46 protein-coding genes and 9 pseudogenes (2 of these 55 cut by a window edge) are annotated in these 55,912 nt (G+C 70.3%); 23 read left to right on the forward strand and 32 right to left on the reverse strand.

Annotated elements, in window-relative coordinates:
- The 7 genes from OHA19_RS43355 to OHA19_RS43385 form a co-directional block, all read right to left on the reverse strand.
- A protein-coding gene (locus OHA19_RS43355; protein WP_331754589.1) for an anthranilate synthase component I family protein crosses the window boundary here: on the reverse strand, positions 1-1,219 show its 5' portion. The gene continues 317 nt to the left of window position 1, outside the view; 1,219 of the gene's 1,536 nt are visible here — the first part of the coding sequence; its start codon is at positions 1,217-1,219; its stop codon lies beyond the left edge, outside the window.
- A 12-nt stretch (positions 1,220-1,231) separates the two neighbouring features.
- A complete protein-coding gene (sbnB, locus tag OHA19_RS43360) occupies positions 1,232-2,266 on the reverse strand; it encodes a 2,3-diaminopropionate biosynthesis protein SbnB (protein ID WP_331749181.1) in 1,035 nt (344 codons plus the stop codon).
- Positions 2,267-2,407: 141 nt separating this feature from the next.
- Positions 2,408-5,431 carry a BTAD domain-containing putative transcriptional regulator gene (locus OHA19_RS43365; protein ID WP_405753506.1) on the reverse strand — a complete coding sequence of 1,008 codons (3,024 nt, stop codon included), beginning with the start codon at positions 5,429-5,431 and terminating at the stop codon, positions 2,408-2,410.
- A gap of 292 nt (positions 5,432-5,723) precedes the next feature.
- Positions 5,724-7,328, reverse strand: a complete 1,605-nt coding sequence (locus tag OHA19_RS43370; RefSeq protein ID WP_331749176.1) for an acyl-CoA carboxylase subunit beta — start codon at positions 7,326-7,328, stop codon at positions 5,724-5,726.
- A 10-nt stretch (positions 7,329-7,338) separates the two neighbouring features.
- Complete coding sequence (locus tag OHA19_RS43375; protein WP_331749173.1) at positions 7,339-7,536, reverse strand: acyl-CoA carboxylase subunit epsilon; 198 nt, start codon at positions 7,534-7,536, stop codon at positions 7,339-7,341.
- A 356-nt stretch (positions 7,537-7,892) separates the two neighbouring features.
- The gene (locus tag OHA19_RS43380; protein WP_331749170.1) at positions 7,893-8,735 is read right to left on the reverse strand and encodes a MerR family transcriptional regulator; all 843 of its coding nucleotides are present in this window, start codon (positions 8,733-8,735) and stop codon (positions 7,893-7,895) included.
- A 28-nt stretch (positions 8,736-8,763) separates the two neighbouring features.
- Positions 8,764-9,660: an alpha/beta fold hydrolase gene (locus OHA19_RS43385; RefSeq protein WP_405722404.1), complete on the reverse strand. Its 897-nt coding sequence runs from the start codon at positions 9,658-9,660 to the stop codon at positions 8,764-8,766.
- 222 nt (positions 9,661-9,882) lie between these two features.
- Between OHA19_RS43385 and OHA19_RS43390 the strand changes: the two genes are divergently transcribed.
- Positions 9,883-10,104 carry a hypothetical protein gene (locus OHA19_RS43390; RefSeq protein WP_331749167.1) on the forward strand — a complete coding sequence of 74 codons (222 nt, stop codon included), beginning with the start codon at positions 9,883-9,885 and terminating at the stop codon, positions 10,102-10,104.
- Positions 10,105-10,196: 92 nt separating this feature from the next.
- On the forward strand, positions 10,197-10,643 hold the full coding sequence (locus OHA19_RS43395; RefSeq protein ID WP_331749164.1) for a hypothetical protein: 447 nt from the start codon (positions 10,197-10,199) through the stop codon (positions 10,641-10,643).
- A 48-nt stretch (positions 10,644-10,691) separates the two neighbouring features.
- Here the strand turns inward: OHA19_RS43395 and OHA19_RS43400 are convergent, their stop codons facing one another.
- Entirely contained in the window at positions 10,692-11,585 is an 894-nt protein-coding gene (locus tag OHA19_RS43400) for an alpha/beta hydrolase (RefSeq protein WP_331749161.1), read from the reverse strand.
- Between the two features lie 59 nt (positions 11,586-11,644).
- Positions 11,645-12,100 carry a nuclear transport factor 2 family protein gene (locus OHA19_RS43405; RefSeq protein ID WP_331754594.1) on the reverse strand — a complete coding sequence of 152 codons (456 nt, stop codon included), beginning with the start codon at positions 12,098-12,100 and terminating at the stop codon, positions 11,645-11,647.
- Between the two features lie 86 nt (positions 12,101-12,186).
- Here OHA19_RS43405 and OHA19_RS43410 point away from each other — a divergent pair, with 86 nt between their 5' ends.
- Positions 12,187-12,756 (forward strand): PadR family transcriptional regulator, encoded by a 570-nt coding sequence (locus OHA19_RS43410; protein ID WP_331749154.1) that lies wholly within the window; start codon positions 12,187-12,189, stop codon positions 12,754-12,756.
- Entirely contained in the window at positions 12,743-13,558 is an 816-nt protein-coding gene (locus tag OHA19_RS43415) for an SGNH/GDSL hydrolase family protein (RefSeq protein ID WP_331749152.1), read from the forward strand. Before OHA19_RS43410 ends, OHA19_RS43415 begins: the two co-directional genes overlap by 14 nt.
- 8 nt (positions 13,559-13,566) lie before the next feature.
- Here the strand turns inward: OHA19_RS43415 and OHA19_RS43420 are convergent, their stop codons facing one another.
- From OHA19_RS43420 to OHA19_RS43430, 3 genes are all read right to left on the reverse strand, one after another.
- Positions 13,567-14,517, reverse strand: a complete 951-nt coding sequence (locus OHA19_RS43420; protein ID WP_331749148.1) for a peptidoglycan recognition family protein — start codon at positions 14,515-14,517, stop codon at positions 13,567-13,569.
- Between the two features lie 327 nt (positions 14,518-14,844).
- Entirely contained in the window at positions 14,845-15,063 is a 219-nt protein-coding gene (locus OHA19_RS43425; protein ID WP_331750672.1) for a DUF4287 domain-containing protein, read from the reverse strand.
- A 102-nt stretch (positions 15,064-15,165) separates the two neighbouring features.
- A complete protein-coding gene (locus OHA19_RS43430; protein WP_331750670.1) occupies positions 15,166-15,957 on the reverse strand; it encodes an alpha/beta hydrolase in 792 nt (263 codons plus the stop codon).
- A gap of 147 nt (positions 15,958-16,104) precedes the next feature.
- Here OHA19_RS43430 and OHA19_RS43435 point away from each other — a divergent pair, with 147 nt between their 5' ends.
- A complete protein-coding gene (locus tag OHA19_RS43435) occupies positions 16,105-16,713 on the forward strand; it encodes a TetR/AcrR family transcriptional regulator (RefSeq protein WP_331749145.1) in 609 nt (202 codons plus the stop codon).
- Positions 16,714-17,155: 442 nt separating this feature from the next.
- On the opposite strand, the gene OHA19_RS43440 is transcribed toward OHA19_RS43435, so the two are convergent.
- Both OHA19_RS43440 and OHA19_RS43445 read right to left on the reverse strand, forming a co-directional pair.
- Complete coding sequence (locus OHA19_RS43440) at positions 17,156-17,842, reverse strand: hypothetical protein (RefSeq protein ID WP_331749142.1); 687 nt, start codon at positions 17,840-17,842, stop codon at positions 17,156-17,158.
- 266 nt (positions 17,843-18,108) lie between these two features.
- Positions 18,109-18,394: pseudogene (locus OHA19_RS43445) on the reverse strand (recombinase family protein); the annotation flags it as partial.
- Between OHA19_RS43445 and OHA19_RS43450 the strand changes: the two are divergent.
- Both OHA19_RS43450 and OHA19_RS43455 read left to right on the forward strand, forming a co-directional pair.
- Positions 18,386-18,556: pseudogene (locus tag OHA19_RS43450) on the forward strand (transcriptional regulator); the annotation flags it as partial. The pseudogenes OHA19_RS43445 and OHA19_RS43450 sit on opposite strands and share 9 nt — an antisense overlap.
- Positions 18,553-18,693: pseudogene (locus OHA19_RS43455) on the forward strand (MFS transporter); the annotation flags it as partial. The pseudogenes OHA19_RS43450 and OHA19_RS43455, both read left to right, overlap by 4 nt.
- On the opposite strand, the pseudogene OHA19_RS43460 reads toward OHA19_RS43455, so the two are convergent.
- Positions 18,676-18,863: pseudogene (locus tag OHA19_RS43460) on the reverse strand (Tn3 family transposase); the annotation flags it as partial. The pseudogenes OHA19_RS43455 and OHA19_RS43460 overlap by 18 nt on opposite strands.
- 34 nt (positions 18,864-18,897) lie before the next feature.
- Here OHA19_RS43460 and OHA19_RS43465 point away from each other — a divergent pair.
- A pseudogene (locus OHA19_RS43465) lies at positions 18,898-19,241 on the forward strand (epoxide hydrolase); the annotation flags it as partial.
- 106 nt (positions 19,242-19,347) lie between these two features.
- Here OHA19_RS43465 and OHA19_RS43470 read toward each other — a convergent pair.
- Positions 19,348-19,784: pseudogene (locus OHA19_RS43470) on the reverse strand (EamA family transporter); the annotation flags it as partial.
- 243 nt (positions 19,785-20,027) lie between these two features.
- Between OHA19_RS43470 and OHA19_RS43475 the strand changes: the two are divergent.
- From OHA19_RS43475 to OHA19_RS43505, 7 genes and pseudogenes are all read left to right on the forward strand, one after another.
- Complete coding sequence (locus tag OHA19_RS43475; RefSeq protein ID WP_331749139.1) at positions 20,028-20,417, forward strand: metalloregulator ArsR/SmtB family transcription factor; 390 nt, start codon at positions 20,028-20,030, stop codon at positions 20,415-20,417.
- Entirely contained in the window at positions 20,414-21,400 is a 987-nt protein-coding gene (gene arsB / locus OHA19_RS43480; protein ID WP_331749136.1) for an ACR3 family arsenite efflux transporter, read from the forward strand. The genes OHA19_RS43475 and arsB overlap by 4 nt, the downstream gene beginning before the upstream one ends.
- A pseudogene (locus OHA19_RS43485) lies at positions 21,393-21,545 on the forward strand (phosphotyrosine protein phosphatase); the annotation flags it as partial. The gene arsB and the pseudogene OHA19_RS43485, both read left to right, overlap by 8 nt.
- A 128-nt stretch (positions 21,546-21,673) precedes the next feature.
- Complete coding sequence (locus OHA19_RS43490; RefSeq protein ID WP_405722396.1) at positions 21,674-22,147, forward strand: hypothetical protein; 474 nt, start codon at positions 21,674-21,676, stop codon at positions 22,145-22,147.
- A gap of 222 nt (positions 22,148-22,369) precedes the next feature.
- A complete protein-coding gene (locus OHA19_RS43495) occupies positions 22,370-25,285 on the forward strand; it encodes a BTAD domain-containing putative transcriptional regulator (RefSeq protein WP_331749130.1) in 2,916 nt (971 codons plus the stop codon).
- Positions 25,286-25,481: 196 nt separating this feature from the next.
- Positions 25,482-26,579 (forward strand): HesA/MoeB/ThiF family protein, encoded by a 1,098-nt coding sequence (locus OHA19_RS43500; protein WP_405753508.1) that lies wholly within the window; start codon positions 25,482-25,484, stop codon positions 26,577-26,579.
- A complete protein-coding gene (locus OHA19_RS43505) occupies positions 26,576-27,823 on the forward strand; it encodes a hypothetical protein (RefSeq protein ID WP_331754601.1) in 1,248 nt (415 codons plus the stop codon). The genes OHA19_RS43500 and OHA19_RS43505 overlap by 4 nt, the downstream gene beginning before the upstream one ends.
- Before the next feature lie 393 nt (positions 27,824-28,216).
- Here OHA19_RS43505 and OHA19_RS43510 read toward each other — a convergent pair whose 3' ends face one another.
- The 5 genes and pseudogenes from OHA19_RS43510 to OHA19_RS43530 all read right to left on the reverse strand — a co-directional run bounded on the left by OHA19_RS43510 (position 28,217) and on the right by OHA19_RS43530 (position 32,093).
- Positions 28,217-28,870: a hypothetical protein gene (locus OHA19_RS43510; RefSeq protein WP_331754602.1), complete on the reverse strand. Its 654-nt coding sequence runs from the start codon at positions 28,868-28,870 to the stop codon at positions 28,217-28,219.
- Positions 28,871-28,966: 96 nt separating this feature from the next.
- A pseudogene (locus OHA19_RS43515) lies at positions 28,967-29,994 on the reverse strand (aminoglycoside phosphotransferase family protein).
- A gap of 56 nt (positions 29,995-30,050) precedes the next feature.
- Positions 30,051-30,692: a glyoxalase gene (locus tag OHA19_RS43520; protein WP_331754604.1), complete on the reverse strand. Its 642-nt coding sequence runs from the start codon at positions 30,690-30,692 to the stop codon at positions 30,051-30,053.
- Positions 30,693-30,771: 79 nt separating this feature from the next.
- Complete coding sequence (locus OHA19_RS43525) at positions 30,772-31,182, reverse strand: VOC family protein (RefSeq protein WP_331750668.1); 411 nt, start codon at positions 31,180-31,182, stop codon at positions 30,772-30,774.
- Between the two features lie 161 nt (positions 31,183-31,343).
- A complete protein-coding gene (locus tag OHA19_RS43530; RefSeq protein ID WP_331750665.1) occupies positions 31,344-32,093 on the reverse strand; it encodes a dienelactone hydrolase family protein in 750 nt (249 codons plus the stop codon).
- Positions 32,094-32,453: 360 nt separating this feature from the next.
- On the opposite strand from OHA19_RS43530, the gene OHA19_RS43535 reads away from it, so the two are divergent.
- Both OHA19_RS43535 and OHA19_RS43540 read left to right on the forward strand, forming a co-directional pair.
- Positions 32,454-33,059, forward strand: a complete 606-nt coding sequence (locus OHA19_RS43535) for a L,D-transpeptidase (RefSeq protein ID WP_331749111.1) — start codon at positions 32,454-32,456, stop codon at positions 33,057-33,059.
- 258 nt (positions 33,060-33,317) lie between these two features.
- On the forward strand, positions 33,318-34,295 hold the full coding sequence (locus OHA19_RS43540) for a CorA family divalent cation transporter (protein ID WP_405753510.1): 978 nt from the start codon (positions 33,318-33,320) through the stop codon (positions 34,293-34,295).
- Between the two features lie 34 nt (positions 34,296-34,329).
- Here OHA19_RS43540 and OHA19_RS43545 read toward each other — a convergent pair whose 3' ends face one another.
- On the reverse strand, positions 34,330-34,938 hold the full coding sequence (locus tag OHA19_RS43545) for a TetR/AcrR family transcriptional regulator (RefSeq protein ID WP_331749105.1): 609 nt from the start codon (positions 34,936-34,938) through the stop codon (positions 34,330-34,332).
- Between the two features lie 52 nt (positions 34,939-34,990).
- Here OHA19_RS43545 and OHA19_RS43550 point away from each other — a divergent pair, with 52 nt between their 5' ends.
- Both OHA19_RS43550 and OHA19_RS43555 read left to right on the forward strand, forming a co-directional pair.
- Complete coding sequence (locus OHA19_RS43550; RefSeq protein ID WP_331754607.1) at positions 34,991-36,076, forward strand: GNAT family protein; 1,086 nt, start codon at positions 34,991-34,993, stop codon at positions 36,074-36,076.
- Positions 36,077-36,401: 325 nt separating this feature from the next.
- Positions 36,402-37,160, forward strand: a complete 759-nt coding sequence (locus tag OHA19_RS43555; protein ID WP_331749100.1) for an alpha/beta fold hydrolase — start codon at positions 36,402-36,404, stop codon at positions 37,158-37,160.
- Positions 37,161-37,469: 309 nt separating this feature from the next.
- Here the strand turns inward: OHA19_RS43555 and OHA19_RS43560 are convergent, their stop codons facing one another.
- Positions 37,470-37,688, reverse strand: coding sequence for a DUF5988 family protein (locus tag OHA19_RS43560; RefSeq protein WP_331749097.1), 219 nt, complete (start codon positions 37,686-37,688; stop codon positions 37,470-37,472).
- Positions 37,689-37,702: 14 nt separating this feature from the next.
- On the reverse strand, positions 37,703-38,389 hold the full coding sequence (locus OHA19_RS43565) for a 4'-phosphopantetheinyl transferase superfamily protein (RefSeq protein ID WP_331749095.1): 687 nt from the start codon (positions 38,387-38,389) through the stop codon (positions 37,703-37,705).
- A 171-nt stretch (positions 38,390-38,560) separates the two neighbouring features.
- Here OHA19_RS43565 and OHA19_RS43570 point away from each other — a divergent pair, with 171 nt between their 5' ends.
- Positions 38,561-39,574: a 3-dehydroquinate synthase family protein gene (locus OHA19_RS43570; protein ID WP_331750663.1), complete on the forward strand. Its 1,014-nt coding sequence runs from the start codon at positions 38,561-38,563 to the stop codon at positions 39,572-39,574.
- Between the two features lie 127 nt (positions 39,575-39,701).
- Complete coding sequence (locus OHA19_RS43575) at positions 39,702-40,136, forward strand: type II 3-dehydroquinate dehydratase (RefSeq protein ID WP_331749092.1); 435 nt, start codon at positions 39,702-39,704, stop codon at positions 40,134-40,136.
- A gap of 98 nt (positions 40,137-40,234) precedes the next feature.
- Here OHA19_RS43575 and OHA19_RS43580 read toward each other — a convergent pair whose 3' ends face one another.
- Complete coding sequence (locus OHA19_RS43580) at positions 40,235-40,957, reverse strand: VC0807 family protein (protein WP_331749089.1); 723 nt, start codon at positions 40,955-40,957, stop codon at positions 40,235-40,237.
- 177 nt (positions 40,958-41,134) lie between these two features.
- On the opposite strand from OHA19_RS43580, the gene OHA19_RS43585 reads away from it, so the two are divergent.
- Both OHA19_RS43585 and OHA19_RS43590 read left to right on the forward strand, forming a co-directional pair.
- Positions 41,135-43,024 carry a histidine kinase gene (locus OHA19_RS43585; RefSeq protein ID WP_331749085.1) on the forward strand — a complete coding sequence of 630 codons (1,890 nt, stop codon included), beginning with the start codon at positions 41,135-41,137 and terminating at the stop codon, positions 43,022-43,024.
- A complete protein-coding gene (locus OHA19_RS43590) occupies positions 42,976-43,638 on the forward strand; it encodes a response regulator transcription factor (RefSeq protein WP_331749082.1) in 663 nt (220 codons plus the stop codon). The genes OHA19_RS43585 and OHA19_RS43590 overlap by 49 nt, the downstream gene beginning before the upstream one ends.
- A gap of 52 nt (positions 43,639-43,690) precedes the next feature.
- Here OHA19_RS43590 and OHA19_RS43595 read toward each other — a convergent pair whose 3' ends face one another.
- The 7 genes and pseudogenes from OHA19_RS43595 to OHA19_RS43625 all read right to left on the reverse strand — a co-directional run.
- Positions 43,691-46,438: an AAA family ATPase gene (locus OHA19_RS43595; protein ID WP_331749079.1), complete on the reverse strand. Its 2,748-nt coding sequence runs from the start codon at positions 46,436-46,438 to the stop codon at positions 43,691-43,693.
- 545 nt (positions 46,439-46,983) lie between these two features.
- Positions 46,984-48,009: a 3-deoxy-7-phosphoheptulonate synthase gene (locus OHA19_RS43600; RefSeq protein WP_331749076.1), complete on the reverse strand. Its 1,026-nt coding sequence runs from the start codon at positions 48,007-48,009 to the stop codon at positions 46,984-46,986.
- On the reverse strand, positions 48,009-49,595 hold the full coding sequence (locus OHA19_RS43605; RefSeq protein WP_331754610.1) for an acyl-CoA carboxylase subunit beta: 1,587 nt from the start codon (positions 49,593-49,595) through the stop codon (positions 48,009-48,011). Before OHA19_RS43605 ends, OHA19_RS43600 begins: the two co-directional genes overlap by 1 nt.
- A gap of 57 nt (positions 49,596-49,652) precedes the next feature.
- Positions 49,653-50,504 carry a metallophosphoesterase gene (locus OHA19_RS43610; RefSeq protein WP_331749070.1) on the reverse strand — a complete coding sequence of 284 codons (852 nt, stop codon included), beginning with the start codon at positions 50,502-50,504 and terminating at the stop codon, positions 49,653-49,655.
- Positions 50,497-53,523, reverse strand: coding sequence for an amino acid adenylation domain-containing protein (locus OHA19_RS43615; RefSeq protein WP_331749068.1), 3,027 nt, complete (start codon positions 53,521-53,523; stop codon positions 50,497-50,499). Before OHA19_RS43615 ends, OHA19_RS43610 begins: the two co-directional genes overlap by 8 nt.
- A 61-nt stretch (positions 53,524-53,584) precedes the next feature.
- Positions 53,585-54,577, reverse strand: coding sequence for a TauD/TfdA family dioxygenase (locus OHA19_RS43620; RefSeq protein ID WP_331749065.1), 993 nt, complete (start codon positions 54,575-54,577; stop codon positions 53,585-53,587).
- 142 nt (positions 54,578-54,719) lie between these two features.
- Positions 54,720-55,912 (reverse strand): annotated as a pseudogene (locus OHA19_RS43625) (type I polyketide synthase); its annotated part runs 4,435 nt beyond the window's last position; the annotation flags it as partial.

The raw sequence follows: 55,912 nt of genomic DNA on the forward strand, positions 1-55,912 counted from the left end.
ACCAGGTGTCGTCCTCGGGAGCGAGGGTGCCCTCGACGGTGGAGACGAGATGGAAGACGTGCGAGTACGTCTCGACCGTCATCAGCCCGCGCGCCTCCAGCGTGCCGGGCAGACAGACCCGGCCGATGTCGTTGCGGCACAGGTCGACGAGCATGACGTGCTCGGCCCGTTCCTTCTCGTCGGCGACGAGCCGGACGACCCGGGCCTCGTCGGCATCGGGGTCGCCGCTGCGCGGCGCGGTCCCGGCGATGGGCCGCATGACGACCTTGCCGCCCTCGGTGCGGAAGAGCACTTCGGGGCTGGCGCCGATGACGGTACGCCCGTCGCGCGGGACGAGGTACATGTACGGGGACGGGTTGCGGCCGCGCAGCCGCCGGTAGACCTCGAAGGGTTCGAGGTCGGATTCGACGTCGATGCGGTGGCCGATCTGGATCTGGTAGATGTCGCCGACGCCGATGTGTTCCAGGCAGCGCCGGGCCCGCGCGAGGAAGGTCTGCTCGTCGCAGGTGTCCCGTACGGCGTGCGGCCGGGGCGCCTCGGGCAGGACCTCGGGGATCGGGCCGACGGCGGCGACCGCCGCGACGGTCGCCTCGGTCAGGTCGAGGGGTTCCGGGTCGGGGAAGGCGTCGCTGTGCGCGGTGAGTCTTCGCACGGTGCCGGGTTCCGGGCCGTACCAGACGGTCTCGCGGAACAGGCCGAGCACGATGTCGGGCTCGTCGTGGTCCCGGTCGCCCCGGTCGGGCAGGGTCTCCATGTGCCAGGCGGAGCCGTAGCCGAAGGTGGCGAGGAAACCGAAGGCGTAGCTGTCGTGGGGCCGGCCGGTCTCCACGGCGAACAGATCCTGGACGGTGCGCAGCAGTTGCCAGAGCTGGTCGCCGTGGAGGAGGCCGCGTTCGTTGCCGGGCCGGGGGGCGAGGCCGAGTCCGTCGGCGGCCGCGAGGGCCGCGGCGACGACGGCTTCGGCGCCGTCGACGGAGATCCGGTCGGCGTGCACCCGGATCTCGGCGAGGAGTCCGTGGCCCACGACGGTGGCTCCGGGAGACTGTCCGGGGCCTTCGCGGCTCTCCAGCAGGAAGACGTCGTGCGCCGACTGCTCGCGCAGCGCGGCGTACAGGTCGAGTGGTTCGTGCGGAGCGAGAGCGGTCTCCTCCACACGTACGGTGATGGATCCCGGGCCGGGCCCTGCGGGCCGGGGCGGGCTGTCGAGCAGAGTGGTCACTGTCGTCTCATCTCAGCCGTATCGGCGCATCTCGTGGAAGAAGTCGTCCACGACGGCGAGCCGGCCGTCGGCGCGCAGGGTGTCGTAGATGTGTCTGCCGACCGCGAGGTCCAGTACGCCGAGCCCGAAGGGCGAGAAGACGACGGGCCGGTCGCCGGGGATCTTCAGGTCGCCGGTGAGTACGTCGTACAGGGTGCCGTCGATGAACTCCCGGTTCCCGCTGAGCTGTTCGGCGAGGTGCGGGGAGGTATCGGCCTTCAGGCAGTGTTCGATGTCGTCGACGACGTTGGTGGCCGCGAGGATCACCTCGGGCGACAGGTCGCGCAGCGACACGTGCAGGACCAGCGGGTTGTGGGTGAACCACGCCGGGTCGGTGACGTGCGGGGCTCCGGCGACGGTCGCGAAGACGACGATGTCGCTGGAGCGGATCAGCTGTTCCGGGCCGGTGTGCAGGGTGACCTTGCCGTTGTCGCCCTCGCGCTCCAGGTGTTCGGCGAAGCCCCGGGCGTGCTCGTCCGACAGGTCGTACACCCCGGTCTCCTCGAAGCTCCAGCCGGTGCCCACGAGGTACTGGTGAATGAACCGGGCGATCAGGCCGGTGCCGAAGAAGCCGATACGGCGCGGCCGGTCACGCCCCTCGGTGAGCCTGTCCGCGGCGAGCGCCGCGGAGGCGGCGGTGCGGGCCGCGCTGATGATGGAGCTCTCCAGGCAGGCCAGCGGGTAGCCGGTGGCCGGATCGTTGAGGATGAGCACGGCGGAGGCCCGGGGGATCCCGGCCGCCACGTTCTCGGGGAAGCTGGAGATCCATTTGATGCCGTCGACGGGCGCGCCGCCCCCGAGGGACGCGGGCAGGGCGATGATGCGTGAGGTGGGACGGTCGGGGAAGCGCAGGAAATAGGAAGGCGGGTTGACCGTGTCACCACCGCCGTGCACGCGGTAGGCCGACTCGATCAGCCGGACCACTTCCTCGTGCCGGCCGTCGAGGACTCGGTGCACCTGCGCGCCGGGAATCACGGCGAACGAGGGCACCCCGGGGGTAGGCGGCATCACTGACTCCACAGCTCTCGGGAAATCGAATTTCTGTGATGACGCTAGGCATCCGCCTTATCGGCGTGATATCACCGGATTAAGCGGACCCCGTCCCGCCGCCCGTGGCCGAACCCTGAAGAATGGCCGGTCCCTTCCTTCCTATTCGACGATTCCCACCTCCGGAGAGACCTCCGGAGAGACCTCCGGAGAGACCTCTGGAGAGACCTCCGGGGAGACGTCCGGCGACACCTCCGGGGATCCGCTGAGTTCCCGGGCGACCTCCTCCTGCCAGTGCGTGGCCCCTCTGCGGGTGAACAGCTCCTTGGCGCCCAGGAGTTCGGTGCGGGCCTCCTCCTCCCGGCCCAGCTCCCGCAGGAGTACGCCGAGTTTCAGCCGGATCGATCCCTCGACCACGGGGCTGCCGAGCCCGCGGGCGACCTTGCGGCCCTGGACGTACGCGGTCTCGGCCGATTCGAGCGCGCCGAGCGCCACCCGGGCCTGGCCGAGTCCGTACAGGGCGTGCGCGAGGCCGTGGGTGTCTGCCTTCGCCCGGGACAGCTCCTCCACCCGCAGGTACGACTCTTCGGCCTCCTCCGCCCGCCCGGACAGGAGCTGCGCGCTGCCCAGCCGGTACAGGCACTGGGCGAGGCTGCGCGAGGCGCCGGGCTCCATGGACTCCGCGACCCGTACCGCGTCCCGGGCGTGGCCGAGGCTGGCCTCGTAGTTGCCCCGGTCCAGCTCCAGCTGGGCCATGTTCTGGAGGACGGACGACTCCGACGACAGATCGCCGGCCTCGCGGAAGATGGGCAGGGCCCCGCGCAGCCGGTCCGCCGCCGCGTCGGGGTCGCCCTGGAGGCGGTGGACGACCGCGAGGTTGCGCAGGACCAGGGCCCGGCCCAGCCGTTCGTCCAGGTCCCCGTACAGCGCCAGCGCCTCCTCCGAGCGCGCCTTCGCCTCGTCCATGCTCTGCCGCATCAGCGCGGCGGCCCCGGTGTGGTGCAGCATGACCGCCTGGCCCAGACGGTCGTCGGCGGCCCGCGCCGCGTCCAGGGCGTGCACGGCGCAGCTCTGCCAGTTCTCCACGTAGCTGCGCGTCTCGAAGAGCACGGACGCGGACCCCGTGAGGTCCCAGGCGAGATCGGCCATGCCCATCCGGGCCGCCTGCTCGACCATGCCGACCAGACAGAGCCGCTCCGCCTCGAACCAGGCCAGCGGGTCCGCGAGCAGTTCCTCCAGCAGGTCCGTGTCGATGGTGGCCGGCTCGGTGCCGCTGTGCACGATGCTGAACTCCCCACCATTCTCCCGGCGGTGGGCCTCGCGGGCAATGGTCAGGGCGGTATGGAAGACCCGGCGGCAGGCGTCCCGCCAGGCCTCGTCCGACTCCTCGTCCCGGGCGCGCTCCCCCGCGTACAGACGCAGCAGGTTCTGGAAGCGGTAGCGCAGCCGGCCGGTCGCGTCGACGCCCACGACCTCCAGGAACTGGGTGTCCACCAGGTCCTCGAGAAGCAGCTCCGCGTCGATCACATCGACGTCGAGCAGCGCGGCGGCCACCCAGGAGGTGAAGTCCGGTACGTCGGCGAGGCCGAGGCGGCGGTAGAGGCGGGCCGCGTCGGGGGACAGATAGCGGTAGCTGAGCTCGAACCCGGCCCGTACCCGGGACTCCCCCTGGCTCAGCTCGTCGAGCCTGCGCCGCTCGTCGCTGAGCCTGGTCACCAGGTGCCGTACGGACCAGTGCGGCTTGGACGCGAGGCGCGCGGCGGCGATGCGCAGGGCGAGCGGCAGCCGGTCGCAGAGCTCGACCAGTCGGTTCGCGTCCGTGCGGGCGGTGGCGATCCGCTCCTCGCCGACGATCTTGGCGACGAGCACGACGGCCGCGTCGGGCGGCAGTACGCCCAGGTGGACGCGGGCCTCCTGCGGCCAGGTCACCAGCTGCTCCAGCTGGTCGCGGCTGGTGACGACCACACAGCTGGCGCCGCTGCCCGGCAGCAGCGGGGCGACCTGGGCGTGGGTGCGCACATTGTCCAGGACGATCAGTGCGCGGCGTTCGGTGAGCAGGCTGCGGTAGAGCGCGATCCGCTCCTCCAACGCCTCCGGGATCTGCTGCCCCGGCACACCGAGCGAGCGCAGGAAGCGGCCGAGGACGTCGCCGACGGATGCGGGCTCGTGCTGTTCGTCGTAGCCGCGCAGGTCGGCGAAGAGCCGCCCGTCGGGGAAGTCGTCGGCGACCCGGTGCGCCCAGCGCAGGGCGAGGCCGGACTTACCCACCCCGGCGACACCGGTGATCAGGCCGACGGTGGGGGTCTGGAGCGCGGTCCCGGATTCGATCATCAGCGCGTCCAGGGCCGCGAGTTCGGCCTCGCGACCGGTGAACCCCGGTACGTCCGGCGGCAGTTCGGAGGGGACCACGACGACCTCTGGCACCGCTGTCTCGGCCACGACGGAGACCGGTCCGTCGGCCGGGGACAGCGAGGGGTCGTCGCGCAGGATCAGGTCGTGCAGTTCCTGGAGGTCAGGGCCCGGTTCGAGCCCTAGCTCCTCGATGAACTGCTCGCGCGCCTCCCGGTACGACTCCATGGCCTCGGCACGCCGGCCCGCCCGGTACTGGGCGAGCATCTGGTGGTACCGGGTCCGTTCGCGCAGCGGGTTCTCCTGCACGACCCCGCCGAGCTCGGGCAACAGCTCGTAGTGGCGCCCCAGCGCCAGCTGGACGGCGGTGGCGTCGTCGTAGGCGTTGAGCCGGTGCTCACCGAGACGGCTGGCCTCCTCCTCGACGAGCAGCCCGGACACCCCGGCGAGCGCGGGCCCGCGCCACAGGTCGAGGGCGCGCCGGTACCGGCTCGCCGCGTCCTCCAGGCGCTGCTCCCGCACGTCGGCCTCCGCCTGGGCGACGAGGCCGGTGAACTCCACCGAGTCGATGTAGTGGCTCTCGGCATCGAGGAGGTATCCCGGATGCGCGGTCACGATGGTGTCGTCAGCCGCGCCCTGCGCCTTGAACGTCTTGCGGAGCGCGGCGATGACGATGGCGATCTGGGTACGGGCGGTGGCGGGCGGGTTCCCGTTCCATACCTCGTGCACCAGAGTGTCCACCGGCACGGTTCGGCCGGGATTGAGCAACAGCAGTGCGAGCGTGGTGCGTTGACGCGCCCCGCCGATGACCACCTTTCGCTCGCCCGACGTCACCATGAGTGGGCCAAGGATTTTGAACAAGAACCGTTCCCCCACCGGGCCTCCCGTTTCCCCCACCCCGAGGAATTCCGGGATCAGATTACCCGTCCAGGAGTTCGAAACGGGTGATCGGCGGCGAACTCCCCGTGGCCGGTTTCCGGTGCCGGGCGCGGACATACCGTCCGGGACCGGTTACCTGTCATATGCGGTCACATCCGTACGGGTCCGATCGGCTGCGATCGGCTCCGCCACGGGCGGTACCACGGCCGCCGGTGCACGGAGGAATCCCCCCGTACTCCGGCGCCTCCGTCTACTGCGGGGGGTTTCCGTGTTTGCGGGAGGGCAGGTCGGCATGCTTGTTCCGGAGCATCGCCAGGGATTTCACGAGCACCTCCCGGGTTTCGGCCGGGTCGATGACGTTGTCCACGAGCCCGCGCTCGGCGGCGTAGTACGGGTGCATGAGTTCGGCCTTGTACTCCTCGACCATGCGGGCGCGCATCGCCTCCGGGTCCTCGGCGGCGGCGATCTGCCGACGGAAGATGACATTGGCGGCGCCCTCGGCGCCCATCACCGCGATCTCGTTGGTCGGCCAGGCATACGTCAGATCCGCGCCGATGGACTGGCTGTCCATCACGATGTACGCACCGCCGTACGCCTTGCGCAGGATGAGGGAGATCCGGGGCACGGTCGCGTTGCAGTACGCGTACAGCAGCTTGGCGCCGTGCCGGATGATCCCGCCGTGCTCCTGGTCGACGCCGGGCAGAAAGCCGGGTACGTCCAGGAGCGTGATCATGGGGATGTTGAAGGCGTCGCACATCTGCACGAAGCGAGCGGCCTTCTCGGACGCCCCGATGTCCAGCACCCCGGCCAGCGACTGCGGCTGGTTGGCGACGATGCCGACGACCTGGCCGTCGAGCCGTGCCATCGCGCAGATGATGTTGCGGGCCCAGCGCTCGTGGACCTCCAGATAGTCGCCGTCGTCGACGAGCTCCTCGATGACCCGGCGCATGTCGTACGGCCGGTTGCCGTCGAGGGGCACGAGGTCGAGAAGCCCGTCGTTGCGCCGGTCGGCGGGGTCACGGGTGGGCTGGACGGGCGGGTCCTGCCGGTTGTTGGAGGGCAGCATCCCGATGAGGTAGCGGACCTCGGCGATACAGGTCTCCTCGTCGTCGTACGCGAAGTGCGCGACACCCGAGGTCTCGGCGTGCACGTCCGCGCCGCCGAGACCGTTCTGGGTGATCTCCTCGCCGGTGACCGCCTTCACGACGTCCGGTCCGGTGATGAACATCTGCGAGGTCTCACGGACCATGAACACGAAGTCGGTCAACGCCGGGCTGTACGCCGCGCCGCCCGCACACGGACCGAGCATCACACTGATCTGCGGAATCGCGCCCGAGGCCCGGGTGTTGCGCTGGAAGATCCCGCCGTAACCCGCGAGCGCGCTGACACCCTCCTGGATACGCGCGCCCGCGCCGTCGTTCAGCGACACCAGCGGAGCACCCGCCGAGATGGCCATGTCCATGATCTTGTGGATCTTCGTGGCATGGGCCTCGCCCAGCGCACCGCCGAAGATCCGGAAGTCGTGCGCGAAGGCGAAGACGGTCCGCCCGTCCACGAGCCCCCAGCCGGTGATGACACCGTCGGTGTACGGCCTCTTGCCCTCCAGCCCGAAGCCGGTGGCACGGTGCCGCCGCAACTGCTCGACCTCGCAGAAGGTGCCCTCGTCGAAGAGGAGCGCCAGCCGCTCGTGCGCGGTCAGCTTGCCCTTGGCGTGCTGGGCCTCGGTCGCCTTCTCACTCGGCCCGCTGCGGGCCAGTTCACGCAGGGCGTGCAGCTCCACGACACGCCCCCGGACATCGGCCGGGGCAGCCCTCTTCGCGGAAGCGGAAGCGGAGGGATCAACAGTCGTCGTCATGGCGGCCCCCTCACTGCCAGCTGAGCGGGGCGTTGTACCGGTCCGTGTGCCGCCACCACCGCGATCCGGCGGCGGCCCGGCTCTCCGGCGGTTGTGCCCGTTCGGCCTGCAACGCGAGCAACACCACGGTGATCGCGGCCAGTTCCTCGTCGGTGGCCTGCCCCCGCTCGACGCTCAGCGCGATCCCGGAGCTGTCCGGACTGCCCATCTCACCCTCCTTCGCCTCCGGGGAATTCACTGCGGAGAACCCCACGGCCCCTCATGGGACGACGGATTCCTTGCGAGGGACTACGCGGCTCCTATGCCGGGGGATCGGTGTCGGGGGATCGGTGCCGGGGTGCCGGTCGCGCCGCAGGTCGCCGGGGTCCGGTCGGGACGGCCCCGTGGGTCCGTGGCCGGCTCACGGGGCCGTTCCGGCATGACCGGCGAACCGATGACCGAGGCCGACGTCACCGCCCTGGCCGACATGGTCCTGCCGCACTTCACCGACGGCCCCGGGGCTGCTTAGCGGTCGGCTTCGGAAGTCCTTCGGGGGTGATCAAGCCGCCGGCGCGACGGAAGGTTCTACCGACCGCACCGTTCACGCCGGGAACGCCGCACCGCGGTGTCGTCCTGCCGTTGTCCGGCCGCACCCCGCGTTGGGTCCATGCGCTCGACCTTGGTCCAGCCGGTCCAGCCTCGCTTCTTCAGCAGCTCGGTCAGCCGACGGGCCGGCGGCGCGGCGTCGAACGCCAGTGTGTCCATCAGCTTGGCGAACGGTGGCTCGATGTCGACATCGTCGACATAGTCATCGCCCTGTTCGTCGGCCAGCTGCGTGAGGTGGGCGGCCAGCTTGTCGGCCAGCTCGACCAACCGGGGGTCATCGTCGGTCCGGTCGAGAGCCTGGCCCAGGGTGAGATAGAAGTCGATGAACCGCGGATCGGCGATCTGCTTCCGCTTGCGCGCCATCCACTCCGGGACTCGCTCGGGTGAGTGCGCGGCCAGCGGAATCCAGCCGTCACGTTCGACCTGCACGAGCCGCTCGTCGACCCCGAACGCCCGCAGTCGGTCGAGAAACCCGACCACCTCCGGGGGCAGCACCAGGTTGTCCCCGGCGGCGAGGCGGGCGATCCGCTCGCGGTGCCGCTGCCGCTCCCGGATCTCCGCCCGCAGCCCCTTGTCGATGTCTGCGACCGCCGCGGCGAACTCCTCCTCGTCGGCTTGCAGCAGCTCCCGCACGCGCGCCAGCGGAACCCCGGCCTCTGCCAGGGTCCGGATCCTGATCAGCTCGACCACGGCGCCGGCGTCGTACCTCCGGTAGCCGGAGTGATCCCGCTCCGGCTCCGGCAGCAGCCCCTTGGCGTGATAGTGCCTCACCGCCCGCACCGTCACTCCGGCGTACGACGCCAGCCCGCCGATCGTCAGCATCGGACCAGTCTCCCAGAAACTGTCCGATTCAAGAGATCGGCCTGTCGGCCGGGGGGTGCGCGCCCCGGATGATCCGGGCGATTTCCGGGGCGTGGGTGAAGACCAGCCGGTGGTCGGCGTCGAGCCAGGAGGTGGAGACGTGTGGCCGCTCGCGGACTAGCCGCTCGAAGCCGGCCCGCCAGAGCTGGTTGTGCCGTGGTGCACGCCCTTCGGTGCTGTCACCGGCGATCGAGGTCGACATGATCATGCTGATCGGACGGTCGATCTTCCGGTACCGGTCGAGGATTTCGGACCGGACCACATCGATCTCAAGATTCAGGGCGAGGATGTCCTGGGCGGTGAGCACCACCTGACGCGCGGTGCCCTCGGCCCGCTCGGCCTCATGCCACGCCACTTGGTCCTCCGCCATCGCGCGGAACTCCGCCAGATCGGCCTCGGTGATGAACGGTTCGGGCAGTGGGTTCGCCCCGTCGATGAGGACAAGCCCGGAGATGGCGTCAGGATGCTCGGAGACATGGTGCACGGCCAGGTCCGCGCCCAGCGAGTAGCCCACGAGCACGGGCGCCGACGGCAGACCGAGGCGTCCCAGCTCCGCCAGCACGGCGACGAGATCGCTCAGAAACGCCTCGAAGGAGTAGCGGTCGGCGGCCGAGGCCAGGCCGTGGCCCCTGAAGTCGAAGGTCACCACATCGTGGTCGCGCCGCAGCAGCGCGGTCAGCTCGTGCAGATCGGCTTGTGTCGAGCTCAGCCCGGGGCACAGAACCAGCGGTCGCCCCCGGCCGCCGCGGGACACCGGGATCGTGACGCCGTCGTGGTGGACCGTGAAGTGCCGCATCGCCCCGTCCTCCCGCTCGGCCCGCTCCCCGTCGTCGCCGTACGGCCTGCGCGGTCCGGCGGCCTCGATCGCATTGGTTTTCGCAGTCATGCCGACCATGCTGAGAGGTTGCCCCTGCGTCAGGGTCAACCGTCGCGGCGAAGCGCCTTCACCGCGTTCCCAACTTCCTTACGTATACGCCCAGTTGAGCCTGTCGCAACCAATTGACACGGGGCTACGAATTCCTCGGAAGTGCTTGCGGTCCGCAATTCCGTCCAGCAAGATCCCACCTTGTCCCACCCCGCCTGATCCTCTTGCAGAAAGAAGACCTGGATGCGCAAGCGTGGAGCACTGCTGTCCCTCGGAGCCGCGGCCATGGCCGTCATCGGCCTGAGCGCACCGTCCGCCCAGGCCGCGGACTGGACGTACATCGGCCTGTACGCGAGCAAGTCCCGGTGCATCGACGCCGGTCAGCAGTACCAGCGCGAGGGCTGGTCGGAATGGAAGTGCACGAACAAGCCGGACACGAGCGGGTACTGGCTCTACATCCGCTGATCCGATCGGCGTCGGGGACCTGAAGCGGGGCGTCAGCCACCGCGCCGGTCCCCGACGCCGTTGTGGTGCCGCCGCCGTGACCCCGGCAGGCCATGCCGGGGAGCGACACCACGGCCCTGCGCGAACTCTTCACGGAGCTGCTCACCGGCAAGGAGGTCGTCCAGCGCCTCGACGACCTCACCGCGGGCACCGACGTGCGCTACGAGATGGGCTTCACCGATCCCCACCCCGCGGTCGGCCACTTCGCGCCGGAGCTGGAGCTGATCACCGGGAGGGAGAAGGTCCGCCTCGTCGAACTCGCCCGGAGCGCAGGGCCGTTGCTGATCGACCTGACCGAGGATCGGTCGGTGGCAGCCGTACTGGCGAAGGATCAGGACACCGTCGATCCCGTCCTCGCCCAGGGCGGTGGCCCGGCCGGCCTCTCCGGCCTGCTGATCCGCCCCGACGGATACGTGGTCTGGGCGAGTGGCTCACCCGTCCCGGACCCGGCCGAACTGGCCGGGCTACGGGCGGCAATCGAGCGCTGGTTCACGGTCTGAGCAGCCGCCGCCCGCCGACCCGGCATCGTGAGGGTGCCCGACGGCCGCTCAACAAGCGTCGGTGCGGGTGTGGGTTTCCAGGGCGTCGATGATCTCGGGCCAGAGTTCGCGGGGGCGGTCGTGCCCCATGTCGGGGAGCAGCAGGAGCTTCGCGCCGGGCACCAGTTCGGCGGTGCGCTTCCCCCCGCTGGGGTCGGTCAGCGTGTCGTCCAGGCCGTGGATCACCAGGGTCGGCACTCGAAGCCCGCGGAGTCCGTCGGTGCGCGGGCCGCTGAGGATCATCGCTCCGAGCTGCCGCCCGGCTCCGGCCGGGTAGTGGGCGCGGTCGTAACTCTCGGCGGCCAGCTCACGGAGGAGTGCCGGGTCGCCGTATCGCTTGGAGGCCCACACCAGGTCCCTTTCCGCCGCCGCGATGTACCCCTCGCGATCCGTCGGCTTCGGGCTGGAGATCACTTCCTGGGCCTCTGCGCTGGACCGGCCGTAGTCGGGCTCGCCGGTCGAGGACATCATCGACGTCAGGGTCAGCACTCGCGCCGGCCGGCTGATGGCCATCGTCTGGGCGATCATGCCGCCCATCGAGGATCCGACCACATGAGCTCGCTCGATGCCGAGCGCGGTGAGCAGGCCGAGACCGTCGTCGGCCATGTCCTGCAGCGTGTAGGGCGCCATCGCGCGGGCGGACGAGATGTCTCCCGAGCTCACGGCGTCGATGAACCGGCCCATGTCGACGGGATGTTCGTCGAACTTCGTGGACAGCCCGCAGTCGCGGTTGTCGTACCGGATCACGTGGCGTCCGCGTTCGGCGAGCGCCCGGCAGAAGTCCTCGTGCCAGGCGATCATCTGAGCGCTGAACCCCATCACGAGCAGGACAGCTGGATCAGCGGGGTCGCCGAAGGTCTCGTACTCGATGGACACTCCGGGCAGGGCTTCGACAAGCGGCATGCCTGAAGTGTCCCAGCACCGGCCGTCCGCGCGCATCCGGGATCGGCGCGGGACGGCCCTCAGCGGTCGGCGGCCCCGGGAACGAGGCCGCCGGGAACAAGGCCGTCGGCGACCAGGCCCTCCAGTACCGCCTGGCCCAGGGCGTGCACGGCGGACTGGGGACGGACCATCACGGTGAACTCCTTGATCCGGCCCTCCCCGTCGAACTGGAGCAGGTCGATGCCGTGGATCTGCTTGCCGTTCACGGTGGCCCGGAAGATCAGGATCGTCGACGGGGCCTCTTCGCCGTCGGCACTCGTCTCGGCCGTGCCCTCGAAGTGTCCGACGTAGCGGAAGTCCTCGAAGGTGCGCAGCAGTACGCCGAAGAGCCCCAGCACCATGGGCCTGCCCTCGAAGGGGGTGAACTTCACCGGGCTGTAGAGGCGGATGTCCTCGGTGAACAGGTCGCTCAGTGCGGTCAGTTCGCCCTTCTCCACCGCGGCGCGGAAGCGTTCGGCGGTCTCCGTGGTCTCCATGGCTCCTCCTGCTACTCAAGAATGTGATTAGTCATTTTCTTGAGTATGATGCAGTGGCGGACAAGGAAAGGGAAGGGGTCGCTTCGATGGCCTTGCGACATGCCGTACTGGCGGCGCTGCTGGACGGCGAGTACAGCGGCTACCAGCTGGCGAAGGCGTTCGACATCGGCGTCGCGAACTTCTGGCACGCCCTGCCGCAGCAGCTGTACGCGGAACTGAGCAAGCTGGAGAAGGAGGGGCTGGTCGCCGGGCGGCAGGTGGTCCAGGAGACCCGGCCGAACAAACGCCTGTTCCAGGTCACCGACGCCGGTCGCGCCGAGCTGGAGAGGTTCGCCGCGGCCGTGTCGAAGCCCTCGTTCATCCGCGACGACCTGCTCGTCAAGGTCCAGGTCGCCGACCGCATCGGCACGGCGTCGGTGATCGAACAGCTCGAGGAGCGGGCGTCCGCGGCCGAGGCCAAGATCGAGCTTCTCGGCAAGCTGCTGCGGCAACTGCGCGGCGACGCGGACGAGGAGGAGTTCCTCCGCCGGGGCGAGCGGATCGGGCCCTATCTGACCTGTCTGCGCGGTCTGGCCTTCGAGCAGGAGCACCGGGACTGGTGTCTGCGGATCGCGGCCGTCCTGGCGGAAAGGCGGTCGGCTCATGCCGAAGGGTGAATACCTGCGCTACGTCGCCCTGGGCGACAGCCAGACCGAAGGGCTCGGCGACGGTGACGACACCGTAGGGCTGCGGGGCTTCGCCGACCGGCTCGCCGAGCACCTCGCGGCCGTCGGGCCGGGGCTGCGGTACGCCAACCTCGCGGTACGGGGCCGGCTCGCCGGCCAGGTCCGCGCCGAACAGCTGGGGCCCGCCCTGGCCCTGCGGCCCGACCTGGCCACCGTTGTCTCCGGGGTCAACGATCTGCTCCGGCCCCGGTTCGACGCCGCGGAGGTGGCCGGGCACATGGAGGAGATGTTCGCCGCCCTCACCGCGGCCGGGGCCCATGTGGTGACGCTGACCTTCCCGGACGTGGGCAAGATCGTTCCCCTTGCCCGGCCGATCAGGTCACGCGTGTTCGACCTCAATACCCGCATCCGTGCCGCGGCCGCCCGCCACGGGGTCACGGTCACCGAGACCGGCCGGGCGACCATCTCCACCGATCCCCGGCTGTGGAGCGCGGACCGGCTCCACGCCAGTCCGCTGGGCCACGAGCGGATCGCCGCAGCCCTCGCCGAGGCGATCCACCTGCCCGGAAGCGACGCTGCCTGGGCTCTCCCCCTGCCGCCGCAGAGGGTCCCCACGGGCCCTCGGGCCGCAGCAGCCGAACTGCGCTGGGCGGCCGCGTTCCTCGGCCCCTGGCTAGGACGCCGCCTTCGCGGCCGGTCCTCCGGAGCCGGCCGCACCGCGAAACGTCCCCGGCTACTGCCCCTGAGCGCCCCGCCCGGCTCCGCGACGGGGCGCCGGCCGACGGAGGCCTGACGAACTCGTCAGGCGTCCGCGGTGTCGGTGTCGACGTCGATGACGGCCCGCTGGATCGCGGCCTCGACCGCGGCGACGACGGTCTTCGTGTCGGCGCCCGTGCCGACCTGTCCGGCGAGCGCGGTGATCGCGGCGGTCTGGGCGGCCATCCGCTTGTCCATGGACCGGATGCGGACCTGCATGTCCTTCAGGATGGACTGCGGCTGCCACGTCGGATTCGTCGAGTGGTCCGCCGCGTCCGCCGGACCGCCGATCGCGTCGGTCTTCCACACGGCGTCGAAGATGTCGCGCTTGGTGATTCCTGCCATGGGGTCCTCCTCCTGGTCCGAGCCGGGGTTCCAGCTCGCGGGGTGCTTGAGCCGCTCGGAAACGTCGGCGCGGAGCTTGGTCATGGTGAAGCCGCGGGGGTCGACCTTGTCGTTCGACCACTCCAGGTGACCGATCACCGATTTCGCCGACCACTTGTGCGCCCGGCACAGGGCGGCCTGGACCCGCACGATCGCGTCGTACTGGGCCTTGGGCCAGGGGTCCTTGCCGTCGCCGAGGTTCTCGCACTCCCACCCGTAGAACCGCGCGTTGCCGTCGACCCCGTTACTGTTGCCGCGGGTCGGCGGAGTCGGCCGGGTGCCGTACGACTCCGCTATGACCTGATCCAGCACCTTGGGGTCGCCGCCACCGGCGTGATTCGCGCGGCCCCAGCCGACCATGTGCACCCGGCCGTCCTTCGCGATCATCCCGTGGCACAGCGGACCGGGCAGGTCCGCGTAGCCGTCACGGACCATCCGGACCGTCGCCGCGGTGCCCTTGGTCACGGTGTGGTGCACGATGCTGCCGTTGACCGGGCCCCATGGGCCCTTCGAGTTGCGGTTGTGGGTACGCCAGTTGCCTACCTCGACCACGCGCACGCCCTCGGCGCGCAACGCCTTGAGCACAGCGGAGGCGGACAGAGGACCAGCCATTCGTTTCCCTTTCGGCCCGAGGTGTACGGGACGTCGCGGACCTTGCCGGGGAGCCCGTTGTTCGTGCTGCCGTCGATCGGTCCGCCCTCTCCATCCGGAAGGACGGTCCGTTCCCCGTGGTATCCATCGCCGTCACCGTGTGTTCCGTTCGGTTCGCCACCGTCCGCGTGAACGCGAACCGGGTTGCGGTGACGACCATTTCACAGGAGATCCATACCCCCACAACGACAGCGGGACTCGACCCTGTGACCGGCAGTGTGCACGAACAGTCAGCAGCGAACGGCCCGATGCGGCTCGGCCGGGATCTCGCGCGCGGAGCGCGAGTGTTCACTCGCCGCCGGACTTCTCCTCGGCCAGGGTGTGCGCGACGAGGGCGTTGGCATGACCGTGGCCCAGGCCGTGCTCGGTCCTGAGCCAGGCGACGAGTTCCATGTGCTTGGTCAGGGGTGACGAACGGATGAGGTTCTTCCACTCCACGATCGGGCGGCCGTACTTCTTCTCGATCGAGGGGAAGTAGCTGGCGGGGCCGTTCACCGGTGCGGTCATTTCGTTGTCTCTCCTGTGTTCGTACGCGGTGGTTCCGGAAGCCGCGCGGTTACCGGCGCGGGCCGGCGAAGGACTTGTCATGCCTTCGTCACGGGACAGCCCTCAGGCGGCGAAGAAGCCGTCCAGAACGGGAGCGAGGGACTTCGGGTCGATGTTGTGGTCCTGGCCGGGAAAGGTGTGCAGGGTGAAGTTGTCCGCCAGTGCGGCAAGTTCCCGCGCGCTGTTCAGCATGGGCTCATCACTGGCACCACCGCTGCCGACGAGGACGGGGACCGTCACGGACTGCCAGCGGTCGGCGGGCAGGGGGCGGCCCGACATGGTGTCGCCCATGACCTGGCCGTCGTAGGGCAGGGTGCGGGCGGTGGCCTCCAGCCCGGCCCAGAAGGGGGTCTGCCGCATCCCGGCGACGGCCTCGGCCGGCATGCCCACGGCCGCCGTCATGAAGTAGGCGACGGCATCGCCGTATTCCTCCCGGGCCACGAGCGCCTTCAGGTGGTCGACATAGTCGGCGGGCAGCGGAGGACGGGTGGCGTCGACGATGAACGGCGGTTCGTACAGGGCCAGATGGGAGACGGCGCTGCCCCGGGCCACGGCCTCCAGCGCCAGAGCGGCACCGGAGGACATGCCGAAGACCCTCGCCTCGCCGCCCACACGTTCGATCAGTGCGTCCAGGTCGTCGACCTCGCGCTGCACGTCGTACGCCGCGCTGTCCCCGCTGTCGCCGCGGCCCCGCCGGTCGTACGTGATCACGGTGAACCGCTCGGCCAGCAGGCCGGCGAGCGGGGCGGAGTCACCCCGAGTCATGAAGGCGCCGCCGACGAGCACCACCGCGGGGCCCGAGCCCTGCCGCTCGTAGGCGATGGCCGTGCCGTCGGACGAGAACACCTTGTCCATGTTCGATCCCACTCCCGATTCGTACGCGGCGCGCGGAGCCGGAACCCCGGCCGCACTATCTGGACTGGACGGTACAGTACCCATTTGAGTACTGGACAGTCCAGTACTCTTCGATGCGGGGCCGACCGAGAGAGGGAGTTGTTGACGATGGACAGCCGTTCAGCGCGTAAGCACCAGGCGATCCTGGAGGCCGCGACCACGGTGTTCCTGAGCAAGGGATATTCGGGAACGAGCATGGACGACATCGCGAAACTGGCCGCGGTGTCCAAGCAGACGGTCTACAAGCACTTCGCGGACAAGGAGAAGCTGTTCTCCGAGATCATCCTGGCCACCACCGACCGCATCGACGGCATGATCGACCTGGTGGCCGCCATCCCCGCGGACGCCGACGGCCTGGAAGAGAACCTGACCCGGCTCGCCCGCCAGTTCCTGGTCTCCCTCACCCAGCCCCAGGTCCTTCAGCTGCGACGTCTGGTCATCGCCAACGCCGACGCCTTCCCCGAGCTGGGTGCCGCCTGGTACGAGCAGGGCTTCGAAAGGGTTCTGGTCACCTTGGCGGACACCTTCCGACGCCTCACCGACGAGGGCCTGCTCCGGACCGACGACGCGATGCTGGCCGCCCATCACTTCTCCGGCCTGCTGCTGTGGATCCCCGTGAACAAGGCCATGTTCCACGGCAGTGCCCAGCACACCGAGGCAGACCTCGACCACTACGCCGCCGCCGGAGTCCGCGCCTTCCTCGCCGCCCACCGCTGATCCGGCGGAGCACCTCACCCGAGGGGGTGTGCGACATCCCGCAGGTTCCTCCGAGCTCCGCTGAATGTTGGCCCCTGTGGCCAGGGGCTTCTTCCTCTGTTGGGCGCTTTTCCGTCCGGTGACAGAACCTCGGGTTTCTTGAGGTTTTCTCGTCTTGTCCGACCGATCCGCGGTCTGAGCGAAGGCGAGGCGGCTCGGCCTGGTGGCACTGGCAGTCGCAAGAGGCCCTCGCACGCATCAGACGCCCGTCCCGGCCGAGGCGCCAGCAGGCCGCCCGCGACCCCGCCCGGCGGCAATGACGTCTCCTGCGCGGCAAGACGGCCGGCGGGACCAGCAGCCGCCGACGCGTCAAGGAAACAGCCGCTGATCGCCGCACAGAGGTGGCTGGTCTTGCGCCCGGTTCCGCGCAGATGAAACGTAGTTTCTGCCGTTCCTGGGAAAGCTATTTGATCTTCGCGGTGATGGTCTGGACGAACTCAGGGAGCACATCGTCCCGCCAGACGAAAGGTGCTGGGGCCGGCGTGCCCTTGAAAGTCACGGTGGTCCGCCCGCCTACGGTGAACAGCAGCGGGCCTTTGCGGCAGCTCCAACTGCCCTCGTTGAGACCGGTGATGACACAGCGATCCGCGCCTCTCGCGCCCTGGTTGGTATTGGTTCCCGGCGCGACGCGATCGGCGTAGCCGACAATCAACTTGGGGTCGGCCACGGCCTCGATCCGGAACCAGAACTGGGTAGCGCTGTAGGTCTCGCCCGGAAGACGCATGCTGTAGAGGCACTGGCCGGACTCGGACCTGTCACTCTCTTTCCACGAGGAGTCCACAGCGAAGTCCTTGATCGACAAGGCACTGACCGGGCGGCTCTCCTGTTCGATGTTCTTGACGCCAGGGAAGATCGCCTTGATCTCCTCCTGGTCCACGAACGAGCATGCGTCCGGCCACTGATTCGCGGCCAGGATCGCCCCACCCTTGAGCGAAGGAAGGTTGACAGGCGCACCTCGGGGGGCAGCCTTGCCTATTGCAACATCGCCCTCGGACAACGCGTCTGTCTCGACCAGGATCGTCAGCAGGACGACATTTGAGATCAGCAGGATGGACACAAGAGTGAGCGCCAAGGCTCTGTTCTTCCACATGGCGGCCGATCTTCTCCGAGGAACGAGCTGGCTGTCGACCGCATCCGCTGCGCCGGGGCATCCCGCTGCCACGAGAGCCCGGACACAGCCGGAGGGGGCAAGGCCGGGCATCGGTTCCCGTGAGCCCGAGGGTCAGGACCGCCTGGCAAGCCTGAAGACCTTTGAGTTCGTCCCACATCCCCGTCAGTTCGCACGAACTCATGGGCCTCTCCGGGTGTGAGTAGTTGAGGTACAGAAAGTGCCGCTTGGATTGATCTCGGTCTGATCTGCCTGGTGCCGATGCCGATGAGTTCGCGAATGAACTCCGCGAGCGCGGCGAAGACGAGTCGGCCGCCGGGGGTGGTGGTGTCCAGGTTCTCGTGCAGCGAGGTGAAACCGATGCCGCGCTCGCGCAGCTCGGCGACCATGTTGATGAGGTCTTGGAGGCTGCGGCCATAGCGGTCGAGCGAGGGGACGACAAGCGTGTCGCCCGCGTCGAGGAACGCGTGGCACGCCTTCAGCTCGGGACGGAGCGCGTCCTTTCCCGGACTTCTTGTCCGCGAAGTGGCGCATCTGCGGCTCGCCGAGGAGCAGTTCGCGCAGCTGGGGGCGCGGTTGCAGGCGCTGGCGGACGAGTGCCGGGAGCTGTCCGATCCGTCGCTGCCGGACGCGTCACTCGTCTTCGCACTGTTCCACCCGGCACAGCGCAAGCAGGCCGAGGGGGGCGCCGAGTGACCTCAGGCGTTCGGAAGTTGCCGACCGGGTTCGGACGGCTGTGGACCGCGCAGACGGTGTCCTCGCTCGGTGACGGGGTGTCGCATGCCGCTCTGCCGCTGCTCGCGTTGACGATGACGCGGGATCCGATGGCGCTCGGCGCGGAGCCGGGAAACGACGGCGTCCAGGCAACGGGTGTTCCACAGCACCAGGGCGCGAGCTGGTCTTCCTGGCCCTCGCGGTACGCCTGGCGGATCTGGCCGCGGCCGCCGTGGCAGATCGCGCGGGCGAGGCGGTGGCGGGATTCCTGCACGGTGAGCTGCCGGTTCGGTGCTTTCGGTGCGTTCGGTGCTCTCGAGGGGTGGACGGACCCCGCCCTGAGCTCCCCGAGGACGCCGTGGGCCGCGACCGGCTGTTGACCAACATCAGCGTCCACTGGTTGACCGGTACGGCGGGCTCCTCGGCGAACCTGTACTACGAGTCGGGCCACGACCCCAGCGCCTGGGCCCCGAAGCCGCGCGGCACCGTCCCGACCGGCGTGGCCGTCGCCCTGCACACCGACATCGCCGTCCGGCGCTTCGCCGAGCGCGACCACGACGTCACCCACTGGACCGAGCTGGAGCGCGGCGGGAACTTCCTCGCCCTGGAGCAGCCGGAGGCGTTCGTCACCGACGTCCGCGCCTTCTTCGGCTCGCTCGGCGCCTGACACCTGCGCTCGGCACCCGGGAAGCGCCCGGGCGGCCCACGGCCGGCACCACAGGGTCGCGGCCGCTCGGGCTCTTCTCACTCTTCGCGCTCTTCGCGCTGGGGGAGGCCGCGGTGACGGCGACGGCGTTCGCGCCGACGATCACCAGGATCGCCGCCCACGCGGCCGTATCAAGGGCCTGGTCCAGCACGATCAGTCCGACCAGAGCGGCGAAGACCGGGTTCACGCTCATGAACACGCCGAAGAAATGCGCCGGGACGCGCCGCAGCGCCAGCAGATCGGCGGGGAACGGCACCGCAGAGGAGAACACCCCGGCGGCCAGGGCGCAGGCGAGAGCGTCAGGAGTGGGCCGACGGTGCCAGAGCACCAGGGCGCCGACGGGAACGTAGAGCGCGCCGGAGACGGCCGCGGCCGGCCGACCGCGCACAGCACCCCCGCGGCCACCCACTGACGCACCGCCACCACCCCCACCGGCCCCAGTACCGGGAACGCCAGTGCCGCCACCGACGCCCCGGCCTGGTTGGACAGCCCACTGCCCAGCATCAGCGCCACCCCGCCGAGCCGAGTCCCGCCCCGGCCGGGCACGCTGCCGTCGGCAGCGGCGGAACCGGGCCCGGCAGACGGCGGCGGCCGCATAGCGGCGGCGGACGGTCTCACGCAGGTCGGCGCTCTGCTCGCTCATGACGTGACTCCCATGGAAGGGGCCGAGCAACCGTCCGGCCAGGCTGCATTGACGCTTCTCGATGCAACCTTGCGCTCTGAATCGAGAAACGTCAATATAGGAGAATGTCTAAACAAGAGTTGACGGTGCTGGGCCAGGACGGCGACGGGTGCTGCCCGGCCCTGCTGGCCGCACCGATGGACGAGGACCGGGCCGCCGAGTTGGCGAAGGTGTTCAAAGCGCTGGGCGACCCCGTGCGGTTGCGGCTGCTGTCGATGATCGCCTCGCGGAACGGCGGTGACATCTGCGTATGCGATCTGACCCCGGCGTTCGATCTGTCGCAGCCGACGATCTCGCACCACCTCAAGCTGCTGAAGCAGGCCGGGCTGATCGCCTCCGAGCGCAGGGGTACGTGGGTGTACCACCGGCTGCTGCCCACGATGACGGACAAGCTCGCTCAGGTGCTGGCGCGCGAATCCCCGTCCTATGACGAACCGGCCGGGGTCGCGCCGTGAGCGAGCCGACCACGCCCGCGACGGGTCCGGTGGCCGGGCGGCTGTCGTCGGTGGACCGCTTCCTGGCGGTATGGATCCTGGCCGCGATGGCTGCCGGCCTGGGCCTGGGCCGCCTCGTCCCCGGTCTGGACGACGCCCTCGCGAAGGTCACCGTCACCGGGGTCTCGCTGCCGATCGCGCTCGGCCTGCTCGTGATGATGTATCCGGTACTGGCCAAGGTCCGCTACGACCGTCTCGGCACCGTCACCCGCGACAAGCGCCTGCTGATTTCGTCCCTGGTCATCAACTGGGTACTCGGCCCAGCCGTGATGTTCGCCCTCGCCTGGATCTTCCTGCCCGACCTGCCGGAGTACCGGACCGGACTGATCATCGTCGGGCTCGCCCGCTGCATCGCCATGGTCATCATCTGGAACGACCTGGCCTGCGGCGACCGCGAGGCCGCCGCCGTCCTCGTCGCGCTGAACTCCGTGTTCCAGGTGCTCGCCTTCGCCGCTCTGGGCTGGTTCTGTCTCTCCGCCCTGCCCGGCCTGCTCGGCCTTGAGCAGACCGGCCTGGACGTATCGGCGTGGGAGATCGCGCGCAGCGTGCTGATCTTCCTCGGCATCCCGCTCGTCGCCGGATTCGCGACACGCAAGCTGGGCGAGAGAGCCCGCGGCCGGGCCTGGTACGAGTCCCGGCTGATCCCGAGAATCGGCCCGTTCGCCCTGTACGGGCTGCTGTTCACGATCGTCGTGCTGTTCGCCTTCCAGGGCGGCACTGCGTTCACCGCCGCGGGCAACAACTTCGAGCTCGCCATCGCGGTGGCCATCGCCACCTTCGGCGCCTCGTCCGGGCAGGCCCTGGCAGGAGTTGTCGGCCCCCTGATCGAGGTCCCGGTGCTGATCGGCCTGGTCCATGTGGCCCTGGCCACCCGCCGCTTCTTCCCCCAGCCCGCAGGGCCCACCCCGTCCGCCGTCGAGGAAGACGGCCCTGCCCGTGTCTGAATCCGAGCCGTCGGTGCTGTTCGTGTGCGCCCACAACGCGGGCCGCTCGCAGATGGCCGCCGCCGTCCTCTCCCGGCTCGGTCGGGGCCGGGTGGAGGTCCGCTCCGCCGGCTCTGCCCCCGCCGACGCGATGAAGCGAGGTGCGAGGCGCCGGCCGCCGGGGCGGTCGGCGTAAGCAGTGTCGTTTCGGCAATGAAGTCGCTGGGCCATCCGGGTGGGTTCGTGGCTGTGAGGCTGGCGCGGGCATCTGTCGGGCTGCGTAAATCCGGGGTTGTGATCAAGAACCTCGTGCGACGCGGCCTTCCCGCGCTCGCCCTCGCAGCACTGCCCGTCCTGGCCGCCGTTCCCGCCGCTGACGCCGCGGGAAGCAGCCATGCCGCCCGGAGCACGCAGACCCACGCGGCGCTGCGGAGCGACTCCCACTTCTACCCGCCCGCCACCCTCGGCAGGAACCAGGCCTGGACCTCCGGAAACGGCCGCACCATCCTGCGTGTCCAGAGCGACGGCAACGTCGTCGTCTACAAGGACAACCGTCCCGTCTGGCAGGCCCCGAACGTCTACCCCAACGCCGACCGCCTGGTCATGCAGGAGGACGGCAACCTCGTCGTCTACAACCGGGCGGGCGATCCGCTCTGGGCCGCCGGCACCTGGCACAAGGGTCGGTACCTCTCCGTCCAGGACGACGGCAACGTCGTCGTCTACGACAGCGCGAACCGGCCCGTCTGGGCCACCAACACCGGCGACTGAGCGACGCTCCGTGTACGGCAGGGGCCCGGACAGCCGTCCGGGCCCCTGCCCATGTCTTCCGCCGCCCTCCCCTGTCTTCCTCGACCTGCCCCGGCACAGGAAGAGGAGGGAGCAGAAGAGGGAGGAATTCCTCCGCCGGTCCACGCATCGGGAAAGGGACTGGTCACCTGCTCCCGCCAGTGGCAAGATCACCTGCCACAGGTCCAGAGCACGGGGGGTGCGATGCGCTTTCGGATCCTCGGGCCGCTCGAAGTGTTCGACGGCACCCACTGGCGTGGGATCTCCGCCGCCAAGCCCCGCACGCTGCTCGCCACCCTGCTGGTGCAGCGTGATGTCCCTGTGCCGACGGACCGGCTGGGGACGGAGTTGTGGGGTGAGCGTGAGCCCAAGGCCGCCGCCAATCTGATTCAGCAGTACGTGATGCGGCTGCGCCGCGAACTCGGGGACCGGCAGGGCCGGTTGCTGGTCACCCGGCCGCCCGGCTATCAGATGGTGCTGGCCGACGAGGGCGATGTGGACGCCGCCGCCTTCACCCGGCTCGGCGACTCGGGCCGCGCGGCGCTGGCGGCCGGCGATGCGGAACGGGCGGCGGGTCTGCTCGCCCAGGCGCTCGCGCTGTGGCGCGGACCCGTGCTCGCCGATGTGCCGACCGGGCCGCTGGTGGAGGCGGAGGCCGCGCGGCTGGCCGAGCAGCGGCTCGACGTCCTTCAGTCCCGGGTCGAAGCCGACCTGACCTGCGGCCGGCATGCCGCGCTGGTGCCGGAGCTTCGGCAGTCGGTGCGCGAGCACCCGCTCCGGGAAGGGCTCTGGGGTCAGCTGATGCTGGCGCTGTACCGGTCGGGGCGGCAGGCGGAGGCGCTCGGCGCCTATCGGGAGGTGCACCGGCTGCTGGCCGACGAGCTGAGCATCGAGCCGTCCGCCCCCCTGTGCGATCTGCAACTGCGCATGCTGCGCGGCGACCCTCGGCTCGACCTCCCCGAGCCCGAGGCCGGGACCAAACCCGGGACCAAGCCCGAGCCCGAGGCCGGGACCGAGGCCGGGACCGGGAGCCGACCCGGACGCGGGACCGGGCGTCGGCCCGAGTCGCGGCCGTCCGAGGGGGCCGCCCATGCCGGGCAGCCGTCGAACGCACCGCGCCAACTGCCCGCCGCTGTAGGCGGGTTCGCCGGGCGGCGGGCCGAGCTGCGGCTGCTGGACGGGCTGCCCGACGACGCGGCCGCCGGGCCGGGCCCGGCCATCTGCGTGATCGCCGGCACCGCGGGCGCGGGAAAGACCACTCTGGCGTTGCACTGGGCGCACCGCGCGGCGCCGCACTTCCCGGACGGCCAGTTGTACGTGAACCTGCACGGTTTCGCCCCCGCCACCGGGCCGATGCCGCCCGGTGAGGCGATTCGCGGCTTCCTGGAAGCGCTGTCGGTGGCACCGGAGCGGATCCCGGACTCGCTGGAGGCGCGGGCGGCGCTGCTGCGCACCGAGACCGCCGGCCGCCGCCTGCTGTTCGTACTCGACAACGCCGGCGACGCGGCCCAGGTCCGCCCGCTGCTCCCGGGCAGCGCCGGCTGTGCCGTGGTCGTCACCAGTCGCAGCCAGCTGGCCGGTCTCGCCGTCACCGACGGCGCCCTGTTGCTCTCCCTCGACGTGCTGCCCCGCGAGGAGGCACGCGAACTGCTGGTCGCCCGGCTCGGTACGGACCGGGTGGCCGCGGAGCCGGAGCCGGTGGCCGAGCTGATCGACCTGTGCGCCCGCCTGCCGCTGGCGCTCGCCGTGACCGCCGCCCGCGCCGCCGGCCGGCCCGGGTTCGCGCTGAGCGCGGTGGTGGCCGAACTGCGCGACGCCAAGGGGCGGTTGGAGGCGCTGGACGCCGGTGAGGGGGTGAGCAGCGTACGGGCGGTGTTCTCGTGGTCGTATCGTCGGCTGGACTCCGGCACGGCCCGGGTGTTCCGGCTGCTCGGGCTGCACCCCGGCCGGGATGTCGCCGCGCCCGCGGTGGCGGCACTGGCCTGCCTGCCCGTACGGGAGGCCGCCGCGGCGCTGACCGCGCTGGCCCGCGTACATCTGATCGCCGAGCACCGTCCCGGCCGGTACTCCTTCCACGACCTGCTGCGCGCCTACGCCACCGATCTGACGGCGGCCGAGGATCCCGAGGCCGATCGCGCCGCGGCGCTGCACCGCCTGTTCGACCACTGCCTGCACTCCGCGCGCGCCGCCCGGGGGCACCTCGCCCCGGCCCGCAGCGAGGTGCCGCTGCCGCCACCGGTGTCCGGCTCCGTGCCCCACCACCCGGAGGGGTACGAGCAGGCGATGGCGTGGTTCGAGGCGGAGCACGCCGTGCTGCTCGAGGTCACGGACGCGTCGGGCCCGGCCGGTTTCGACGGCCATGCCTGGCAACTCCCACTCGCCATGGCGGACTTCCTCCACCTCAGCGGCCGCTGGCACGACTGGGTGACCACTCAGCGGACAGCCATCGTGGCGGCCCGGAAGCAGGGCGACCGCGCCGGGACGGCCCTGTGTCACTGCGAGTCGGGCCGGGCCGCGATCCGGATGAGACGGTACACAGAGGCTGACCAGGAGCTGTTGCGGGCCCTGGAACTCCAGCGTGGGCTGGGCGATCTGACGGCGCAGGCCGACACGTTGCGGACGCTCGCCTGGTCGTCCGAGCAGCAGGGCGACTACCGCGCCGCCCTCCACCGCGTCGCGCAGGTGCTGGAACTCCAGCGGGCGGTCGGCAACCTGGCCGGGCAGGCCGGTGCGCTGAACAACCTCGGCTGGTGCCTCACTCACCTGGGCGACCACGAGAAGGCACTCACCCGCTGCCGCGAGGCGCTGCGGCTGCACCGTGCCGGAGGCAGCCTGCTGGGGGAGGCGTACGTCTGGGAAACCCTCGGCTTCATCCATCACGCCATGGCGCAGTACGCCGAGGCCGTCGACAGCTACCGCCAGTGCCGGGACGGGTTCCGCCGGTTCGGCAACCGCTACGGCGAGGCGGACGCGTTGCGCAGCCTCGGCGAGAGCCTCCGCGCGGCCGGTGACCAGGAGGCCGCCGGGGATGCCTGGCGCGACGCCCTCGTGATCCTCGACGAGCTTGAGCACCCGGACGCGGACGTGGTGCGCGGGCTGTTGCGGACGACGGCGGGCTGAACCCGGCGGACGGTGAGTGAACGCAACGTGCCGGCGAGATCGGGGCGGTACGCCGACGGAATCGGGGCGGCGCACCGACGGAATCGGGGCGGTACGCGAGCAAAAGCGCCGCTAAAGCGAGAGTTCAGCCTTGTCCCGCAGGGTTTCGGCCACACCCGGACGTCCGGTGTCTGCTGAGGCCGAAAGCGAGTGGTTGATGCGTGTCGCGCTCAAGGAGTGCTCCTGGCAAGCGGTGGGAGAGAACCTAGTCATCGTCTTCGACCCCCGCGAGTCGATCACCTTGGAGGACCCCGAGGGGAGGATCGCGGCGCTCCTTGCCGCGCTGGGAGTCGATCCGCGGAGCATCCCCGAGCTGCGCGCCGCACTCGCCGCCCAGGGCGTCGACGTGACCGAGGAGGAGCTCGGCAGGGGCATCGAGGGGCTGGCCGGCCTGGGGCTGATCGAGTGCGCGGAGGGCAGGCGCACCGACGATCCGGTGGTGGACGAGCGGCACTTCTCCAACCTCGCGTTCTTCGGTACCTTCGCCGGCCTCGACCGGCACCGCACCGATTTCCTGCGGCGGGTGCGCGACGCGCATGTCCTGGTGCTCGGCGTGGGCGGCGGCGGTTCCTCGCTGGTGCAGTGTCTGGCGGGTCTCGGTGTCGGCAGGCTGACGCTGCTGGACCACGACCGGGTCGAATCCCGCAACTTCGCCCGGCAGTTCCTCTACCGGCACGAGGACATCGGCCATTCGAAGGTCGAGCGCGCCAGGGCCTGGGTCCAGGCGTACGACCCGGACATCGAGGTGCGCACCGTCGACCGCTGGGTGGCCGGTCCCGAGGACCTCGCCGACGTCGTCGACGGCATCGATCTGATCGCGGGTGGCCTGGACGGGCATCCCGACGCCGGGCTGTGGGTGAACGAGGCCGCCGTCCGGGCCGGTGTGCCGATGGTGGCCGGCGGTGCCACCCGCACGCTGCTCTCGTACATCTCCGTGAACCCCGGTGTGAGCCCCTGCCTGGCCTGCGAGTTCTCGGAGCGGCCGGCGGAGGGCACCGCATCGGCGGCCGCGGAGGACATCGTGTACGGCATGCGGACCACCAACCCGCTCATCGGTCCGGTGGCCATGCAGGTCGGCTCGCTGATCGCGCTGGAGAGCCTGCGATACCTGACCGGGTTCCAGGAGCCGCTGGCCGCCGGTGCCCGGATCCGCCTCGACCTGCGCGACGGTCTGGCGGGCACCCGGGTGCCGTTCCCCGATGTTCCCGACTGCCCGGTGTGCGCACTGGCCCCGGCGCGGGTGGCCGCGGCATGACCGGGGCATCCGAGGTGTCCGAGGCGTCCGGGCCCACGCGTGCGACCGTGCGGCTGCGGCCGTTGAGCATGGTGACCGAGGGCGAGGACGAAGTCCTGGTGGGCGATCCCGCGACCGGGCAGTTCATCACCATCCCGAGGGTCGGCGGCGTGGTCATCGAGGCCCTGCAACGCGGGGCGACGGCCGCCGAAGCCGCCGCCGAAGCCGAGGAGTTCGCCGGCCAACCCGTAGATGTGCCATCCTTCGTCGACACCCTGCGCGAGCTCGGCTTCCTCGACGAGGGGCAGCAGAGCGAACCGGTCCGCTCGGCCCCCGTGCAGGGCAGGCGGTGGCTGAGCGGCATCCGCCAGGAGGCCGTACGGCCCTTCTTCGGACGCGTGGCCTGGAGCTGCTACGCCGCGTGCGCATTGTTCGCGCTCGCCGTGTTCGTGTTCCGGCCGGGCCTCTTCCCGGACCCGTCCGCCGATGCGTTCGTCGTGGACGACATCGGCCTCGGCAGCCTGATCCTCATCCCGCTCGCCACGGTCGCCACCGCGATCCATGAGCTGGGGCACTGGTTCGGGGCCCGCGCCCTCGGTCTGGGGGCCAGGTTCGGCATGGACCGGCGGATGGGGTTCCTGCTGGTCTTCGAGACCGACCTGACCCAGGTGTGGACCGTCCCGAGGCGCCGGAGATACGGGCCGCTGCTCGCCGGTCTCGCCCTCGACGCGGTGCTGCTCGCCGGGCCGTTGGCGGTGCGGCTGCTGATCGACACCGGCGTGTGGGCGGCGCCGGACCTGATCGACGCGGTCCTCGCCACATGGATCTACGTGAAGCTCACCGCGATGCTCTGGCAGTGCATGGTCTTCCTGCGCACGGACCTTTACGCGGTGCTGGTCAACGCGCTGGGCTGCCGCAATCTGTGGCGGGTCTCGACGCTGATGCTCCGGCGCGCGGTCCATCGGCTGGACGCTGCCGGGGCCGCCGAACTGGCCGACGCGCATCCGGCCGACGTGCGGGCCGGCCGCTGGTTCCGCTGGGTGCGGTTCCTCGGAGCCGTGGTGACGGTGGCCTGGGCGGGGCTCTTCCTGGCGCCCTTCGCACGGGAGGTGCTGGGCTGGGCCGCCGACCGGATCGGTGAAGGCCCGGCGACCGGCCGGTTCTGGTGGGCGCTGCTGTGCACCGGGGTGTATCTGACCCCCTTCATTCTGCCCGCGGCTCTCTCGGCCCGTGAGTACGCACGGCGACTCACGGCGAGAGCCTGACCCGCGGGTCATGGTCCGCCCTGCCCGGACCACCGGCGCAGGGGATCAAATCCGACTACGAGGAGGTGAATCGCATGGAGATCAAGGTCCGCAAGGTCGAGGACGTGAAGGCCACGGGGCTTCAGGTCTGAACGGTCCGTGAGGGAGGGGAAGGGCTCGACGGTCGTTCTCCTCTCCCACGATCGTGAGAGATCACTGCCTCCGAGCAGATCGTCCGGCCGGACTGCGGTCCGGCCGGACGTCGCCCCGGTCCGAGGGACAGGGGACGAAGGACGCCGAGACACGGTTGAGCGGCACCGGTCGAGGCGCCGACGGCATGTGCCGGGCCCAGCCGCCTCCGGCGTTATTTGCAGGGCCCGGTGTCTCCGGCCGCGGCCGCCCGGGACGATCCGGCTACCCGCCCGGATTCGGATGGGGCCGACCCTCCGATGTGCCCGTGCGCCCGGTGAGCTGTCCGTCGGCCCTCACGCGCTTCGCGGCCCGGTAGCGGTGGACGGCCCGGCCGGCGCCGATCACCAGGACCGTCCAGATGAGGGCCTCGGCCAGAACGGTTTCCCACGCGGGGGCGGGGCCCGGCCGGGGCGGCATCATGATCATCTGCGCGGCGCCGCCCACGGGCACCGTCAGCCCGGCGAGCAGACCGGTCACGCCGGGGCGCTCGATGGCCGCGCCCACCACACCCAGGACGGAGCCGAACAGCACGCTCGCCACCCACCACATGAGCATCTCCGGCCAGTACAGGGCGAGCGGTTCGTCCCGTACCGACGCGTCCATCGGGTAGTACGCCGCCGTGGCCGCGACCAGTGCCACCGCCCCGGCCACGGCGCCCCGCGTCCATGTCTTCGCCGGCCACCCCATCACCACGGCCAGCGCGGCCCATGCCCACCCGAGGCCGACGAGAAGGCTGAGCACCTTGGCGATGCTGCCCCAAACCGTGCCCGCCAGTGGGGCGCCGAGTGTGGTGTACGGCGAGGCGAGCGCGTTGGCGAGCGAGACAGCCACACCGAACCCGGCCCCTGCCGCCAGGCTCATAAGGACACGCACCATGATCTTCACTCCATGAGCATACTCAGTATGCTCATGGTGCTCGGACGCCCCGGGCTCCAATGGCCGATGTACGCGGCCACCCGGGCAGGAAGCCGGCTACGGGCGCTGTGACGGGACCGGTTGGAGCTTGGGCCAGCGGGCGAGCATGCTTCGGCGCATGTCCGTGCTGAGCCTGCTCAGGCCGCTCAGGTCGGCGCGGTCGGCGGTCAGCAGACCGACGACGCCGAGCCGGTGGACGAGGCGCTGCCGGGCGGTCACGGTGCCCCACTTCCAGTCCCGGTTCGGGATCCGGGCCAGGTGGTCGGTGGTTCCGCGACGGGCTCTCGCGACCAGTGCGTCGCCCCGTATCAGCCAGCCCGCGCACGCGTCGGCGAGGTCGTCGTGGAGTTCGGTGCCGGTCGCGGTGTGCCATGCCGTGCGGTAGGCGGCCTCCGCCCGGTCCAGCAGCGGGGCGGGGGCCGTGGTGACGCACCAGCAGGTCGAACGCCGATGCGCAGATAGGCGAGTTCCACCAGCCCGCTGCCCAACGATGCCTGCTCGAAGTCGATGAACCTGACCCCGTCGGCGGTGTGCAGGTCGTTGCCGGGGCACGGATCCCCGTGCAGCAGGGCGTGCCCCGGGGCCCGGCCGAGCCGGTGCACGAGCTCGTCGAGCTCGCCGGACACGCCGGGCGCGACGGGAACCCCGAGCGCCTCGGCCAGCCCGAGGAAGGACTCCGCGTCGGCCCCGTCCGGACCCTGCCAACGGGGAAGCGATCCGGCGTCCTCGGGGCGGGCAACGGCATGCAGCCTGGCCAGTGCCGAGGCGTAGCCGACGATCCAGTCACCGGACGGGCGCCGGTGGTCCAGATGCTCCAGGACCATCACCCGCTCGCCGGGATCGGCGCCCAGCAGCGCGGGCACCAGGGGTGTGCCGGACCGGGCGCCGAGCCGCAACGCGGTCAGCTCGCGGGCGTACCGCTCCTCGGCGTCGGGCCCGTCGACGCTCTGCTTCACCACCGCCGGTCCCCCGGCCAGCTCCACGCGCCACACACGTGAGCGCGGGCTGCTGGCCAGACGCCGGGAGCGCCGGGGTACGCCCAGTTCCGCCCGTAATCCGTCCCCGAACGGGAGTCGCGACCACATGGGGCTCATCCTTCCACGCGGGTGGGCGTGGAAGGATGAGCCCCCGGCACGCGAAGTCACGCCCGGTGGTGATCGACCGAACCGGCCAGCGAGGCGGCCTCCCACGCGAACCCGTCCGGGTCGGTGAACGGACCGGCGTCGCCGCCGATCAGGAGCCCGTGCGTCCCGGTGCCTTCGGGAGAGACGCCGAGGTCCTTGGCCAGGGCGCGGCGCCGGTACAGCGCCAGCTTGACGGGACTCTCCCCGGCCGCGAACTCGGCGTACACACGACTGAAGCTCTTCGCCACGGCGAGGCCCCGGCCCACGTAGAACCGCTTGCTCGCGATCACGTCCGCGACTCCCAGCAGGAGCACGATCTCGTCGATCTGCCGGGTGGCGGGGCCGCTGTCCTTCTTCGCCGAGGTCGCGATCTTCCAGATCGTCCCGTCCGGGGACTGTACGACGCCGCCGTAGCCCCAGAACGACTTCGCGACAGGCTTCAGCGCCGTGGCGCCCGCGTCGAGTGCGGCGTCGATGAGGCTGTTCACGTCGGCCGGCTGGGACACCGTGAGCGCGAGCGTGAATCCGCGGAAGCCGGTGGTGGCGGCTTGCGAGGCGCGCAGGCGGATCTGGGTGTCCAGGCCGAAGGCGGTGGCGTAGAAGCGGTGGGCGGCCGCGGGGTCGGCCACCTCAAGGGTCACGGTTTCGATGGTTGCCATGTCCCTCACGCTAGTTACGGCCCGGCGACCGGTGCTTCTCGATTCCTGACCGGTTCGGTCCGGGCCGCCGCCGGACGGCTCAGCGCACTTCCTGGATGCGTACCAGGTTGCCCGCGGGGTCGCGGAAGGCGCAGTCGCGGATGCCGTACGGCTGCTCGGTCGGTTCCTGGACGACCTCGCCCTCGGCGGCCCGCACCTGCTCGAAGGTGCCGTCGAGGTCGCGGGTGGCCAGCAGGATCCAGCCGTACGTGCCCTTGGCCATCATCTCGGCGATGGTGCGGCGCTCGTCCTCGGTGACCCCGGGGTCGGCGGCCGGGGGTGCCAGCAGGATGGATGTGCCGGGCTGGTCGACGGGGCCGACCGTGATCCAGCGCATCTTGCCCTGCCCGACGTCGGCGCGTACCTCGAAGCCGAGGACGTCGCGGTAGAAGACCAGGGACGCTTCCGGGTCGTCGTGCGGAAGGAAGCTCGTGTGAATGGAGATGTCCATAGCGATCATGCTAGGGCCTCTCGTTTGGATCAGGCCGGAGTCGCGGGACTGGGGGTCACGCGATCCGCCAGGGATTACGGGGCGGTCCTCGGGTGCGGCTCCGCGAACCGCACCTCGCGTTCCCGCCCGGTGGCCGAAGTCCCCGTCCCCGAGTCGGAGCCTCAGTTCTTGGCCAGGGTGCGGTCGAGGAGGGGGAGCAGGCGGTCCCAGTGGCGCTGCATCGCGGCAGCGTCGAAGGCGTCGGTGTCGGCCATGGTGAAGCCGTGGACGCTGCCGGGGTAGATCTCGCAGGTGTGGCCGACGCCTGCGGCGTCCAGGGCCCGGCCGAGCTCGCTGATGTCCTCGGGCGACATGTCGTCCTCGGCGAGACCGAGGTGGACCTCGGCCTTGAGTCCGGTGGCGAGACGGTGCGGGCTGTCCGGCGCGTCGGTGACCAGGGCGCTGGGGTGGAATCCGGCGACGGCGGCCACCCGGTCGGGGTGGGCCGCCCCGGTGCGCATCGCCAGGGCGGCACCCAGGCAGTAGCCGGTCGTGGCGACCGGTCCGGCGCCGACCTCGGGCTGGTCGGTGAGGAATCCGAGATAGGCGTCGGCGTCACGCAGGACGCGTTCGGCGGTGTGCTCCTTCATCAAGGGCACCAGTCGGCCGAACAGCGCGGGCCGGGACTCCGCATCGATGTGGCCGGGAAGTTCGACCACCGGTGCGGGGCCGCTGCGGTAGAAGACGTTGGGGACGAGCACGTAGTACCCGTGGCCGGCCAGTTCGCGGGCCATCTCCTCCAGCACCGGACGCAATCCGAAGGCGTCCATGTACAGCAGCACTCCCGGGTGCTGCCCGCCACCATCGGGGTAGGCGGCGAAAGCGTCGGCCTGACCGTCTTCGGTGGGAATCTGCAGTGTCTTGGTGGGCATGGGTACGAACCGTAGCAGCGGCGATCGGTCCGAACACAGCTGTGTCCAGCCGTCTTTGGCGGTGGTGGCGGTGCTCGGGGCGTACACATGGTTGCCCGGCACCGGGTGCGCCGGCCGGTCTCCCGCTCCGGGCCCGCCCCGTGCCCACGACACGATCACTCCGCGTCCGGTATGCATCCGGCGTGCATGGGCGCAGGCCGGAGCGGTGCACGAGGCATGCATGAGGGCATGCATGACCGCCCATCGGCGCATCGCCGCCGGGCGTTCCGTACCGCTTCCCCGAGGGCCCATGGTTGGGTCCACGGCGCCCCGGAATCCCGGGACCTGCCGATCCACCGCCCCTTGAAGGAGCAGTCACCCATGTCCGCAACCTCTCCCCTGCGTGTCCGTGCCGCCGCCATCGGTCTGAGCGTCATGGCGCTGATGACGGTTGCCGCCGTCACCGCCCCGAGCGGTCAGGCCGCCGCCGCGGCCGGTGACCGGCCTGCCGTCGCCGGTGCCGCCGTCACCACCTTGAAGTTCGTCCGGAACTCCGCCGACCCGCAGAACTCGCGGCTGCTGGTGGTACGCGACAACAGGACGCAGGCCGTCTTCCGCGCCGGCTCCGGACTCGGCCGGAACCACGCCAAGGGCCGCGACGAATGCGCCTCGGCCAAGGGATGGCTGCCCGCGGGCACCTACACCGTCGGCGCCCGGCAGACCCGCTACAACGGCAACCTCATCAAGGGCTACGTCATCCCCCTGAGCAACAAGACGTGCAAGAACGGCCGGACCACACGTACGGAACTCTTCATCCACAGCGAGATGACCCGTACCGGCGGGCAGGGCGGCATCGAGAGCCGGCGCTGGGACGGCGTGGGCGACTACAAGTCCGCAGGTTGCATCAAGCTCGCCCCGGAGGACATCAAGAAGCTGTTCCGCAACCTCGGCCGGGGCGCGGCGCCCAAGCATCTCGTCGTCGTCTGACACCGGGAGCGGGTGTGTTCCGGGCTGCGGCCCGGGGCACACCGCTGCTGTCCGCGCCCCGTCAGCGGGCGTGCCCATACGTGGTCCGCCGCCATGTCATCCTCATGGGCCACGTCATTCTCGCGGTCCGCGTCATCCTCGTGGTCGGCGCGTACGCCCGGCCCGGCGCGCCTCCCGCCCCGAAGATGGGTCCGAGTGCGGATCCGAATCCGGTCTCATGACCCCGGTGGCCCATGGCGAGGGACGATGATCGTATCGATGGTGTCGATGCCGGAAGGCACCGTCACTCATACCCATGTGTCGGAGGCACGTGAGCGTCTGGCGGCATCCCGCTTCCTGCTCGTGGACATCGAGCTGCCCGAGGAGGAACCGCCCGACGAACAGCCGGTCGCCCACCTGCTCGGGCTGGAGGCCGAGGACGTGGCGTGGCTCGGCAGGGCGGGCGAACCCTCGCGGGTCGAGTTCCTCGGGGAAAGCGCCGCGTTCGTCGTGCCCGTGGTCCAGGCGGAGCGGATCACGCATGTCCACGCCTTCGTGACCGAGCGGTACCTGATCACGGTGCACCGCGGTCCGGCCGAACCGGTCAGGACCCTCACCGCCAGACTGCCGCGCGAAAGGCCGCCCGACAGTGTGGCCATGCTGTTCCTGCTGCTGGAGGAGGCCCTGGACACCTTCCGCCGGTCCGCCGTGCAGGCCCTGCTGGAGGTGGAGGACCTGGAGGACGAGATGTTCCAGCGCCGGGGCCCCCAGCACGTCTACCGTCTGGCACGACTACGGCGGCGCGGGGCGCTCCTGCACCACGCGCTGCTGCCCTATCTTCAGGTGACGGACGAGATCTTCACCCGCCGGATGATGAACCCCGGATTCCCCGAGGAGCGCCAGAAGCTCGCTCGCGACTACCAGCACACGGCGAGGCTGGTGCTCACGGACATCGAGTCGCTGCAGAACTCCGCCCGCCGCGCCTTCGCCAGTTACTCCTCGCTGGTGTCCGGCGAACAGAACAGCGTGATCAACCGGCTGGCGATCGTGTCGACGATCTTTCTGCCGCTGACCTTCCTGACCGGGTTCTTCGGCATGAACTTCAGCTACCTGACCGACGAGCTGGAGAGCAGAGACATCTTCTGGCTGCTCGCCGTGGGACTGCAGGCGGTGTTCCTGCTCATCGCCCTCTACGCGCTGCACCGCACCCGCATCTGGCGGAGGCTGCGCGACGACGAGGGCATGAACGACCGATAGCGGAGTCCGCGCACCCGGAGCCACCGGCATGGGCTCATCGCCGCGCGGGCCGGGCCGATGCGATCGAGGCGAGGAAGTCCTCGAGCATGGCGATCTGTACGTCCTCGGGGAACCGGCCGGGGTCGAAGAGGGCCTGGACGACGAGTCCGTGGGTGAACGCGACCGCGGTGGCGGCGAGCTGCTCCGGGTCGGCGGCTTCGGGGACTTCGCCCAGACCGCGCGCGGCCTCGAAGTGCGGGCGGAGCGTCGAACGCATCCGGGTGTAGCGGTCGGCCTGGTCCGTGGCCAGCCCGTCGTCGGCGAGGGCCAGATCCCAGGAGCTGACCCAGATGCGGTTGCGGGCGGAGTCGTCCGCGGTCAACGGCAGGATGTCCAGCAGCATGGCCCGCACGGTGGCCAGGCCCTCGGTCGGACGGTCGCGGCGCGGACGTTCCGCGGTGCGCTTCTCCAGCAGGTCCAGGGCATGCGCGATCAAGGCCCGCTTGGTCGGGAAGTAGTGCATGAGCATCCCGGTCGAGACGCCCATCGCGGCCGCCACGGCACGCAGCGTCAGCCCGCCGAACCCCTTGTCGGCGAGTACGTGCCACACCGCCCGGGATACGTCGTCACGGCGTGCTTCACGGTCTCCGGGTGCGGGCGGCATGCTGCTACCTTACGTACCGAACGCTTGTTACGTACCCAGGGACGAGGTATCCGTGTTCACACTGCCGCTCGGCGACACCGCTCGACTCCGCCCTCTGGAGCCCCGGCACGCGCAGGAGTTCCTCGCCCATATCGACCGCGCACGGCCGCATGTGGACCCCTGGATACCCTGGGCGACCTTCAGTACGGACCTCGCCTCGGCCACCGCCGTCCTCCAGCGTTACGCCGACAAGCAGGCCCAGGACACCGCCCGGATCTACGGCGTCTGGCTGGACGGCACGCTGGTCGGCGGCGTCATGTTCACGCGCTTCGACAGCGCTTCCGGAGTCTGTGAGGTCGGCTGCTGGCTGGAGGCGGCCGGTGAGGGCCGGGGGCTGGTGACCCGGGCGTGCCGGGCGCTGATCGACTGGGCTTTCTCGGAGCGCGGGATGAGCCGGGTCGAATGGTGGGCCTCGGCGGGCAATACCCGAAGCATCGAAGTCGCGCGCAGGCTCGGGATGACCCGTGACGGTGTGCTGCGGAAGCACACCGCGTACCGGGGCGTGCGGCGCGACATCGAGGTCTGGTCGGTCCTCTCCGACGAGTGGCCCCCCGCGGGTGCCTCCCTCGCGGGAGAAGCACCCTCGATGGAGGTAACCGCCCCCGGGGTCAAGGCCGAACCCGGGTCCGAGGTCGAAACAGAAGCCGAGGTCGAAGCCGAAGCCGAGGTCAAGGCCGAACTCGACCGGCTGATGCACGCATTCCTCGGCGCGTTCACCAATACCAGCGGCGGCCGGCCGAACCTCGATGCCGTCCGCGAGGTGTTCATCCCGCAGGGGACGATCATCGCGAACACCGGCAGCACTCGCAGCACCGGCAGCACCGCGGGCATCCGCGCCGAGCCGGTGGTCTACGACCTCGAATCCTTCATCGGCCCCCGGGAGAAGATGCTCACCGACGGGACGCTGACCGAGTTCTCCGAATGGGAGGTCACCGAGCGGACCGAGGTCTTCGGATCCATCGCGCACCGGTTCAGCGAATACCGTAAGTCCGGCATCCGCGACGGCGAGCGGTTCGAGGGCTCCGGGCGCAAGACGGTCCAGTTCGTTCGGACGCCCACCGGCTGGCGGATGAGCTCGATGGCCTGGGAAGACGTGTAGGCACTTCCTCGTCCGGGGCAGCCCTTGGCAACAGCCGCTGCGCCAGGTGGACTTGCGCGGCCTGCTCCGCGGTCGGTCCGAAGACCCGGCATCGAATTCCACCGGATCCACCGGGTTCTCCACGCGCGCGGTGCTCGCGGGGGCGTGCCGCGCCGGACACCGGGCCACGCGTTCCCGACCTCCCCTATACCGAACGGACACAACCCCTGCAACACAGGGGTTGTGTCCGTTCGGCACGACCCGGCAGGCTGGTCCGTGACTCCCGCTCGCCGTGCGGGCAGGCGCGACCGCCCTCCTCGACCGGCAGCACGTGAAAGGACTTCGGGTGACCGCGAGCCTCACCGACACCAACCTGTGGATCCGTCGATTCCACCCGGCCCAGGACGCGCCGGCGAGGCTTCTGTGCCTGCCGCACGCCGGAGGCTCCGCGCCGTTCTACTTCCCCGTCTCGAAGGCGCTTTCGCCCGATGTCGACGTGCTCGCCGTGCAGTACCCGGGCCGCCAGGACCGCCGCACCGAGCCGTGCATCGAGTCCCTCCCCGAACTGGCCGACGCACTGGTCGAGCAGGTCCTGCCGTGGACCGACCGGCCGCTCGCGCTGTTCGGGCACAGCATGGGCGCCTCGCTCGCGTTCGAGCTCGCGCTGCGTCTGGAGGAGCGGGGGACGGTACCGCTGGTGGTGTTCGCCTCCGGGCGGCGCGCGCCGTCCCGGCACCGGGACGAGACCGTCCACCTGCGCGACGACGACGGCATGGTCACCGAGCTGCGTGCGCTCAGCGGCACCGACGCCCAGGTGTTCGGCGACGAGGAACTGCTGCGCATGGTGCTGCCCGCGATCCGCAGCGACTACAAGGCCGCCGAGACCTACCGGCACACGGCGGGCGCCCGCCTCGCCGCCCCCATCCATGTGCACGTGGGCGCCGACGACCCGAAGGCCACGCTGGACGAGGCCCGTGCCTGGGGCGAGCACACGAAGAGCGACTTCGAGATGCACACCTATCCGGGCGGACACTTCTACCTGAACAACCACGCACCGAGTGTCATATCCACGGTTTCCCAGAAGATTTCCGCGCTGCTTCCGTAACGCGCAACTTCTGCAACGCACCTTCCCTGACACGCCTTCCGTAACGCGCTGCTTCCGTAGGCGGATTCGAGCGCATCAGGCCCGCGCCCATGGTGGCCGGCTCCTGTTCCGCCTGCGGTTCCTGCCGCTGCCACAGCCGCTTCCGCTGCCGAAGGGCATGCCCGGGCAACCGGCGGCGGTACGGAAGGGCACACAAGCAGCTGGGCATCGCCGATCCGGCCGAAGGCCGGAACGGGTTCGGGCGCACCGCCGTGCGGCGGTGCGCCCGAACCCGTTCCGGCCCCGAGGATCCGTCGGCCGCGAACCGTGTCACTCGGCGAGCTTGGTACCCCCCACCCAGATGAACACCCGCAGCTGCATGCCGTCGTGGATCTCGTTCTCGGTGGTCGGTTCGAAGTGTTCGTAGCGATTGCCCTGCAACAGCTTCAGCTTGTCGTCGGTGTTCTCCACGTAACGAATGCGCTGATTATCCGTCAGATAGGGTGAGGCGCCACCCCGGAGAATCACATTCGGTTCGACGGTATTCATACGGTTTCCTCTCCTCAAAGGCCGCTGTCAACAGACGAGCCGCTCGCAACCGACAACGCGATCGCTGTCACCACGAGACCATTTTCGGTAATCCACCGCCCTGCGATCTCCCGGGGGAAATCCTGAGCACTCCGCACATGAGGGAGCAGTCGTGCGGAGAACGTGCCGTCCGCCGGATCGAAGCCGATCAACGCGTCCTCGAATTCCAGCGGGCGGCGCGCAAGGGGATACCAGGTCTTGTAGACGCTCTCCTTGGCGCTGAAGAGCAGCCTGTCCCAGCGCACTTCGGGCGCATCGGCGAGCAGTTCCTTGACCATGACCTGCTCTGCGGGGAGCGCCACCGCCTCCAGGACACCGTCCGGCAGCGGCAGGTTGGGCTCCGCGTCGATGCCCACCGAGGCCAGCTCGGAGACCTTGCCGACGGCCGCGGCACGGTAGCCGCGGCAGTGTGTGATGCTGCCCCTGACCGCGCGAGGCCAGACAGGAGCTCCTCTGGCTCCTTGGAGCACGGGCTGTGGGACGGAGTATCCGAGGCGCGCGAGTGCCTGGCGCGCACAGTACCGTCCAGAGGTGAACTCACGGCGCCGCAATTCCACCGAGTCGCATATGAGAGCCTCCTCCTCGGGGAATAGCGTGGCTTCCGCCGGATCCTCGAACGTTTCGTACGAGGCGACCTGAGTCGGCAATATCTTCTCAAGCATTGACTTTCCTCAGGGAGCGATTTTGAGCAGCGTATTTGCCGCCCCACCGGGGGCGGTACCCCTATGCCACCCCTGGCTTCCCCGATACATGTTCTGTCGTACTCGCCGATGCTGCATGCTCGGTGGAGGCGATCCGCCGACGGGGCCGACCAGAGGAGTCTTCAAGTGTCCATGACCCACAGGCGGATCGAGGTCGCGCTCGGCGAACGCTCGTACGCCGTCCGCATCGGTGCGGGGGTGCGCCACACGCTTTCCGAGGTCGTCGCCGAACTGGGCGCCAGGCGGGTCGCCGTGGTGTCCGCGCGGCCGGCGGACTGGGTACCCGATCCCGGGGTGCCCGCCCTGATGCTCGCGGCCAGGGACGGCGAGGAGGACAAGACGCTGGCGACGGTGGAGGAACTGTGCCGCCGTTTCGCCGAGTTCGGCCTGACCCGGTCGGACGCCGTCGTCTCCTGCGGCGGCGGCACGACCACCGACTCGGTCGGTCTCGCCGCCGCGCTCTACCACCGCGGCGTACCAGTGATCCATCTTCCGACGTCGCTGCTGGCGCAGGTGGACGCGAGCGTCGGCGGGAAGACCGCGGTGAACCTGCCCGAGGGCAAGAACCTGGTCGGCGCGTACTGGCAGCCGAAGGCCGTGCTGTGCGACACCGACTATCTGGAGACGCTGCCGGAGCGGGAGTGGGTCAACGGCTACGGCGAGATCGCGCGCTGTCACTTCATCGGCGCGGGCGATCTGCGGTCGCTGCCGCTGCACGAACAGATCGCCGCGAGCGTGGCCCTCAAGGCGTCGGTCGTGACCGCCGACGAGCGGGACGCGGGCCGCCGGCACATCCTCAACTACGGCCACACGCTGGGTCATGCGCTGGAGCGGGCGACGGACTACGCGCTGCGGCACGGCGAGGGCGTCGCCATCGGCACGGTCTTCGCGGGCCGGCTCGCGGGGGCGCTCGGCCGGATCGACGCGGCGCGCGTCGCCGAGCACCTGGATGTCGTACGCGGCTACTCGCTGCCCACCGAGATTCCCAGCGGCCTCGCCCCGGACCGGCTCATCGCTCTGATGCGGCTCGACAAGAAGGCCACGAGCGGTCTGTCGTTCGTCCTGGACGGCGCCCGCGGACCCGAGCTCGTGCACGACGTCCCGGAGGCCACCGTCGCCGGGATCCTGGCCTCGGCGACCCCCTAGGTCCCCCCTGAACACCCCACACTTGGCGGCGCGCGGACCGGTGAGGGACCTCGGCAGGGCACGGTGTGACCACTAGGGAACACTGCCGGGTCCTGCGGGGCGCCGGTCCGAGCACGCGGAGCGCATCGTGAGCAGACTGCTTCTCCTCAACGGGCCCAACCTGGGGATCCTCGGCCAACGCGAGCCCGAGGTGTACGGGAAGGCGACGCTGGCCGACATCGAGACGGCTGTGGCGGAGGAGGTGAAGAGCAGCGGCTGGGACGTGGTGTCCGTCCAGCGCGAGTCCGAGGGCGAGCTGATCCAGGCCGTCCAGAGCAACTACGACACCGTCGGCGCGATCGTGAACCCCGGCGCCCTGATGATCGCCGGCTGGAGCCTGCGGGACGCGCTCGCCAACTACCCGCGCCCCTGGATCGAGGTCCATCTGTCCAATGTGTGGGCGCGGGAGCAGTTCCGGCACGATTCGGTGATCGCGCCACTGGCCAGCGGCATCGTCGTGGGGCTCGGGGCGTACGGGTACGAACTGGCGGCCCGCGCCCTGGTGAACCTGACAAGGGATTGACCCGTCCGGGCGCCACCACATGAGTTACGGGGGTGGACCCAAGTGGTGAAGACGCCCGGACGGGAGTGTGGGGGATGCTCCGCGAGGTGCGCGGGAGCTCAGACGGAGCTCGGCCTGCCGAGCCGCGCGGAGAGGCGCTTGGCGTACGCCTTGCTGAACTGCACGACCGCGATCAGCATCACGACCAGCAGTCCCGTGCCGAGGAGCGGCACGCTGTCGACCGGCAGCGTGTAGGCCATCACCACTCGGCCCGCGGCGTCGATCAGGAATGCGGCTCCCCATGCGGCGGTCATCAGGCGCATGGCCTTGCGGAACTCCGGTGAGTTCTCCCAGTCCTCCCGCCAGGAGCGCGCGGTGGCCTCCGGCAGGATCTGGATGGTCGCCGCGTAGAGGAAGGGCCGCTTGGCCAGCAGGGTGCTGAGCATCCAGAGGCCGACGAGCGCGGTGAAGTAGCTCTCCCTGGCCAGGACGAGTCTGGGGTCTCCGGTGAGCAGCGACACCAGTGTGCTGGTGACGATGATGCTCAGGGAGAAGAGCGTGGTCCGCTCCACCTTGCGCTCTCTGACCACCTGGTACACGAGGCGGGCCAGTGGCAGGGCACCGCTGATCACCAGGGCGAGCCACTGGTTCATGTCCAGCATCCGCAGGCCGTAGTAGAGAAGGAGCGGAAGCGCGATGTCGAGGGCGGTGACCTTGATCAGCATGGTGCGCGGGTTGCGTTCCGCGCTCTGCGGTGTGGCTGCGGCCGCTGCCTCCTCGGTCCGCGGCTCCATGTCGGCCTGCGTCGCGCCGTCCGTCCGCTGCGGCCGTTCTGTCGCCACCGGGGACTCCTCCCTGTCGTGCTGCTGTTCCGTGCTTGCTTCGTTCCTCAAGTTATGTGCTGGGAGTGGCTGTCCGGAATGCAGTCACGAGCACAGTGGGGGTGCAGAAAACTGCACCCCCACCGGCGCCTCCCCGGCCGTGCCAGACTGGAGATCCACACGGACTGCGGAGGTGCGGTGACCGGCGACGTCAGACCTGCCGTCAGCTCCTGGCCCCACCGGCACGGGCCCGCGCCGGCTCGCGGGGCGGCACTGGCCGCCCTCTCCGCCGTGGGACTGCTGTGTTTCGTGCCGATGGCCGTGGCGGCCGCTCTCGGTGCCGGCGGCGCGGTGCTGGGTCTGCGCCGGCTGCCGCTGCTGCGCCGCCGGCTGGCCGGCGCCTGGTCCGGGGTGGATATCCCCGCGCCGTACGCACCGCCGGTATCGGCCCCGCTGCCCCGCGAGGGCGGCTGGTACCGCCAGGGCCGACGGCTGTACGCGTCCGACAAGGCCGCCCTGCGCAAGCGGCGGGCCCGGCAGGTCTCCCGGGACCGGGCGACGCTGCGGGATCTGGTGTGGCTGCTGGTCGACCCCCTGCTGTGCGCGCCCGTGGCGCTGCTGCCCGCCGCTCTGGTGGGCTGCGGGCTCGCGGGGCTCACTTCCCTGCTGTGGTGGCAGGTGTCCTGGCCGGCGCTCGGGGCGGCGGTGCTCGGTGTGCCGCTGGTGCTCCTGGGCTTCGCCGCCGGGCCCCAGGCGCTGCGGGCGCACGGCCGTCTGACGAAGCGCCTGCTGTCGCCCGTCGGACTGCCGGGCGGCCGAGGGGCGGGTTGGTGGACGTGGCCGCGGCGAGCCGCTCAGGGCCTGGGCGCGGCCGTCCTGCTGTGTCTGCTCGCGCTGTGCGGATTCCTGCTGGCCCTGCTCCAGCTGGTGGCGCTGGTCCTCTCGGTGCCTCTGGGGCTGGTGCCCGTCTTCGCGTGGGCGGTCGGGCCGAGCCGGCGGCTGACCGGGCTGTGGCGGGGGCTGCTGCACGAGTGGGCCGGGGCGGACATCCCCGCGCCGTACCGGCCGGTCCCCGACCCGCCGGCCCAGCGCGCGGACGGCCATTACGCGTACGGCAGGCAGCTGCACAGCAATCCGATCCTGCCCAGGTGGCTGACCACCCGGCGCCGGCTGCTCGGCGACCCCGCGACCTGGCGGGACCTGCTGTGGCTGCTCCTCAATCCGTTCGTCTGTGCGGTGCTGCTGCTCGGCCCGGCGGCCGTGGTCGCGCTGGTGGTGCGGTGGGGTGCCGACGGGCCGGGCCTCGCGCTCGCCGTGCCGCCCGCGGTGCTCGCCGTGTGGGTGACGCCGTACGCCCTGCGCGGCCTGGTCGCGTGGAGCGCGCTGCTGCTCGCGCCGACCAGGAGGTCCCAGCTCACCCTGCGCGTCGAACAGCTGACCGTGACGCGGGCGGAGGCCTCCGGCGTCCAGGCCGCAGAGCTGCGCAGGATCGAGCGGGATCTGCACGACGGGGCGCAGACGCGGCTGGTCGCCATCGGCATGACGCTGCGGGCCATCGAGCGGCGCCTGGACGGGCAGTCGGCCGAGCTGCTCGAAATGGTGGCCGACGCGCGTGAGAACTCGGCCGCGGCCCTCGCCGATCTGCGCGCGCTGGTGCGCGGGGTGCATCCGCCGGTACTGGCCGAGCGGGGGCTGGCGGACGCCGTGCGCGCGCTGGCACTCGCCCATCCGCTGGCGGTGGACGTGAGCGCCGATCTGCCCGGCAGACCGGCGCCGCCCGTGGCGGCGTGCGCGTACTTCTCGGTGAGCGAGGCTCTGTCGAACGCCGCCAAGCACTCGGGCGCCGAACGGATACGCGTCGTCCTGCGCCATGCGGCGGGCGCGCTGTGGATCACCGTGACCGACGACGGCCGCGGTGGCGCGGATCCGACGCTGGGCAGTGGGCTGCGGGGCATCCAGCGGCGGCTCGCTACCTTTGACGGTCTGCTAGACGTGGCCTCCCCTCCCGGCGGCCCCACCACCTTGACCATGGAGTTGCCGTGCGTGTTGTCCTCGGCGAGGACCAGTACCTCCTCAGGAAGGGACTGACCCATCTACTGGAGGACCACGGTTTCGAGATGGCCGCCGTGGTCGACAACGGCCCCGATCTGTTGACGGCGCTGCTCGAACACCGGCCCGATGTGGCCCTCGTCGATGTGCGGTTGCCTCCCACGTTCACCGACGAAGGACTGCGGGCGGCGCTCGCGGCCCGCAAGGAGCTGCCAGGGCTGCCGGTCCTGGTGCTTTCGCAGTATGTGGAGCAGTTGTACGCGCGCGAGCTGCTCGCGGACGGGCGGGGCGGGATCGGCTATCTGCTCAAGGACCGTGTCTTCGACGACGACGAGTTCATCGGCTCGGTGCGCCGGGTGGCGGCCGGCGGCACGGCCATGGATCCGGAAGTGGTGGCCCAGCTGGTCGGTTCCGGCGGGCCGCGCAGTCCGCTGGCGGCGCTGACGGAACGGGAGCGGGAAGTGCTCGCGCTCATGGCGGAAGGCAGGTCCAACGGGGCCATCTCGAAGCGGCTGTTCCTCAGCGACAGCGCGGTGAGCAAGCACACGGCCGGCATCTTCGCCAAATTGGACCTGCCGCAGTCCGACCATGACAACCGGCGAGTGCTGGCCGTGATCGCCTATCTCAGGAACGACCATGACACGCAGGAGTAGAACGCGGTGACACGGCCCCCGAGAGCTGTCGGAGCAATCCGTCCGTACGCCGTCAAGCCGACGACGCGGCGTGGAATTCCAGCTCGACGGGCAGGTCGGTCCTGCGCTTGACCTTCAGCTTCCTGAATATCTTGGTGAGATGCTGCTCCACCGTACTGACGGTGATGTGCAGCTTTCCGGATATCTCGCGGTTGGTGTAGCCGAGCGAGGCCAGCGCGGCGACCTTGCGCTCGGAGAGCGTGAGCATGTCGGCGGCCTGCCGTGTCGTGGCGTCGGGCTGCTTCCAGGTGTCACCCTTGTCCGGCACGAGCATCAGCGGCTGCTCGTGGCTCGGGGTGATCTGCTCCTGCATCCGCTGGACCCGGCACTCCTTGGCGAGGCGCCCGGCCCTGCGCGAGATCATCCGCGCCTTGCCGAACTCGCCGAGCACCTGATGCACCCTGCTGAGGTCGTACAGCGCCTGAGTGAGGGTCAGCCGGTCCCCGCTCACCTGGAGGACCTCGACGGACTCCTTCAGGAGCCTCAGCCGCGCCCGGTGGCCGATGGTCGCGGCAAGCACCCGAAGTGAGGCGCCGTGGGTACGCGACTTGGGCGAGCCGGAGAGGGACATCTGTTCCTGGGCGAGCTGTTGGGCACGCTCATGGTCGCCGAGCCTGAGGTGGACCTCCGCGGAGTCGCTGCGCCACGGGACGAGCGCGGGGGTGTCCAGGCCCCAGGCCGTCATCAGCTCTCCGCAGTAGCGGAAGTCGGCGAGCGCGGCCTGCAGCCGGTCGGTGGCCAGGTAGTAGCGGCCTCTGGCCCGCTGGTAGTACAGCCCGTACCGGGTCTGGAACATGGCCGAAGGAACCGGTTCCTTCAGGTACTTGCGGGCGTTCTCGAAGTCCCCCATGGCGGTGGCCGTGTAGAGGAGGGCTCCGAGCGGGACGCCGATCGCGACCCCCCAGCCGTGGGGGCCGATCAGGTCCAGGGCGCGGGCCGCGTGCCGCTCGGCGTCGACCAGCTCGCCGTTGCGGATGGCTATCTCGGCCCGGCAGCCGGAGAAGACCGCCTGCCACCAGGTGACGCCGCGGGCCTCCGCCTCGGCGAGCAGCATGTCGCACCAGCGCGCCGCCATGGGCAGCCGCTCGCCGTAGACGAGCGTCTGGATGGCCGAGGTGATGGCTTCCAGGGAGCTGTCGGTGAGTGGGGTGCCCTGCAGTATCTGCTCGGCCACGCGGGTGCACCGCCCGTCGCCGTCGCCCTGTCTGAGGATCGCGTTGAGCACGGCGGCGGCCTGGTCCTGCTGGGCCGGCGGCGCGGCGGCGCTGTCGGCCTGCGGCACAGGGGCACCGTCGGTGCCGGCGGGCAGGAACTGCGGGTAGGTGTGGCTGAGCCAGTCCCTGGTGCTGCTCAGGAGGGAGCCGAGGGGTTCGTTCACCGCCGGGCGCATCCGCCCCAGTTGGTCCAGTGCCTCGGTGGTCTCCTCGGTCCGCCTGTGCCACATGCCGCGGCGTACGAGCTCGGCCGTCTGTTCGGCGTCGAGGTGCCCGTCCCGCTGCTCCTGGAACAGGGCCGTCAGGTGGCGGGCCGCCGTCCCGGGGTCCTTGCGCCACTCGGCACGGATCAACAGCATCCTCAGCTGGGCGCGTTGGGGCGCCGCGGTGCAGACCGAGAGCGCGAACTCGACGTACTTGACGGCGGCCGCGTCGTCATCGACGGCCAGCGCCTCCTCGGCCGCTCTCCGCAGGTCACCGATGGCCCAGTCGGCCCGCACGCTCCTGGCCGCCACGAGGTGCTCGGCCACCTCGATGGCGTCTCCCGCGCCCTGGCGCAGCAACTGCGCGGCGTCCGTGTGCAGTCGGGCCAGCTCGCTTCCTGACAAGTCCTCGTACACGGCGGCGCGGCCGAGCGGGTGCCGGAAGCAGTCGCCGTCCAGCAGCCCTAAGGTGTTCAGGGTGTGCAGCAGGCGGGTGACCACATCGGGGTCACGGCCGATCAGACTCGCGACCCGGTCCGCCGATGCCGTGGTGTCGAGGACGGCGAGCGCCCTGGCCACGGCGAGCGCGTCCGGGCCGCTGCGCTGAAGACAGGTGAGCACGGCCTGGCGGAAGCTTTCGCCGGCCACTTGCTCGAAGGGCGACTCCGCGTCGCCGTGGTCCTCGATGAGGGCACGAACAAGCAGCTGGTTGCCGCCCGTTGCCTCATGGACCTCGAAGGCGAGACTGTGCGCCGCCTCTCGCCCGAGGTACTGCGTGAGCATTTCGGAGACCCCGGAAACGGTCAGGGGGGCGAGGCGGATCCGGCGGAACTGGGTCTGCCGGACGAGTTCGATCCGGTACGAGGGGTGCATCGACCAGTCGTACGCCGACTCCGCGAGCACGAGCATGGTGCGGGTCGAGCGACCGCGGTGGGTCATGCGCAACAGGCAGTCCATCGAGGGCTCGTCGGCGTGGTGCACATCGTCGACGATGACGACCAGCGGTGCCGCCCTGGACGCTGCGAGCAGTGCGGCGGTGGCCTGGCGGACGGTTTCCAGCTCGCACTCGGGGCTGATCAGCTCCTCGACGCGCTCGGCGGAGAGGGGCATGCAGTCGAGCAGCTGACGCAGAACACCGAAGGGAGTCTCGCGATCGGCGGCCGTCGCGATGGCCGACAGGAAAAGGGCGTCGCCGGCGGCGTTCCGGTCGACAAAGGTCCGGAGGAGTTCCGTCTTTCCATTCGCGACGGCTCCACTGACCAGCACAATCCTGCCCCGCCCGGCAGCGGATTCCGCAAAAAGTCCATCCAATATTTCGAGCTCACGCTCGCGTTCGACCAGCATTATCTGGACGCCTTTCCCCCGTGTGCCATTCCATAACTTCAGGAAGGAAGTGGATTACCGTCATCAAAGGCGCGAAAAATGATGACTTTATCCCGGAATTGAATGACCATTATCCGACGTCACATCAATTACCGCCGGGCCTGCCCCATATCGGGACCCTTCCCCCTATCGGTATACCCGTTCTCGCTTGAGACAGTAGCCCCCTCCACACCCCCCTGTAAACCCTTACCAGAAGCTACCGACCAGTCGACCACACGGCTCTCCGAGCATTCGCCTCGTGTACACCTTCGCCCCCTCGACCTCAGCTCACCGTCACCTCAAAGACCTGAACCCCGATTCAAGCCAGGACCCAAAGCACCCCTGCACGACGGGGGAACCCGGAACCTGCTGCCGCAACCCCAGGGGGAAGGTCGGCGCACATAGGGGTTGACCAGGCGAGACAGCAGATCAAAGGGGCTGTGGACAGCCTGGCACCGAGCCCGCCGGAGCGGCCTCCACCCGGGGCGGCCGAGGATCAGGTTCCCGGAACGAGAGATAGGTACAGGTCAGCCGCGAAGCGACTCGGCAATATGAAATGCCAGCTCTATGGCAACATTTCCATCGATGCGCTCAAGCCGTATTCCACCCGGACTCGAGCCAAGGCTCCTGTGAACTTCGAAGAAGCCGCGCACCTCGTCGGAAAGTTGAAAAAGGGACGGATTATTCGGACCGCCCAAAGAGTCAAGAGAATTCGCCCGCACCGGATCGCACTGCCACACAACCTGATGCCCCGACGCGTTCACCTTCTCGACGATGGGCGGCAGTACTTCCCGCACCCTGTCGCTGCCCATGGCGCTCATCAAGGTGACCCGGCCCGGCCTGAAATGTGGATCCAGCCGCCGGACGTACTCGACGGCTTCTTCGGGCAGGGTACCGGGGCCGATCTCAAGGCCGACCGGATTATCGGTGGACTCCGCGAACGTGATGTGCGGCCCTTCCTTTTCCCAGCTTCGCTCCCCCAGCCAGAGAAAGTGGGTCGACAAATCCGACGGGACAGGGTCTGGGGCCTGCTCGGGGCACGGCGACGGCCGCTCGTGGTCGCGGGGCAGCACCTCATGGCCCGCGAAGATCCGTGTGGTGCGCAGGGGGGTGTCGTCGACGGGCCAGGCGGCCATGAAGCGCATCACGCGGTCGATCCGCCGGGCGAGCGCCGCATATCGGGCTCCGGCCTCCGTGGTACGGACGAACTCCTGGTTCCACCGGTGCACTTGGCGCACATCGGCGACGCCCGCCGTGTCGGTCATCGCCCGCACCATGTTCAGCGCCGTCACCGAGTGCGCGTCGAGGGCTTCGCCGTGACGGACGGGCAGCCGGCAGATCTTGATCACCGGTACCTGAGCGCCGTATGTCAGCACGAGCGCCGCCTGCAGGAGCGTGCGGACACCGGCCACGACGTTCGTCTCGACGTCCCCCGCGGACCGCGCCGCGCGGTCGCCCATCTGCAGCACGAATGCCTCACCGCGCGCGGCGGCCGCCATCTGCTCGGAGAGCCGACGGACCTCCTCCGGCAGGACGAGGGGCGGTCTGCCCATCACTGCGGGGGGTTGCCGTGTTTGCGGGACGGCAGGTCGGCGTGCTTGCTGCGGAGCATCTGGAGTGAGCGGATGAGGACCTCGCGGGTCTCGGCCGGATCGATGACGTCGTCGACCAGCCCGCGCTCGGCGGCGTAGTACGGGTGCATCAGTTCGGTCTTGTACTCCTTGACCATGCGGGCACGCATCGCCTCGGGGTCCTCGGCGGCGGCGATCTGCCGACGGAAGATCACATTGGCAGCGCCCTCCGCACCCATCACCGCGATCTCGTTCGTCGGCCAGGCGTACGTCAGGTCCGCACCGATGGACTGGCTGTCCATCACGATGTACGCACCGCCGTACGCCTTGCGCAGGATCAACGAGATCCTCGGCACCGTGGCGTTGCAGTACGCGTACAGCAACTTGGCACCGTGCCGGATGATCCCACCGTGCTCCTGGTCGACACCGGGCAGGAAACCGGGAACGTCCAACAGCGTCACGATCGGAATGTTGAACGCGTCGCAGAACTGCACGAAACGCGCGGCCTTCTCCGACGCCCCGATATCCAGCACACCGGCCAACGACTGCGGCTGATTGGCAACGATTCCGACCGTGTGTCCGTCGAGCCGCGCCATCGCACAGACGATGTTCCGCGCCCAGCGCTCGTGAACCTCCAGGAAATCACCGTCGTCGACGATCTCCTCGATGACCTTCGTCATGTCGTACGGCCGATTGCCGTCGACGGGCACGAGGTCGAGCAGCGCGTCGCCGCTCCCTCCGACGGCGTCCGGGCCCACGGCCGGGGGCATCTCGCGGTTGTTGGACGGCAGCAGGGACAGCAGGTAGCGGACCTCGGACAGGCAGGTCTCCTCGTCGTCGTACGCGAAGTGCGCGACGCCCGACGTCTCGGCGTGCACATCCGCGCCGCCCAGGCCGTTCTGCGTGATCTCCTCGCCCGTCACCGCGCGGACCACGTCCGGCCCCGTGATGAACATCTGCGAGGTGTCACGCACCATGAACACGAAGTCCGTCAGGGCCGGCGAGTAGGCGGCACCACCCGCACACGGGCCCAGCATCACACTGATCTGCGGGATGACACCCGAGGCCCTGGTGTTGCGCTGGAAGATGCCTCCGTAGCCGGCCAGCGCCGAGACGCCCTCCTGGATACGGGCACCCGCACCGTCGTTCAGCGACACCAGCGGGGCACCGGCCGCGAGAGCCATGTCCATGATCTTGTGGATCTTCGTGGCGTGGGCCTCGCCCAGCGCACCGCCGAAGATCCGGAAGTCGTGCGCGTACACGAAGACCGTCCGGCCCTCCACCGTGCCCCAGCCGGTGATCACACCGTCCGTGTACGGCTTCTTCGTCTCCAGACCGAAACCCGTGGCCCGGTGCCGGCGCAACTGCTCGACCTCGCTGAACGACCCCGGGTCGAGCAGCAGCTCGATCCGCTCACGCGCGGTCAGCTTCCCCTTGGCATGCTGCGCCTCGGTCGCCCTCTCGCCCGGGCCGGCGACGGCCTGCTCCCGCATCCCCATCAGTTCGGCGACCCGGCCGCGGGCGTCGGACACCGGCAGCCCGGCCGGGCGCTCGTGCAGGACAGTCATCTCACACCACTCCAACTCTGTGGGGATTCGCTGAGCAGCCTCAGCTCATGCGGGGTGTCATATGGGAACGTCCGTCGGCAGGACCGGCACCAGACGTCCGGGCTCGCCCGGACGGCGACGCCACTCCCTGGGATAGCCGAGGGAGACCTCCTGGTGCGGTACGCCGTCGCACGTGATCACCCGCGGGATGTGCAGATGTCCGTACACCACGGCCCTGGCACGGAAGCGTCGGTGCCAGTCGTACGTGGCCGTCGTACCGCACCACAGCGCGAATTCCTGGCGCCACAGCACCCGGGTGGGCTCGCGCACCAGGGGAAAGTGATTGACGAGGACCGTGGGCAGTTCGGCGGGCAGCTCCGCAAGCCGTGCCTCGGTCGCCCGTACCCGGGCGCGGCACCACGCCTCCCTGCTGGGGTACGGGTCGGGGTGCAGCAGGAACTCGTCGCTGCAGACCACTCCGGCCTGCTCCGCCACTTCCAGCGCCGCCGCCTTGGAGTACGTCCCCGCGGGCCGGAAGGTGTAGTCGTACAGCAGGAACAGCGGGGCGACCGCCACTGGACCGCCCTCGCCCTGCCAGATCGGATAGGGGTCCTCGGGGGTGGCCACACCGAGGCCGCGGCAGAGGTCGACCAGGTGCAGATAGCGCTGCTCCCCGCGGAGCTGGACGGGGTCGTCGGGGGCCGTCCACAGTTCGTGGTTGCCCGGGGCCCACACCACCTTGGCGAACCGGTCGCGCAGGGTGCGCAGCGCCCACTCGATGTCCGACACGCGCTCCCCGATGTCGCCCGCGACGATCAGCCAGTCCTGGTCGGAGCCGGGCCTCAGGGCGTCGACGATCGCTCGGTTCTCGTCGTACCGGATGTGGAGATCGCTGATCGCGACCAGCCTGCCCGGTCGTGAGTCAGGCACCGAGCACCCCGCTGCCCGCACGCGCCTGTTCGGCCAGTCCCGCCACCCTGGCCAGGGTGGGGCCCGCGATGATCTCCGGCAGTCCGGCCATGAAGTCCTTCTCCCGCTCGATGCCCACGATGTCCGCGCTGACCGCGGCCAGCATCGCAAGGAGCGTGGCGGAATCGCCGCCGAGCCGGTGGAAGTCCGCGTCCGCGCCGAGCCGGTCGACGTCCACCGAGAGGACCCGGGCCCAGATCTTGGCCACCACGTCCTCGGTCTCGCTGCGCGTCGCGGCACCCGCCGTCGCGGAGTCGGCCGCCGGTCCCTCGAAGGGCACGGGCAGCGCCGAGACGTCGACCTTCTCGTTGACCGTGCGGGGCAGGTCGGGGACGACAAAGGTCGCGGTGGGCACCATGTAGCGCGGCAGTCGTGCCGTGACGTGTGCGGTGAGCTCCTCGACGGTCGCGTCGCCGCGCAGCACGACGTAGGCGCACAGGACCTTGTCCCGCGTGCCCGGCCTGACGAGGCCGGTGGCGAACGCCGTCGCCACAGCGGGGTGTTCCTCCAGGGTCCGGGCGATCTCTGCGGGTTCGATGCGGTAGCCGAGCACCTTCACCTGCTCGTCGTTGCGGCCGACGGACTCCAGTTCGCCCGAGGGGAGCATGCGGGCCAGGTCGCCGCTACGGTAGACGCGGGTGCCGTCCGCCAGGGCCGTGAACCGTTCGCGGTCGAGGTCGGGGCGGCCGCGGTAGCCGCGCGCCAGCTGGTCGCCCGCCAGGTGCATCTCGCCCACCTCGCCCGGGGCGACGAAGCGGCCGGTGCCGTCGATCAGATGGATCCGGGTGTTGTCGGTGGGCACGCCGATGGGCACGGAGGGCCGTCCGGCGTCGCGTTCCGCGTCGTAGCGCCGCGTCATGCAGCCGATGGTCGTCTCGGTGGGGCCGTACTCGTTGAAGATCCCGCAGTCCGGGCCGAAGAGCCGCTGGGCGCGGTCCGCGACCGAGGTCCGCAACAGCTCGCCGCCCGCGATGACGGCGCGGAATCCGCGCGGCGCGAGATCGAAGCGGCTGATGAGGTCGAGGTGAGTGGGGGTGAGCTTGAGCGCGTTGGCACCCGAGTTCTCCAGCATGTCCCGCAGGACCACGTGGTTGGGCTCGTCCGGCACCAGCGCGATCGAACCGCCCGCGAGGAGCGGCACGAAGAGCGCCGTGTTGGACAGGTCGAAGGCGAGCGAGGTGAACAGCGGGAAACGGGAAGTGGCGTCCACACCATAGACCCGGGTCGCCCAGCTGACGAAGGTGGTCAGCTGGCGGTGCTCGATCTCGACGCCCTTGGGGCGGCCCGTCGACCCCGATGTGTAGATCACGTACGCGAGGTCCCCGGGCCGCACATCGACGCCGGCCGGCCTGCGCGTGGACTCCGCGAGGTCCTCAAGGAGCACCGTCCGCGCTCCGGCCCGGTCGGCGAACTCGCGGTCCGCGTAGGCGCGTTCGGTCAGGCAGATGGTCACCCCGGCGTCCGCCACCAGGTCGGCGAGGCGGTGGTCGGGCTGCTGCGGGTCGAGCGGCAGATACGCGGCGCCTGCCTTGAGTACGCCCCAGATGGCGGCCATGCCCGCGACCGTGCGGCCCGCGAGGAGCCCCACGAGGGTGTCGCGGCCTGCGCCGCGGTCGAGCAGCTCGGCCGCGACGGCGTCCGCCCGCCTGCTCAGCCGGCGGAACGTCACGTCCCCTTCGGGGCCGGTCAGCGCGATGGCGTCGGGGTTCCTGTCGACCTGCTCCTGGAACTGCTGGACCACCGTGCCGGGGTGGGCGAGGGGGCGCGCGGTGTCATTGGCGTCCCACTCGCGGTGGGCGCGCGGGGAGAGTGCTTCCTCGATCCGGTCGAGCAGCGCCTCGGCCCGTTCGGGGGTCTGCGGGCCGTCGTACCAGCCGATGGTGATCTCCGTGCGTCCGCCGCACTCCACCGCGTTGATCTCGGGCGGGCCGAGCGGGCCCGCGTTGGGCAGCGAGTACACCGTCGTGGCGTGGAACGTGTCCGTGCTGAAGTCGGCCAGGTCCACCTTGCCGACGTGCGACAGCGTCGCCAGGCTGCTGTAGCGGTCGTGCTGTGCGGAGAACGCGTCCAGCCCCATGATCTGCTGGCTCAGCACGGTCAGGTCCTGGGTGGGCAGCGTGGGGTCGACCCGGGCCGCGAGGTCCTGCCGGCCGGAGAGGATCGACAGGAGCTGCTCGTGCGCCTGCTCCCAGCCGGAGGCCGCGCGGACCTCGTACAGCGGGTTGTTGGTGAGGTTGCCGGTCGAGCGGACACCGGGCAGGTACCTGCGCAGGTCGACCGGGACGAGGAAGCGTCCGGTGCTCAGCCCGCAGGCCCGGGTGACCGCCAGCGCGACCTTCGCCACCAGCGCCGGGTGCGTGCCGTCGACGGTGCGCCGCCGCCAGAAGAACGCGTGCTGTCCCTGCGGGCGGGAGCCGAGCGACGAGGGCCAGTCGAGATCGGGCTCGATGTCGCGGCTCCCGGGGGCGCCCGCCTGCTCGATCAGATCGCACTCGGTGATGCGCGAGGGCGCGCCGAGCGGCTCCTCGCCGCGCAGCACGCGGAAGATGTCGTCGGCCCAGGCGCGCACGCCCTGGCCGTCCATGACGGCGTGGAAGGCCCGCAGGATCAGCGTGTCCGACGCATCGCCGGGCTGCAGCAGGATCTCGCAGGTGGGGCCGCCGTCGCGGCCCATGAGGGGGCTGTGCAGCCGCTCGGTGCCCGCGAAGGTGCGCGGGTCGAAGGAGTCGGCGGGCAGCACCCGCACGGCCGGGGCCGTGCCGCTGTCCACCCATGTCATGCCCTGCCGGGTCAACCGCGCCCCGGGACAGGCCCGGGACGCGGTCTCCACCGCGCGGGTCAGCTCGTCGGGGTCGATGCGCCCGGCGCCCTCGACCACGATCTGGATGACGCCGGGAACCGAGTCGGGGTAGACCAGGAACCATGTCTCCGTGGGTGAGACAGGTCGGCTGTAGGTGCTGTCGTCCTCACCCGCGGTCATGGGGGGTACCTCAATTCGGTTCGATCGGTGTCGGTGCGTTCGCGCGTGGCCGGCGCGGCGGTCAGGCTGCGCCGAGGACCTGGCCGTCCTGGCGCCGCAATGCGCGGGATCTGCGGAAGTCCAGGTGTACGAAGACGCGTTGCAGCCAGCGGTCCCGGCCGTCGTACCGCGGCTGGAAGGCGTTGCGTCCGTGCAGGGCGAGTCGGTTGTCGACGAACGCCAGGTCGCCGGGGCGCAGGATCAGGGTGTGGGCGATCTGCTCGATGACCGACTCGAGCCGCGCCATCGCTTCGCCGGCCTCGTCGTCGACCGGGAGCGTGCTGCTGAAGTCGACCTTCAGGTCGGGGTCGTCGACGCTTCCGCCGAGGATGCCGTGCGGCTCCTGCATGCCGTCATCCAGCTCGAAGGAGGCGGGCGCGACCGTGACGAAGCGGGGCTGGTGGAGGATCTCCCTGGTGCGGTCGGACAGCAGCGGGAGCGCGTTGCGTACGGAGGCCACCCGCAGTCCCGCGATGTTCTCGTGGTCGTTGCGCAGGCACATCAGGCCGACCAGATCGGGCTTGTGCTCGTGAAACGCGTTCTCCGTATGCATGTTGAGCTTGATGGAGCCCGCGTTTCCCTGGAACTCCTCCATGCCGGGCACCGGCACCACGTCCTGGACGAGCGCGCCCGACTTCTCCTTGTCGAACGCGATCACCTCGCCCATAGCCATGGCGATGAGGACCAGCGAGGCCGCCGATGTGCTGCTCTCGCGCTGCACCGAGCCGCGGACCGCCGGAGTGTCGGGCACCGTCTCGGGGTCCACCGGCAGGTTGCGCACCAGCAGCATGGCCTCGCGGCCGGAGTTCCAGGTGAACTGGCGCAGCGTCCGGCGCAGGCGCTGCGGCAGCAGACAGGAGAGTTCCCTGGCCTGGGCCATCCAGCGCGGGTCGTCGACCAGTCGGGGTGCGGCGTCCCTCAACTCCTCTGCCAGAGCCGTCAGTTCGGCCTTCTCTCGACCGTCGAGGGAGATCTGGGCATCGTCGCCGATTTTCGGCCTTGCTTCGACAGGCATAATCAACCATTCGTTTGCAGAGTTGATGCGAACTACGGGTCCGCCAAGTCGACTCCAGTCCGGAGACTATGAATCGAGCCAAACTCGCGGCAACCCCTAACCGCCGCCGCCGACCCCTGTACGGGGTGCGGTGGCGGCCCGCTCAGCAGCCCTCGCTCCTGAGCCATTCCTGCATATGACGGGCGGTGTCCGCCGCGTGGTCGCCGATCAGGGTGAAGTGGTCACCCGGTGCGTCGACGGCCGTGTGCGGCAGGGGCCAGGAAGCGCGCCAGTCGCCCTCCCCCGTCCACTCGTTCAGGGGGGTACTCGCCCGCATCAGCAGCGTGGGCACATCGACCGGCTGCGGCGTCACGCCGTGCAGGAGCGGCAGATACGCGGCCCACGCGGTGGTGCGGAAGTCGTCCATCGGCGTGTAGGCGCTGTCCCGCTCCAGCATCCCGTCCAGGAGCTCGGGGACCCACTGCGCCATCACGTCGCTGTCCGTGGGGTAGCTGTCCAGGAGCACGACGGCGGCGGGCGGTCGGCCCCGCCCGGCCAGCTCGTGCGCGAGGGAGTTGGCCAGCTGTGCGCCGCCGGAGTGGCCGGTCAGCACGAACGGCCCGTCCCCCGCTGTGCGCAGGACCGATTCCGCGTGCGTACGCATCAGGACGTCGTAGGAAGTCGGCAGCGCCTCGTCCTCGGCGAAGCCCGGGTGCGGCAGCGCGTACACGCTGCGCGATCCGCGGAACCCGGCCGCGAGCCTGGCGTACTCGTGCGCTCCGGAGAGCATCGACATCGTGCAGCAGCAGAAGACCGGGGGCAGCTCCCCGCCGGACCCGGCCCGGCGGGCGCCCTGCGGGTCCCGTCCCCTGCCCGGCACGAGAGGCACGACGGTGGCGGGACGCGGCAGGTCGGCCGGGTCCGTGTAGACCGGGCGGAACTCCGCGAGCCGCAGCAGGACCTTCGCGTACTCGGTGGACTCCCCCTGGGAGCGCGTGTGCCGGAACAGCCGGCCGAGGATGCCGCCGTTTCCGGCGGCGGGCCCCCTGCCGGCCGCGGGCGCGGCGGTGCCCCCGCCCTGCTCCGCGCCGGTGTCGCCGTCGACGAGCACGGCCGACAGGTGCCGGGCCAGCTCGGACGGCGTGGGGTGATCGAACAGCAGCGTGCCGGAGAGACCTTCGAGGCCGGTCGCCGTCTGCAGGGCGTCGCGCAGCTCCAGCGCCGTCAGGGAGTCGAATCCCTGCTCCAGGAAGTCCCGGTCGGCATCTACGTGGTCGGCCGACGCATGACCGAGCACCGCCGCCGCACGGCTGCGGACCAGTTCGAGCAGCAGCTGATAGCGGTCGGGCGGCGAGC

This window comes from Streptomyces sp. NBC_00012 (genome assembly GCF_045040875.1).
Lineage (GTDB): Bacteria > Actinomycetota > Actinomycetes > Streptomycetales > Streptomycetaceae > Streptomyces.

Excerpts from the sequence above, each read along its gene's own strand:
- sbnB (WP_331749181.1), bottom strand. The coding sequence starts at position 2,266 with ATGCCGCCTACCCCCGGGGTGCCCTCGTTCGCCGTGATTCCCGGCGCG.
- OHA19_RS43365 (WP_405753506.1), bottom strand. The coding sequence starts at position 5,431 with ATGGTGACGTCGGGCGAGCGAAAGGTGGTCATCGGCGGGGCGCGTCAA.
- OHA19_RS43370 (WP_331749176.1), bottom strand. The coding sequence starts at position 7,328 with ATGACGACGACTGTTGATCCCTCCGCTTCCGCTTCCGCGAAGAGGGCT.
- OHA19_RS43375 (WP_331749173.1), bottom strand. The coding sequence starts at position 7,536 with ATGGGCAGTCCGGACAGCTCCGGGATCGCGCTGAGCGTCGAGCGGGGG.
- OHA19_RS43380 (WP_331749170.1), bottom strand. The coding sequence starts at position 8,735 with ATGCTGACGATCGGCGGGCTGGCGTCGTACGCCGGAGTGACGGTGCGG.
- OHA19_RS43385 (WP_405722404.1), bottom strand. The coding sequence starts at position 9,660 with ATGACTGCGAAAACCAATGCGATCGAGGCCGCCGGACCGCGCAGGCCG.
- OHA19_RS43390 (WP_331749167.1), top strand. The coding sequence starts at position 9,883 with ATGCGCAAGCGTGGAGCACTGCTGTCCCTCGGAGCCGCGGCCATGGCC.
- OHA19_RS43395 (WP_331749164.1), top strand. The coding sequence starts at position 10,197 with ATGCCGGGGAGCGACACCACGGCCCTGCGCGAACTCTTCACGGAGCTG.
- OHA19_RS43400 (WP_331749161.1), bottom strand. The coding sequence starts at position 11,585 with ATGCCGCTTGTCGAAGCCCTGCCCGGAGTGTCCATCGAGTACGAGACC.
- OHA19_RS43405 (WP_331754594.1), bottom strand. The coding sequence starts at position 12,100 with ATGGAGACCACGGAGACCGCCGAACGCTTCCGCGCCGCGGTGGAGAAG.
- OHA19_RS43410 (WP_331749154.1), top strand. The coding sequence starts at position 12,187 with ATGGCCTTGCGACATGCCGTACTGGCGGCGCTGCTGGACGGCGAGTAC.
- OHA19_RS43415 (WP_331749152.1), top strand. The coding sequence starts at position 12,743 with ATGCCGAAGGGTGAATACCTGCGCTACGTCGCCCTGGGCGACAGCCAG.
- OHA19_RS43420 (WP_331749148.1), bottom strand. The coding sequence starts at position 14,517 with ATGGCTGGTCCTCTGTCCGCCTCCGCTGTGCTCAAGGCGTTGCGCGCC.
- OHA19_RS43425 (WP_331750672.1), bottom strand. The coding sequence starts at position 15,063 with ATGACCGCACCGGTGAACGGCCCCGCCAGCTACTTCCCCTCGATCGAG.
- OHA19_RS43430 (WP_331750670.1), bottom strand. The coding sequence starts at position 15,957 with ATGGACAAGGTGTTCTCGTCCGACGGCACGGCCATCGCCTACGAGCGG.
- OHA19_RS43435 (WP_331749145.1), top strand. The coding sequence starts at position 16,105 with ATGGACAGCCGTTCAGCGCGTAAGCACCAGGCGATCCTGGAGGCCGCG.
- OHA19_RS43440 (WP_331749142.1), bottom strand. The coding sequence starts at position 17,842 with ATGTGGAAGAACAGAGCCTTGGCGCTCACTCTTGTGTCCATCCTGCTG.
- OHA19_RS43475 (WP_331749139.1), top strand. The coding sequence starts at position 20,028 with ATGTCTAAACAAGAGTTGACGGTGCTGGGCCAGGACGGCGACGGGTGC.
- OHA19_RS43495 (WP_331749130.1), top strand. The coding sequence starts at position 22,370 with ATGCGCTTTCGGATCCTCGGGCCGCTCGAAGTGTTCGACGGCACCCAC.
- OHA19_RS43500 (WP_405753508.1), top strand. The coding sequence starts at position 25,482 with ATGCGTGTCGCGCTCAAGGAGTGCTCCTGGCAAGCGGTGGGAGAGAAC.
- OHA19_RS43505 (WP_331754601.1), top strand. The coding sequence starts at position 26,576 with ATGACCGGGGCATCCGAGGTGTCCGAGGCGTCCGGGCCCACGCGTGCG.
- OHA19_RS43510 (WP_331754602.1), bottom strand. The coding sequence starts at position 28,870 with ATGGTGCGTGTCCTTATGAGCCTGGCGGCAGGGGCCGGGTTCGGTGTG.
- OHA19_RS43520 (WP_331754604.1), bottom strand. The coding sequence starts at position 30,692 with ATGGCAACCATCGAAACCGTGACCCTTGAGGTGGCCGACCCCGCGGCC.
- OHA19_RS43525 (WP_331750668.1), bottom strand. The coding sequence starts at position 31,182 with ATGGACATCTCCATTCACACGAGCTTCCTTCCGCACGACGACCCGGAA.
- OHA19_RS43530 (WP_331750665.1), bottom strand. The coding sequence starts at position 32,093 with ATGCCCACCAAGACACTGCAGATTCCCACCGAAGACGGTCAGGCCGAC.
- OHA19_RS43535 (WP_331749111.1), top strand. The coding sequence starts at position 32,454 with ATGTCCGCAACCTCTCCCCTGCGTGTCCGTGCCGCCGCCATCGGTCTG.
- OHA19_RS43540 (WP_405753510.1), top strand. The coding sequence starts at position 33,318 with ATGGTGTCGATGCCGGAAGGCACCGTCACTCATACCCATGTGTCGGAG.
- OHA19_RS43545 (WP_331749105.1), bottom strand. The coding sequence starts at position 34,938 with ATGCCGCCCGCACCCGGAGACCGTGAAGCACGCCGTGACGACGTATCC.
- OHA19_RS43560 (WP_331749097.1), bottom strand. The coding sequence starts at position 37,688 with ATGAATACCGTCGAACCGAATGTGATTCTCCGGGGTGGCGCCTCACCC.
- OHA19_RS43565 (WP_331749095.1), bottom strand. The coding sequence starts at position 38,389 with ATGCTTGAGAAGATATTGCCGACTCAGGTCGCCTCGTACGAAACGTTC.
- OHA19_RS43570 (WP_331750663.1), top strand. The coding sequence starts at position 38,561 with ATGACCCACAGGCGGATCGAGGTCGCGCTCGGCGAACGCTCGTACGCC.
- OHA19_RS43595 (WP_331749079.1), bottom strand. The coding sequence starts at position 46,438 with ATGCTGGTCGAACGCGAGCGTGAGCTCGAAATATTGGATGGACTTTTT.
- OHA19_RS43600 (WP_331749076.1), bottom strand. The coding sequence starts at position 48,009 with ATGGGCAGACCGCCCCTCGTCCTGCCGGAGGAGGTCCGTCGGCTCTCC.
- OHA19_RS43605 (WP_331754610.1), bottom strand. The coding sequence starts at position 49,595 with ATGACTGTCCTGCACGAGCGCCCGGCCGGGCTGCCGGTGTCCGACGCC.
- OHA19_RS43615 (WP_331749068.1), bottom strand. The coding sequence starts at position 53,523 with ATGACCGCGGGTGAGGACGACAGCACCTACAGCCGACCTGTCTCACCC.
- OHA19_RS43620 (WP_331749065.1), bottom strand. The coding sequence starts at position 54,577 with ATGCCTGTCGAAGCAAGGCCGAAAATCGGCGACGATGCCCAGATCTCC.